The sequence below is a fragment of the Vibrio sp. 2433-A1 genome (assembly GCF_056726085.1).
Genome location: NZ_JBRESC010000001.1, coordinates 288,357 through 345,704, shown reverse-complemented (window position 1 = coordinate 345,704; position 57,348 = coordinate 288,357). Strand labels below are relative to the sequence as shown.

Annotated in this window: 56 protein-coding genes, 1 tRNA gene and 1 riboswitch (2 of these 58 running past the window's edge); of the genes, 25 read left to right on the top strand and 32 right to left on the bottom strand. The window is 44.8% G+C overall.

Annotated features, from left to right (window positions below; translation table 11 throughout):
• Both ushA and ybaK read left to right on the top strand, forming a co-directional pair.
• Window positions 1–409, top strand: the final stretch of a protein-coding gene (gene ushA, locus ACU01J_RS01540; RefSeq protein ID WP_481084120.1) for a bifunctional UDP-sugar hydrolase/5'-nucleotidase UshA. The gene continues 1,253 nt to the left of window position 1, outside the view; only the last 409 of its 1,662 coding nucleotides appear in the window; its start codon lies beyond the left edge, outside the window; it ends in the stop codon at window positions 407–409.
• 97 nt (window positions 410–506) lie between these two features.
• Window positions 507–980: a Cys-tRNA(Pro) deacylase gene (gene ybaK, locus ACU01J_RS01535; protein ID WP_481084119.1), complete on the top strand. Its 474-nt coding sequence runs from the start codon at window positions 507–509 to the stop codon at window positions 978–980.
• A 160-nt stretch (window positions 981–1,140) separates the two neighbouring features.
• On the opposite strand, the gene ACU01J_RS01530 is transcribed toward ybaK, so the two are convergent.
• Window positions 1,141–2,385 carry a uracil-xanthine permease family protein gene (locus ACU01J_RS01530; RefSeq protein WP_481084118.1) on the bottom strand — a complete coding sequence of 415 codons (1,245 nt, stop codon included), beginning with the start codon at window positions 2,383–2,385 and terminating at the stop codon, window positions 1,141–1,143.
• 263 nt (window positions 2,386–2,648) lie between these two features.
• Here ACU01J_RS01530 and ACU01J_RS01525 point away from each other — a divergent pair, with 263 nt between their 5' ends.
• Window positions 2,649–3,896, top strand: coding sequence for a DUF2066 domain-containing protein (locus ACU01J_RS01525; RefSeq protein ID WP_481084117.1), 1,248 nt, complete (start codon window positions 2,649–2,651; stop codon window positions 3,894–3,896).
• 93 nt (window positions 3,897–3,989) lie between these two features.
• Here the strand turns inward: ACU01J_RS01525 and ACU01J_RS01520 are convergent, their stop codons facing one another.
• Genes ACU01J_RS01520 through bepA form a run of 4 tightly spaced genes read right to left on the bottom strand, consistent with a single transcriptional unit; the run spans window position 3,990 to window position 6,809 of the window.
• Entirely contained in the window at window positions 3,990–4,415 is a 426-nt protein-coding gene (locus ACU01J_RS01520) for a DUF2069 domain-containing protein (RefSeq protein WP_481084260.1), read from the bottom strand.
• Between the two features lie 11 nt (window positions 4,416–4,426).
• Entirely contained in the window at window positions 4,427–4,996 is a 570-nt protein-coding gene (gene wrbA, locus ACU01J_RS01515; protein ID WP_481084116.1) for an NAD(P)H:quinone oxidoreductase, read from the bottom strand.
• A complete protein-coding gene (gene arsC / locus ACU01J_RS01510; RefSeq protein ID WP_481084115.1) occupies window positions 4,993–5,337 on the bottom strand; it encodes an arsenate reductase (glutaredoxin) in 345 nt (114 codons plus the stop codon). The genes wrbA and arsC overlap by 4 nt, the downstream gene beginning before the upstream one ends.
• 17 nt (window positions 5,338–5,354) lie before the next feature.
• Window positions 5,355–6,809 (bottom strand): beta-barrel assembly-enhancing protease, encoded by a 1,455-nt coding sequence (bepA, locus tag ACU01J_RS01505; protein WP_481084259.1) that lies wholly within the window; start codon window positions 6,807–6,809, stop codon window positions 5,355–5,357.
• A gap of 220 nt (window positions 6,810–7,029) precedes the next feature.
• On the opposite strand from bepA, the gene ACU01J_RS01500 reads away from it, so the two are divergent.
• From ACU01J_RS01500 to ACU01J_RS01490, 3 genes are all read left to right on the top strand, one after another.
• Entirely contained in the window at window positions 7,030–7,257 is a 228-nt protein-coding gene (locus ACU01J_RS01500; protein WP_481084114.1) for a sulfurtransferase TusA family protein, read from the top strand.
• On the top strand, window positions 7,258–8,322 hold the full coding sequence (locus ACU01J_RS01495; protein WP_481084113.1) for an AI-2E family transporter: 1,065 nt from the start codon (window positions 7,258–7,260) through the stop codon (window positions 8,320–8,322).
• 207 nt (window positions 8,323–8,529) lie between these two features.
• Window positions 8,530–10,401 (top strand): methyl-accepting chemotaxis protein, encoded by a 1,872-nt coding sequence (locus ACU01J_RS01490; RefSeq protein WP_481084112.1) that lies wholly within the window; start codon window positions 8,530–8,532, stop codon window positions 10,399–10,401.
• A 77-nt stretch (window positions 10,402–10,478) separates the two neighbouring features.
• Here ACU01J_RS01490 and bcp read toward each other — a convergent pair whose 3' ends face one another.
• Both bcp and ACU01J_RS01480 read right to left on the bottom strand, forming a co-directional pair.
• Window positions 10,479–10,949, bottom strand: a complete 471-nt coding sequence (gene bcp / locus ACU01J_RS01485; RefSeq protein ID WP_481084111.1) for a thioredoxin-dependent thiol peroxidase — start codon at window positions 10,947–10,949, stop codon at window positions 10,479–10,481.
• Window positions 10,950–10,961: 12 nt separating this feature from the next.
• Window positions 10,962–11,504: a glycine cleavage system transcriptional repressor gene (locus tag ACU01J_RS01480; protein WP_481084110.1), complete on the bottom strand. Its 543-nt coding sequence runs from the start codon at window positions 11,502–11,504 to the stop codon at window positions 10,962–10,964.
• Window positions 11,505–11,802: 298 nt separating this feature from the next.
• Between ACU01J_RS01480 and dapA the strand changes: the two genes are divergently transcribed.
• Window positions 11,803–12,681 carry a 4-hydroxy-tetrahydrodipicolinate synthase gene (gene dapA / locus ACU01J_RS01475; RefSeq protein ID WP_134835135.1) on the top strand — a complete coding sequence of 293 codons (879 nt, stop codon included), beginning with the start codon at window positions 11,803–11,805 and terminating at the stop codon, window positions 12,679–12,681.
• A gap of 56 nt (window positions 12,682–12,737) precedes the next feature.
• A complete protein-coding gene (bamC, locus tag ACU01J_RS01470) occupies window positions 12,738–13,757 on the top strand; it encodes an outer membrane protein assembly factor BamC (protein ID WP_481084109.1) in 1,020 nt (339 codons plus the stop codon).
• Between the two features lie 83 nt (window positions 13,758–13,840).
• On the opposite strand, the gene ACU01J_RS01465 is transcribed toward bamC, so the two are convergent.
• Both ACU01J_RS01465 and rnt read right to left on the bottom strand, forming a co-directional pair.
• On the bottom strand, window positions 13,841–15,166 hold the full coding sequence (locus tag ACU01J_RS01465; protein ID WP_481084108.1) for a Na+/H+ antiporter family protein: 1,326 nt from the start codon (window positions 15,164–15,166) through the stop codon (window positions 13,841–13,843).
• Between the two features lie 28 nt (window positions 15,167–15,194).
• Window positions 15,195–15,854, bottom strand: a complete 660-nt coding sequence (rnt, locus tag ACU01J_RS01460; RefSeq protein ID WP_481084107.1) for a ribonuclease T — start codon at window positions 15,852–15,854, stop codon at window positions 15,195–15,197.
• Window positions 15,855–16,051: 197 nt separating this feature from the next.
• Between rnt and motY the strand changes: the two genes are divergently transcribed.
• Window positions 16,052–16,933, top strand: a complete 882-nt coding sequence (motY, locus tag ACU01J_RS01455; protein WP_481084106.1) for a flagellar protein MotY — start codon at window positions 16,052–16,054, stop codon at window positions 16,931–16,933.
• 51 nt (window positions 16,934–16,984) lie between these two features.
• On the opposite strand, the gene ACU01J_RS01450 is transcribed toward motY, so the two are convergent.
• The 15 genes from ACU01J_RS01450 to ACU01J_RS01380 form a co-directional block, all read right to left on the bottom strand.
• Window positions 16,985–17,422 carry a DUF2753 domain-containing protein gene (locus ACU01J_RS01450; protein ID WP_481084105.1) on the bottom strand — a complete coding sequence of 146 codons (438 nt, stop codon included), beginning with the start codon at window positions 17,420–17,422 and terminating at the stop codon, window positions 16,985–16,987.
• A 118-nt stretch (window positions 17,423–17,540) separates the two neighbouring features.
• Entirely contained in the window at window positions 17,541–17,957 is a 417-nt protein-coding gene (gene gloA, locus ACU01J_RS01445) for a lactoylglutathione lyase (protein ID WP_053440322.1), read from the bottom strand.
• Window positions 17,958–17,968: 11 nt separating this feature from the next.
• Complete coding sequence (nth, locus tag ACU01J_RS01440) at window positions 17,969–18,610, bottom strand: endonuclease III (RefSeq protein ID WP_481084104.1); 642 nt, start codon at window positions 18,608–18,610, stop codon at window positions 17,969–17,971.
• A gap of 42 nt (window positions 18,611–18,652) precedes the next feature.
• A complete protein-coding gene (locus tag ACU01J_RS01435; RefSeq protein WP_481084103.1) occupies window positions 18,653–19,345 on the bottom strand; it encodes an electron transport complex subunit E in 693 nt (230 codons plus the stop codon).
• Window positions 19,338–19,973 carry an electron transport complex subunit RsxG gene (rsxG, locus tag ACU01J_RS01430; RefSeq protein WP_481084102.1) on the bottom strand — a complete coding sequence of 212 codons (636 nt, stop codon included), beginning with the start codon at window positions 19,971–19,973 and terminating at the stop codon, window positions 19,338–19,340. Before rsxG ends, ACU01J_RS01435 begins: the two co-directional genes overlap by 8 nt.
• Window positions 19,974–19,982: 9 nt before the next feature.
• Window positions 19,983–21,029: an electron transport complex subunit RsxD gene (gene rsxD / locus ACU01J_RS01425; protein WP_481084101.1), complete on the bottom strand. Its 1,047-nt coding sequence runs from the start codon at window positions 21,027–21,029 to the stop codon at window positions 19,983–19,985.
• On the bottom strand, window positions 21,029–23,419 hold the full coding sequence (gene rsxC, locus ACU01J_RS01420; protein ID WP_481084100.1) for an electron transport complex subunit RsxC: 2,391 nt from the start codon (window positions 23,417–23,419) through the stop codon (window positions 21,029–21,031). Before rsxC ends, rsxD begins: the two co-directional genes overlap by 1 nt.
• An 8-nt stretch (window positions 23,420–23,427) precedes the next feature.
• Window positions 23,428–24,012 carry an electron transport complex subunit RsxB gene (gene rsxB, locus ACU01J_RS01415; RefSeq protein ID WP_004414935.1) on the bottom strand — a complete coding sequence of 195 codons (585 nt, stop codon included), beginning with the start codon at window positions 24,010–24,012 and terminating at the stop codon, window positions 23,428–23,430.
• The gene (rsxA, locus tag ACU01J_RS01410; protein ID WP_004418311.1) at window positions 24,012–24,593 is read right to left on the bottom strand and encodes an electron transport complex subunit RsxA; all 582 of its coding nucleotides are present in this window, start codon (window positions 24,591–24,593) and stop codon (window positions 24,012–24,014) included. The genes rsxB and rsxA overlap by 1 nt, the downstream gene beginning before the upstream one ends.
• A 259-nt stretch (window positions 24,594–24,852) precedes the next feature.
• Window positions 24,853–25,512: an HAD family hydrolase gene (locus tag ACU01J_RS01405; protein ID WP_481084099.1), complete on the bottom strand. Its 660-nt coding sequence runs from the start codon at window positions 25,510–25,512 to the stop codon at window positions 24,853–24,855.
• Window positions 25,513–25,514: 2 nt separating this feature from the next.
• A complete protein-coding gene (locus tag ACU01J_RS01400; protein WP_481084098.1) occupies window positions 25,515–26,534 on the bottom strand; it encodes an ABC transporter ATP-binding protein in 1,020 nt (339 codons plus the stop codon).
• Window positions 26,531–27,319, bottom strand: coding sequence for an ABC transporter permease (locus ACU01J_RS01395; protein WP_481084097.1), 789 nt, complete (start codon window positions 27,317–27,319; stop codon window positions 26,531–26,533). Before ACU01J_RS01395 ends, ACU01J_RS01400 begins: the two co-directional genes overlap by 4 nt.
• 3 nt (window positions 27,320–27,322) lie before the next feature.
• The gene (locus ACU01J_RS01390) at window positions 27,323–28,222 is read right to left on the bottom strand and encodes an ABC transporter permease (RefSeq protein ID WP_481084096.1); all 900 of its coding nucleotides are present in this window, start codon (window positions 28,220–28,222) and stop codon (window positions 27,323–27,325) included.
• A complete protein-coding gene (locus tag ACU01J_RS01385) occupies window positions 28,219–29,043 on the bottom strand; it encodes an alkaline phosphatase family protein (protein ID WP_481084095.1) in 825 nt (274 codons plus the stop codon). The genes ACU01J_RS01390 and ACU01J_RS01385 overlap by 4 nt, the downstream gene beginning before the upstream one ends.
• 12 nt (window positions 29,044–29,055) lie before the next feature.
• Complete coding sequence (locus ACU01J_RS01380) at window positions 29,056–30,141, bottom strand: ABC transporter substrate-binding protein (RefSeq protein WP_481084094.1); 1,086 nt, start codon at window positions 30,139–30,141, stop codon at window positions 29,056–29,058.
• Between the two features lie 214 nt (window positions 30,142–30,355).
• On the opposite strand from ACU01J_RS01380, the gene ACU01J_RS01375 reads away from it, so the two are divergent.
• Window positions 30,356–31,084 carry a UTRA domain-containing protein gene (locus ACU01J_RS01375; protein WP_481084093.1) on the top strand — a complete coding sequence of 243 codons (729 nt, stop codon included), beginning with the start codon at window positions 30,356–30,358 and terminating at the stop codon, window positions 31,082–31,084.
• A 55-nt stretch (window positions 31,085–31,139) separates the two neighbouring features.
• Here ACU01J_RS01375 and ACU01J_RS01370 read toward each other — a convergent pair.
• Window positions 31,140–31,215 (bottom strand) — tRNA-Asn (locus ACU01J_RS01370).
• A 547-nt stretch (window positions 31,216–31,762) separates the two neighbouring features.
• Here ACU01J_RS01370 and uvrB point away from each other — a divergent pair.
• From uvrB to luxU, 3 genes are all read left to right on the top strand, one after another.
• Entirely contained in the window at window positions 31,763–33,793 is a 2,031-nt protein-coding gene (gene uvrB, locus ACU01J_RS01365) for an excinuclease ABC subunit UvrB (RefSeq protein WP_481084092.1), read from the top strand.
• A gap of 265 nt (window positions 33,794–34,058) precedes the next feature.
• On the top strand, window positions 34,059–35,453 hold the full coding sequence (luxO, locus tag ACU01J_RS01360) for a quorum-sensing sigma-54 dependent transcriptional regulator LuxO (protein ID WP_481084091.1): 1,395 nt from the start codon (window positions 34,059–34,061) through the stop codon (window positions 35,451–35,453).
• Window positions 35,453–35,791 carry a quorum-sensing phosphorelay protein LuxU gene (gene luxU, locus ACU01J_RS01355; protein ID WP_481084090.1) on the top strand — a complete coding sequence of 113 codons (339 nt, stop codon included), beginning with the start codon at window positions 35,453–35,455 and terminating at the stop codon, window positions 35,789–35,791. The genes luxO and luxU overlap by 1 nt, the downstream gene beginning before the upstream one ends.
• On the opposite strand, the gene ACU01J_RS01350 is transcribed toward luxU, so the two are convergent.
• The gene (locus ACU01J_RS01350; RefSeq protein WP_481084089.1) at window positions 35,780–36,667 is read right to left on the bottom strand and encodes a YvcK family protein; all 888 of its coding nucleotides are present in this window, start codon (window positions 36,665–36,667) and stop codon (window positions 35,780–35,782) included. The two genes, luxU and ACU01J_RS01350, sit on opposite strands and share 12 nt — an antisense overlap.
• A 168-nt stretch (window positions 36,668–36,835) precedes the next feature.
• Window positions 36,836–36,972, top strand: a riboswitch (molybdenum cofactor riboswitch).
• Here ACU01J_RS01350 and moaA point away from each other — a divergent pair.
• The 5 genes from moaA (at window position 36,961) to moaE (ending at window position 39,735) form a co-directional block, all read left to right on the top strand.
• On the top strand, window positions 36,961–37,950 hold the full coding sequence (moaA, locus tag ACU01J_RS01345) for a GTP 3',8-cyclase MoaA (RefSeq protein WP_481084088.1): 990 nt from the start codon (window positions 36,961–36,963) through the stop codon (window positions 37,948–37,950). Its footprint overlaps the riboswitch before it by 12 nt.
• A gap of 77 nt (window positions 37,951–38,027) precedes the next feature.
• Window positions 38,028–38,540: a molybdenum cofactor biosynthesis protein B gene (gene moaB / locus ACU01J_RS01340; RefSeq protein ID WP_481084087.1), complete on the top strand. Its 513-nt coding sequence runs from the start codon at window positions 38,028–38,030 to the stop codon at window positions 38,538–38,540.
• A 15-nt stretch (window positions 38,541–38,555) separates the two neighbouring features.
• On the top strand, window positions 38,556–39,035 hold the full coding sequence (moaC, locus tag ACU01J_RS01335; protein WP_481084086.1) for a cyclic pyranopterin monophosphate synthase MoaC: 480 nt from the start codon (window positions 38,556–38,558) through the stop codon (window positions 39,033–39,035).
• Window positions 39,032–39,277 carry a molybdopterin synthase sulfur carrier subunit gene (moaD, locus tag ACU01J_RS01330; RefSeq protein ID WP_481084085.1) on the top strand — a complete coding sequence of 82 codons (246 nt, stop codon included), beginning with the start codon at window positions 39,032–39,034 and terminating at the stop codon, window positions 39,275–39,277. The genes moaC and moaD overlap by 4 nt, the downstream gene beginning before the upstream one ends.
• A gap of 2 nt (window positions 39,278–39,279) precedes the next feature.
• Complete coding sequence (gene moaE / locus ACU01J_RS01325; RefSeq protein WP_481084258.1) at window positions 39,280–39,735, top strand: molybdopterin synthase catalytic subunit MoaE; 456 nt, start codon at window positions 39,280–39,282, stop codon at window positions 39,733–39,735.
• Between the two features lie 22 nt (window positions 39,736–39,757).
• Here moaE and ACU01J_RS01320 read toward each other — a convergent pair whose 3' ends face one another.
• Entirely contained in the window at window positions 39,758–40,753 is a 996-nt protein-coding gene (locus ACU01J_RS01320) for a sensor domain-containing diguanylate cyclase (RefSeq protein WP_481084257.1), read from the bottom strand.
• A gap of 306 nt (window positions 40,754–41,059) precedes the next feature.
• Between ACU01J_RS01320 and ACU01J_RS01315 the strand changes: the two genes are divergently transcribed.
• From ACU01J_RS01315 to udp, 4 genes are all read left to right on the top strand, one after another.
• Window positions 41,060–41,476 (top strand): CBS domain-containing protein, encoded by a 417-nt coding sequence (locus tag ACU01J_RS01315; RefSeq protein WP_004414892.1) that lies wholly within the window; start codon window positions 41,060–41,062, stop codon window positions 41,474–41,476.
• Window positions 41,477–41,549: 73 nt separating this feature from the next.
• Complete coding sequence (locus ACU01J_RS01310) at window positions 41,550–43,016, top strand: MATE family efflux transporter (protein WP_481084084.1); 1,467 nt, start codon at window positions 41,550–41,552, stop codon at window positions 43,014–43,016.
• A 57-nt stretch (window positions 43,017–43,073) separates the two neighbouring features.
• Entirely contained in the window at window positions 43,074–45,377 is a 2,304-nt protein-coding gene (locus ACU01J_RS01305) for a zinc/cadmium/mercury/lead-transporting ATPase (RefSeq protein WP_481084083.1), read from the top strand.
• A 268-nt stretch (window positions 45,378–45,645) separates the two neighbouring features.
• Window positions 45,646–46,404: a uridine phosphorylase gene (udp, locus tag ACU01J_RS01300; protein WP_134835109.1), complete on the top strand. Its 759-nt coding sequence runs from the start codon at window positions 45,646–45,648 to the stop codon at window positions 46,402–46,404.
• A gap of 96 nt (window positions 46,405–46,500) precedes the next feature.
• Here the strand turns inward: udp and ACU01J_RS01295 are convergent, their stop codons facing one another.
• The 5 genes from ACU01J_RS01295 to metG all read right to left on the bottom strand — a co-directional run bounded on the left by ACU01J_RS01295 (window position 46,501) and on the right by metG (window position 53,000).
• On the bottom strand, window positions 46,501–46,980 hold the full coding sequence (locus ACU01J_RS01295; protein ID WP_481084082.1) for a YehS family protein: 480 nt from the start codon (window positions 46,978–46,980) through the stop codon (window positions 46,501–46,503).
• 158 nt (window positions 46,981–47,138) lie between these two features.
• Entirely contained in the window at window positions 47,139–47,951 is an 813-nt protein-coding gene (locus ACU01J_RS01290; protein ID WP_481084081.1) for a hypothetical protein, read from the bottom strand.
• A gap of 678 nt (window positions 47,952–48,629) precedes the next feature.
• Window positions 48,630–49,928 carry an MFS transporter gene (locus tag ACU01J_RS01285; RefSeq protein ID WP_481084080.1) on the bottom strand — a complete coding sequence of 433 codons (1,299 nt, stop codon included), beginning with the start codon at window positions 49,926–49,928 and terminating at the stop codon, window positions 48,630–48,632.
• A 26-nt stretch (window positions 49,929–49,954) separates the two neighbouring features.
• Window positions 49,955–50,698 carry a glycerophosphodiester phosphodiesterase family protein gene (locus tag ACU01J_RS01280; protein WP_481084079.1) on the bottom strand — a complete coding sequence of 248 codons (744 nt, stop codon included), beginning with the start codon at window positions 50,696–50,698 and terminating at the stop codon, window positions 49,955–49,957.
• A 241-nt stretch (window positions 50,699–50,939) separates the two neighbouring features.
• On the bottom strand, window positions 50,940–53,000 hold the full coding sequence (gene metG / locus ACU01J_RS01275; protein ID WP_481084078.1) for a methionine--tRNA ligase: 2,061 nt from the start codon (window positions 52,998–53,000) through the stop codon (window positions 50,940–50,942).
• Window positions 53,001–53,156: 156 nt separating this feature from the next.
• Here metG and apbC point away from each other — a divergent pair, with 156 nt between their 5' ends.
• The 3 genes from apbC to ACU01J_RS01260 form a co-directional block, all read left to right on the top strand.
• Window positions 53,157–54,230 carry an iron-sulfur cluster carrier protein ApbC gene (gene apbC, locus ACU01J_RS01270; RefSeq protein ID WP_481084077.1) on the top strand — a complete coding sequence of 358 codons (1,074 nt, stop codon included), beginning with the start codon at window positions 53,157–53,159 and terminating at the stop codon, window positions 54,228–54,230.
• A 247-nt stretch (window positions 54,231–54,477) separates the two neighbouring features.
• Window positions 54,478–55,119 (top strand): uridine kinase, encoded by a 642-nt coding sequence (gene udk / locus ACU01J_RS01265; protein WP_481084076.1) that lies wholly within the window; start codon window positions 54,478–54,480, stop codon window positions 55,117–55,119.
• A 150-nt stretch (window positions 55,120–55,269) separates the two neighbouring features.
• Window positions 55,270–57,348, top strand: the 5' portion of a protein-coding gene (locus tag ACU01J_RS01260) for an AsmA family protein (protein WP_481084075.1). Its footprint extends 78 nt past the window's final position; the window shows 2,079 of its 2,157 coding nt (coding positions 1–2,079); its start codon is at window positions 55,270–55,272; the stop codon falls past the right edge of the window.

The window sequence follows — 57,348 nt, the reverse complement described above, 5'->3', positions numbered from 1 at the left end:
GGGTAACATCACATACAAAGATGTACTAAAAGTTCAACCTTTTGGGAACATTGTGACTTATATCGATATGTCCGGTAAAGAAGTTCTAGATTACCTAAACGTAGTGGCGACTAAGCCAGTTGATTCTGGTGCGTATGCTCAGTTTGCTGGTATTTCTATGACGGTAGCTGACGGTAAAGTTTCAAATGTATTTATTGGTGGTAAGCAACTTCGTTTAGACGAAACGTACCGCTTTACCGTTCCTAGCTATAATGCGGCTGGTGGTGATGGTTACCCTAAATTGACTGACCACCCAGGTTACGTAAATACAGGCTTTGTTGATGCTGAAGTACTCAAAGAGTACCTAGAAGCAAATAGCCCTGTAGACGTAAACAAATTTGCTCCATCAGGTGAGATTGTTTACAAGTAAGTTGACGCAAACACATAAACCTCATTAAGCTAAAGCGCTACTCTTCGGAGTAGCGCTTTGTTTTTACTACCTGTATTTATCACAATCAGGAGGGAGTGTGACACCTGCAATCAACCTCGCTAAGAAGAAAAAAATCACCCACACTATTCACCAGTATGAGCATGATCCGCGTGCTGACAGTTATGGTTTAGAGGCAGCCGAAGTGCTCGGCCAAGATCCGGCGAAGGTGTTTAAGACGCTGCTATTTAGCCTAAATGGTGAGCCGAAAAATCTTGCCGTTGCGATTATTCCTGTCGACCACAAGCTAAATCTTAAGCAAGCAGCAAAAGCCGCTAAAGCGAAAAAGGCAGAAATGGCTAACCCTGACATCGCGCAGAAGACAACAGGGTATGTGGTCGGTGGTATTAGCCCATTGGGGCAAAAGAAAGCGCTACCGACGTTTATCCATCAAAGTGCGCAACAATTAGAGAAAATATGCGTGAGTGCGGGTAAGCGAGGTTTAGAAATTGAGCTTGCACCACAAGATTTAGCGATGCTAACACGTGGCCAGTTTGCAGAGTTGTGTATTTAGTCTCCCGCTGTCATTCTATAGAGTGGCGAAGGAGCGAATAGGGAATCTCATCCAGTTTTCTGCTGACTTAAAATTACGCTTTGTCTTAAACTAACAGCAATAAAAAAGGGTTGGCACTAAGTAACAACCCTCTAGAATTATGTTTTATTTGGAATCGAACCTACTTGGTTTCTTCTTCCATCTGCGCATTATCTACGACATGGTTCTCACCTAAATCTCTTGGCAGGATTAGGTTAAGCAGAATTGCTACGATACCACATAGACTCACACCTTGAAGGCTGAACTCGCCAACACCGAAAGCCATGCCACCGATACCAAATACTAGTGTGATAGCGACGATAACAAGGTTACGTGACTTATGTAGGTCAACGTTGTTCTTGATTAAGGTGTTCAAACCAACCGTTGCAATTGAACCAAACAGCAGAATCATGATACCGCCCATAACAGGCATTGGGATGGTTTGCAGTACTGCGCCAAGTTTACCAACCAGTGCTAATACGATGGCAGAAACCGCAGCCCAAGTCATGATCACAGGGTTAAATGCTTTAGTCAGCATAACCGCACCAGTTACTTCTGAGTAAGTCGTATTTGGCGGTGCACCTACCATAGATGCCGCAATGGTTGCCACCCCGTCACCAGTGATGGTGCGGTGTAGGCCCGGCTTCTTAATGTAGTTCTTACCTGTTACGTTTGAAATTGCAAGCATATCGCCGACGTGCTCAACCGCTGGTGCAATCGCAACTGGGATCATAAACAGGATAGCGTTGATGTTGAATTCAGGGAAAGTAAAGTTTGGCAGTGCAAACCAAGCTGCTTGCTGTACAGGTGTGAAGTCTACAATACCGTAGCCAAGGCTTAGGCAGTAACCAACAACGATACCACCTAGAATCGGTGTCAGCTTTAAGAAGCCTTTAGCAAAGACACTTAGAACAATCGTTGTCAGCAATGAAGCAATTGAAATGATTAAAGATGCATTTGCATCAATGACTTGCGCCCCATCAACTTTACCTAGAGCCATGTTCACAGCAACAGGTGCAAGGCCTAAACCAATGACCATAATCACAGGGCCAACCACGACAGGTGGCAGCAGTCTGTGAATGATTTCCACGCCACGTACTTTAATTAGTGCGCCCATTGCAACGTAGACAAAGCCTGCTGCCATTAGACCACCCATTGTGGCAGGAACGCCCCATGTTTGTACGCCATAAAGAATCGGGGCAATAAATGCGAAAGAAGATGCTAGGAAAATTGGTACGCTGCGACGGGTTACAAGTTGAAAAAGAAGGGTTCCGACGCCAGCACCAAATAAAGCAACGCTTGGGTCTAATCCGGTGAGTAGAGGCACCAACACCAATGCACCGAATGCGACAAATAGCATTTGTGCACCTTGAATGGCATTTTTCATATTGTTATTCCTTTATATGGCTGGATGAAAACAGACTTTGCTAATCTGCTTGGCAAAAATAAAATTCGCGGGATTTTATCATTGTGCCAAACGTTTGCAATTCGAACTGGATCAAATATTTGGCGATTAATTGATTGAATGGCTCAATGAGTTGTCGTGGGAGGGCTAGATTTTTGAAGCGACAGTAGTCCTTTAGTTGCCCCGTTAGCGATAGTTGCTTATCATCAGTCTTTAATGAGTAGTAAATCGATGTTAGGAAAAGTATGCGCCATTTAGCTTTGTTGGTTTTAGGGCTGGTTACATTACCTGCTATGGCTTTGACCAATGTAGATTTGTACCGTTCAGAAGTTGTGCTTGATCAAGAGGCTAAAAATGCCGATTCAGATGCACGAATCGAAGGTATGAAAGAAGTGATTGTTCGAGCTTCAGGTGACCGTGATGCAGTAGCTAATGAAGTGGTCAAAAAAGCGTTAAGACAAAACAGTCAGTACCTGAGCCAGATCAGTTATGGCCAGTTGAATGGAGAGCAAACGTTGCGAATGGGCTTTAGTGCACAGCATATTCGTTCTCTTCTGAGCCAAGCTCAGTTACCAGTTTGGCCTGCTTCTCGTGCAAACATTCTTGTTTGGTTGGTTGAAGAAAAAACGGACCGAAATATTATCTGGGAACATTCATCTTCGGCAGTGCTTGAACAGCTTAAAAGACAGGCTGATAAGCGCGGGCTTCCGTTGACTGTGCCAGTGGGCGATTTTGATGATATTACCGGCGTTGCGGTTTCCGATCTATGGGGTGGTTTCATCCAACCAGTAGGCGCTGCAAGTCAGCGTTACCCTGTTGATGCGGTACTGGTAGTAAAAGCGCAAGGTAATTCACTGCGTTGGACGCTTTACGATCAAAAACCAGCGACGATTGGCGTGACTCGTCAAGCACCGTTATCGGGTTCAAACAATGGCGAAGATGCTGCGATTAAGATGGTCAACCAACTCAGTGACTACTACGCCAAGAAAACTGCAGTTGTTGTTGCCAATGAATCATCTGAGGCTATCAAGGTTCGCTTTACCGAATTGAGTGACGCGGTTAGTTTCTTCACTTTAGAGAATAAGCTCAAGAAACTGAGCTCAGTTGCTTCTCTCGATATTCTTAAGATTCAAGGCAACGAGGTGACCTTTAACGTACACTTGCTCTCTTCAACTGAAGAATTTAAGCAAGAAGTGTTGTTACGTGCAGGCCCAATTAAGCAGCTTGAAAGTGTTATTGAAACGCCGTTAGTTGCTATTACCGAGCCTTCACTTGAAGTAACACCAGAAGCAGCTCAAGGTGAACTCGAATCAAATATGTCGTCAACAGATTCGACGACGTCGTTAGAGTCAGTAAATACTCCAACAGCACCATTAGTTCCAGCTGAACAAATCTTAGTTTATGAATGGCAAGGTAAACCGTATGTGTATGTCGCGCCTAAGATTGAAGGAGAGATTGTGATTGATCCTGATTCGGCAGAAAGTGATAAGTGATGTGGAGTTCGCTGTTCAAGAAGAAAACTCTGTAGAATAAATGTTGATTTAAAGAAATAGGGTCTGGAATACCAGACCCTATTTTTGTATTTGTTACTCAGACTCAAATCGTGCTTTTTCTTCTTTTTCTACTTTCGACAGGCGCTTAAGTTTCATACCTAACTCTTTACCTCTTGCTCGGGCATAAAGAATGTTGCCAAAGAAGGTGATGGTTGTCAGTAGTATTTCAACCACTGCCAGCCAGCGTTCACCGTCATCAACCCATAAAATGGTGAAACCATGCAAGAAATAAAGCATAAGAACAAAGTTCGCCCATGCATGAGTATATGGCTTACCAACTAAAATACCGGGTAGGGGTAGAAGTAGAGGCACTGCCCATGCGATGGCTAGCGTCGTACTGCTGATATGTGGGTGCGGAGAAAGCGATAGTTGCCAAAGAGCTATCCAAGCAAGCAGTGCTAGGTTGCCAAACAAGGCTAACAGGCGGTATAGCTTTGTGGTGGGGTGCATCTCGTGCATCTCGTGCATATCTATCTTTCCTTCATTTTTAATGCAGCGTTTGCTAAGCGTTTACCAAGTTGTTGGGCAAGCACTATTTCATCGTCAGTAAGCTTACCGCCTGATGAACTGACCGCACTTGCACCGTAAGGTGTTCCGCCACTTTGTGTTGAGTGAAGTTTTGGCTCCGAGTAGGGAATACCAAGAATCATCATGCCGTGATGCAATAGAGGCTGCATCATGGTATGTAAGGTTGTTTCTTGGCCACCGTGTAAACTGGATGAGGAGGTAAACACACATGCTGGCTTATCGATTAAGTCACCGGATATCCACAGCGGTGTTGTTTTGTCCCAAAAGTGTTTTAGTGGAGCTGCCATGTTACCAAACCAAGTTGGGCTGCCTAACGCTAAACCATCACATTGCTTGAGTTCTTCTAGACTAATGACGGGGTCTTGGGCGTTGGATTCTCCCTCTAGTTCGTCAACTGTGCGCAGTAGAGCCTCACATTGAGTGATGGACTCCACGCCTCTAGCTATCTGTCTAGCAACAGATTGTGTAGCACCGTGACGGCTGTAATAGAGGATGACGATTTGGCACATCATAGAATGTCGAGAACTTGCTCCGGCGGACGGCCGTGTTTCGCTTTACCGTTAGCAACCACGATAGGGCGCTCGATCAGTTTTGGATTTTCGCTCATCGCTTTAAATAGCGTTTCGTCATCGGCCGTTTTTAGCTCAAGATCTTTGTAGATATCTTCTTTAGTGCGCATCATATCGCGAACGTCATTAAGCTCAAGTTGGGTCATGAGCTCTTTTAGCTGTTCCACACTTGGTGCAGTTTCTAAGTATTTGATGATTTCTGGTTGAATACCTTTCTCTTCAAGCAGTGCAAGTGTTTGACGGCTTTTTGAACAGCGAGGGTTGTGATAAATCACGACTGGCATAGTAATTTCTCCATTTATTATTGTAAGGCTAAGAAGCGATCGCGCTGAACCATTAATTGATCAATGCGGGCATCGTATCTTGCTTGTTTTAAGCTTCCCAGCTCAGCCAGTTGGCTTGCTTGGGTATAGTATTGAATCGCTTTGTTCCAGTTAGCTTTTAATGCGAGAATTTCGGCACGAGCAGCCAAATCTTCATCACTTTTACCTAAGTGGATATTTGCTTCTGAAAGCAAGTGCCAGCCATTCACATCTTTCGGATTGTCGTGAGTGTATCGCTGGAGCACTTTGACAGCCTCTTCATTTTTCTCTTGTTTGAGTAAAGAATTGGCGTAGTTAATCGTGATGACTGCATTGTTGGGCGCTGACTTCAATGCTTGTTTAAGCAAATTTTCTGCTTTATCCGCTTGTTTTTGTGCGATGTAGAGATCGGACATAGCGTCTAAATAAAACAGATTGTTAGGATCTTGCTTGATAAGGTCATTTAAAATCACAGCAGCTTGATCAAGCTGGTTATCATCTAGATGAACCAGTGCTTTACCATACTCAAAAGCAACTTTTAGATTTGGCGCAACTTTCTTTTGCGTTCGCTTAAACCAGTCTTGCGCGGCTTTGCTATCTATGCCTGCATAGCGAGCGACAATACGTGCACGAGCTAAATGGTAATTCAGCGAAGGATCGACTCTTCGCGCTGGGTAATTTTGTGCTCGAGCACGACTGTCGGTAATACGGTCTTCAGGTAATGGGTGAGTCAGCAGCATCGGCGGCGGCTTACTTGCGTAGCGATATTCATCAGCAAGGCGGCCAAAGAATCGAGGCATAGCATTGACGTCAAACCCAGCTTTCGCCAACGTATTAATGCCAAAGCGGTCAGCTTCTTTCTCGTTACTACGAGTGTAGTTAATTCGCCCTTGCATGCTACCCGCTGTAGTTGCGGTGATCGCTGCCATTCCTGCTTCCGGTGAGGCAATCGCAAGTAACAGTGCACCAGCAAGAGCGGCCATAGTTGCTGGAGAGCGTCTTGCTTGCTCCTCCATGCTTCGTGCTAAGTGTCTTTGAGTTACGTGCGCGATTTCGTGCGCGATGACTGAAGCTAACTCACTTTCGCTTTGTGCGTGAAGAAACAAACCAGAATGCAATGCAACATAGCCTCCAAAGAAGGCAAATGCGTTAATGTTTCTATCGCGGATCATAAAGAAGGTGAACGGGGTTTTTACATCCGATGCGTTGACAACCAATCGATGCCCTAAGTTATCAATATACTCATTCAGTACCGGGTCGTTCACGATCGGCTGACTCGCACGAATCATGCGCATATACGCATCACCATACTGAATCTCTTGGTCAATGGTGAGTGTGCTACTTGCAGTCGTACCGATATCTGGCAAATCTAAACTGTTTGCGAGTGATGGGGCAGGTGTGCTTAAAGCCGCTGCGACACATAGGCAGACTAATGAACGCGTACGTTTAAACATATATGAAAGATGATACTCCATTAATTCTTCACCTAGGGTTAGAACTATACTAACAAGGTGGGCATACGCTTGGACAGCGTAGAGTCAAGATGGTTTCCAGTCCCAGCTTTGAATTCAGTCGTCAGGTCAGAGTAGTGACATTACACAGACTATTTACACTGACGCATGCAAAAAAACACTATACAATATCTAGCCGTAATAATATGCATCGGGCGAAAGAATGAAACCTAATATTTTGGATTTACGCCAAGAGCGTTGTCCTATGGCGCTTTTACTTGCTAAGCGTCACACAAAAGGATTGACCGTTGGTGAGCAAACTCAAATCTTAGTGTCCGATTCTAACTCAATGCAAGATATTACCCGATTTATTCATAACCACTTGTTTAGCCTGACTTGTGAAGAGATGAATGGCTATTACCGTATGCAAGTGATTAAGGAACCTAGTTGAATGTTTGAAATGGTGAGTCGTTGGTATAAACGACGTTTTTCTGATCCGCATGCAGTGAGCCTAGTCGCGATCTTGCTGTTTGGTTTCATTACGATTTATTTCTTTGGCAATTTGATTGCACCACTATTGGTTGCCATTGTACTGGCCTATTTGCTTGAGTGGCCGGTAGTTCAGCTTTCTCGTATGGGGATTCCCCGTACCCTTGCTGTAATTTTGGTCATCCTTGGCTTTATCAGTTTGATGATCGTTGCCATTTTCGGTTTAGTTCCGACCATTTGGCAACAGGTTGGTAATCTGATCAACGATATCCCATCAATGTATGTTGGCTTGCAAGGTTTCATCTCTGAGTTGCCTCATCGCTACCCAGAATTAGAAAACTTCCAGATAGTCGAGTCTTTGGTCACCAACGCTAAGAACCAAGTGATTGGTATGGGTGAAACCGTGGTGAAAGGTTCACTTGCTTCCTTAGTTAGTCTCGCAACACTGGGCGTTTACTTAATTTTGGTGCCGCTATTAGTGTTTTTCTTGCTTAAAGATAAAGAAGAGATGATTGAAATGGCGAGTGGCATGCTGCCACGTAACCGTCGTCTTGCTAACAAAGTTTGGCACGAGATGAACGAGCAAATCTCTAACTACATTCGCGGTAAAGTGATGGAGATCTTGATCGTTGGCGGCGTGAGTTACGTTACCTTCGCTATTCTTGACCTTCGTTATGCGGTGCTACTTGCGGTAGCGGTTGGCTTTTCTGTTCTCATTCCATACATTGGGGCAGCTGCCGTGACAGTGCCAGTGGCTATTGTCGGCTTATTCCAATGGGGCCTGACTCCTCAGTTTTATTGGTTACTGATTGCTTACGGCATTATCCAAGCGTTGGATGGTAATGTACTAGTACCAGTGCTGTTCTCTGAAGCAGTAAACCTTCACCCTGTGGCGATTATTGTTGCGGTATTGGTGTTTGGTGGGCTTTGGGGGTTCTGGGGAGTATTCTTCGCTATCCCGTTGGCGACCTTAGTTAAAGCAGTGTGGAATGCTCTGCCTAGCCATGAAGAAGAATTAAGTACATAGTAGGCTAGGTGATATACAGATAATTGCATAAAAAGCCCCAAGGCAACTGCTTTGGGGCTTTTTATTTGTGGTCCAGTTGGCATTTCTTACTCCTTTGGAATTTACTTATGTAGGAATTTGTAAGAAATTTCTTAAGTAAACGTTACGTCAGACGATAACTATACTAATAACAATAATAACGAGCTTGCCGAACAATAAAGGAATACTATGAAATTCAGTCAAAAAATAGTTGCCGCTTCTTCAGCATTACTTCTGGTTACCGTGACGTTGTTGTCTATTCAGCAGCTACGTACCGTTAAACAGGAAGTCGAATTGCTGGTAGATACCAGTCTGACAGAGATGGTGAAAGGGGTTAAAAATACTGTCGTTTCTGAGATGGAAAGTAAAAAATCGTTGGCTCAGTCCACCACTGAGGTGATTGAAATTGATCCGCAAAATCGACAGCTAGTAAAAGAGATTCTAGAGAAACCAGAAGTCAAAAGCAGTTTCCTAGCCGTAGGCTTTGGTTATGAGGCGGATGGTTTTGTTGTTGAAAATGATGATGGTTGGGAAGCTGGCCCTGATTACGACCCTCGTGTTCGTCCTTGGTACAAAGATGCTAAGTCGCAAGGTCGTCTTGTTATAACTGACCCTTATGTGGATGTCTCTTCGAAGAAGGTTATTATTTCGATCGGTACTCCAGTGAAAGAAAACGGCCAATTTGTTGCTGGTATGTTCTATGACATGGAGTTGGGCGGTCTTGCTGATCTAGTGAATAGTGTTAACCTTCTTGATGCAGGTTACCTATTTATTGTTACCGCCGATGGTACCACTATTGCTCACCCAGATGCGGCCAACAATGGTGAGAATCTAAACAAATACTTACCAAGTGCTAAAGTACAAGAAGTTGCTCAACACTTTGAGTATGACGGCAAGAACCTAATGGTTCGCTTTACTAAAGTACCATCAGAGAATTGGTATGTGGGTGCGGTGGTTGATGAAGATATCGCCTTTGCCACGATTGCAAAGATGCGTAACAGTTCAATTGTCTATGTTTTGATCGGTGTTGTACTGAGTATCATTATACTAAGTTTCTTAATTAAAGCTCTGATGCGCCCACTTGCGACCCTGAATGATGCGATCAAAGACGTCGCTTCGGGCCAAGGTGATCTGACTAAACGTTTAGATACCAACACGGATAAAGAGTTTGCCGAGCTTGCGGAAGGCTTTAATACCTTTACTCAAACATTACAGACGCAAATTCAGCAATCAAAAGCGATCGGTGTTGAAATCCTACGTGGTACTGAAATGACCGTTCAAGGTGCGCAGCACTCGGCGAGTGCAATGCGTAGTCAGCTTGAAGAACTTGAGCAGCTCGCGACAGCGATGAACGAAATGGCAGTCACTGCGACAGAAGTTGCCAATAATGCACAAGGTGCCGCGGGTGCAGCAAAAGAAGCGGACGATGCAACCCAAGATGGCTCGTCAGTGGTAAGTGATACAACAGCGTCGATTGATATGCTTTCAGCGCGTATTGATCAGGCGGTGGAAGAAGTTCAAGGTCTAGAGTCAGCAACGGCAAATATCGAAACCATCTTGAAGGTTATCAATGATATTGCAGACCAAACCAACCTGTTGGCGCTCAATGCAGCAATTGAAGCAGCACGTGCGGGGGAGTCAGGTCGTGGCTTTGCGGTAGTAGCAGATGAAGTCAGAACACTTGCTCAGCGTACTCAAGAGTCGACAACAGAAATCCGTAGCATGATTGAGCAGCTTCAAGCGGGGGCAAGCTCAGTGTCTGCGGCGATGAATGAAAGCAAGAATACTGCGGTCGATGCGGTTGAAAAAGCGCAAGCGGCTGATGGTGCGCTACAGAGAATCCGTGAGGCTATTCAGCGTATCAGTGATATGAACATGCAGATTGCTTCTGCGGCAGAAGAGCAAAGCTTAGTGGCAGAAGAGATAAACAGTAATACGGTTAAGATCAAAGATCTGTCGACTCAAGTCGCTGATTCAGCAGAAGAAGCTAACATGGCAATGCAAGTTCAGACTGAAAATGTGCGTGAACAAGATGCAATTTTGAATAAGTTCATCGTATAAACTTACTGGATACGGCAAATAAAAACGCCAGCGATATCGCTGGCGTTTTTTATGTTTAGAGTTACTTATCCTAAGAACTACTTATTTTCGTTTAAGTAATCAAGGACTACCTCATGGTGAGTTTTGGTTTTGAACTTATTGAAGACGTGTTCAATCACGCCTTCTTCATTGATTAGGAAGCTGATGCGGTGCAGACCGTCATAGATCTTACCCATAAATTTCTTCTCGCCCCATACGCCAAATTGATCGGCTACAGCATGGTCTTCATCTGACAGTAGTGTGAAGTTTAGGTTGTCACGTTCAATGAACTTACCAAGACGTTTTACTGGGTCGATGCTGACGCCTAATACAACAACGTTGTGAGCGTCCAATTCTGCCTTAGTGTCACGAAGACCTTGCGCTTGTACCGTACAGCCTGGAGTCATCGCTTTAGGGTAGAAGTAAAACAGAACCTTTTTACCTTTAAAGTCGTTTAGAGAAACTGTTTCGCCATTTTGGTCGAGAAGAGAGAACGCTGGAGCTGGAGCGCCTGCGGTAAGCGTGTTCATGGAGATTCCTTTTTATTGACTGTTTTTTATAAAGTTTAGAGAGCCTTGAACTGACAATTGCTGACAAAGATTGTCAAATTCTTCTTGCAGCTGCATTAAATTGCACTCAGAGTCGACAGTAGCGGTGATCGCAATGTGGAACTGATTTGTCTCTGTGTTAATTTTGTCTTTGTCGATAGTTTGGGCACTGAGCGATGACAGGCCTATGTTCTTTTGCGCAAAGAAGTGGGTGAACTTTTCCGTTAACCCAGGCTTGTCTTCAGATTCGACAAAAACTTCTAATGTGTAGGCATTGTCCAAGTGCGCATGAGTTGATGTACGCTTCATGATGGTAATGAGATCATGTTCTTGGCCAAGTAGTGGCAAGGTGGTTTCCACGCGAGTCACGGCTGCGTTATTGCCAGAAAGCAGCATGATGAGAGTGAATTCGTTGCCAAATAGGGCAATACGACTATCAACAATATTGCATCCGGATTGAGTGACTAAATGTACAACTTGGTTGCACACTCCTGGGCGATCCGTTCCTACGGCAGTAATCACTAAATGTTGAGTCATAACTTCACTTATCAATGTTCCAATTATTAATCAGATAGCTTAGCACATTAGGCCGCTATAGAAATGCACCTCAAACGTATTTTATGAGTGTGTTAGAGTGTAAATTAGACTGCTGTGAGCGACCATGCGTATTCCTTGCTAGGAACTGACAATAGCGGAATTTAAAGGAGTAAGTTGCCAAAGTTCTAACATCTGATAAATATTCACTCAAATAGGTGATTTAAGCGGGTCTCAGTGCTTGTCTTTTTCAATCGCCTTACAGTACCATGCGATTAGTATCTAAATTAGGGAGAAAGACATGTTTTCAGGAAGTATTGTAGCGTTAATTACACCGTTTAATAATGATGGCGAAGTTGATTACGTAAGCCTGAAGAAACTGGTGGAATACCATGTTGCAGCAAAAAGCGATGGCATCGTTGCAGTAGGTACCACTGGTGAATCGGCGACGCTGACTATTGAAGAGCATGTCAAGGTTGTGACTAAAGTGGTTGAGTTTGCTGAAGGACGCATTCCAGTAATTGCGGGCACAGGTGCAAATGCAACACATGAGTCAGTCACTTTCAGTCGTCTACTCAATAACTCAGGCATTGTAGGCTGCCTAAGTGTGACACCTTACTACAACAAGCCAACTCAAGAAGGTTTGTTCCAACACTATAAAGCGATCGCTGAAGAAAGCGATGTCCCACAGATCCTGTATAATGTACCGGGCCGTACGGCGGTAGACCTGTTACCAGAGACTGTGGCGCGTTTAGCCGAGATTGAAAACATCGTTGCATTGAAAGATGCGACGGGTGATTTAAGTAGAATTGCAATTCATCGTGAACTTTGTGGCGAAGATTTTATCTTACTAAGTGGCGATGATTCATCTGGCCTTGAATTTGTTAAACAAGGTGGTCACGGTGTTATCTCAGTAACGAACAACATTGCTGCTGAAGACATGGCAAAAATGTTCAGATTAGCGAAAGAAGGTAAGTTTGAAGAAGCGGAAATTATCAACCAACGTTTGATGCCGCTACACAAGAACCTATTCGTTGAATCTAGCCCAATTCCAGTAAAATGGGCAGCACATAAAATGGGCCTAATTGAGCATGGCGATTTACGTTTGCCGCTGACTGAGTTGTCAGAGAAAGCTCGCCCGATTGTTGCTCAAGCAATGACAGAAGCTTGCATTTACTAAATTAAAGATGGATTGCCGGAGTTTAATGCTCCGGCATATAGGTATCAGGAGTTTCAATGAAATTGTCACACCAGCTAGTCGTCAGTTCACTAGCTGTTTTTGTTTTAAGTGCATGTTCAGGTAGTGCGACTCAGCGTCGTCAGGCTAAAGATGACTTTGAATACTTAAATACGCCACCGCTACAAGAGTGGACATTGGCTGATGGTGCGAAACGTCAGTTCTACATCGACTACAATATCCCTCAGGGAGACTTTACTGGTGGTATTGGCCGTGAAGTTGATATTAGACCACCGCAACAAGTATTAGAGCTTATTCCTGGTGCACGTGCGGAAAGACAACAGGGCGAAACTACGCTTTGGCTGCTGCGTGAAGACGAAGTGGACAAGGTGTGGCAGACAGCGTTAACCATGCTGGAAGAGCGCCAAATTGGTATTCGTGAGCAAACGGCAACACGTATTGAGACCGACTGGGTGACTTGGACGTCAGAAGATGAAGATGGCGAACTTGGAGCTCGTTACGCGATTGAACGTGTTGCGGCTGGTGGACGCCATGGCTTTAAGATTTCATTGATTGATTGGCGTGAAGCAGGCAAAGATATGCCTGTGACAGCAACCAATAAAGAGCGCTACAACGCTCTGATGACTAACTTAGTAACCGCGCGCTATGACTTAGATCTTCGTGAAGAAGCGGCGCGTAAAGCGCAAGAACTTGTGAAGAAGATTCCGGTGACTATGGGTACGGACCGTAGTGGTTTCCCGGTTATTATCGCTCGCACACCATATAACGTATTGTGGCAGCGTCTACCTAAACTGCTTCCTGAGATGGGCTTTACCTTAGAAGAGCGTAACCAATCTCAAGGTCACGTTAAAGCGAAGTACGCTTCTCCGGATGATGAGTTCTGGAATGAGATTGGTGTTAAGCCGATTGCACTTAAATCAGGGACCTACACTTTCCTATTTGGTGATCTTGGCAACCGAACTTCAATCAACGTCACTGACTCAACGGGTAAACCGGTTGAAGAGCAGTTACTGCAAGATATGGCGCCTGTTCTAGCTGCCGTTGTTGAAAAACAATAGAAGTCACGACAAATTGTAGGTAATAAAAAAGCTGACATCATGTCAGCTTTTTTTACGCCTTAATTATCAGTGACTGATTTAGGCTATAAAACCATTGCGGCAATCCAACCAAACACAATCAGTGGGATATTGTAGTGGATAAAGGTAGGTACTACGGTTTCCCAGATATGTTCGTGCTGGCCGTCGGCGTTTAGACCTGATGTCGGGCCTAACGTTGAGTCTGACGCTGGTGAACCGGCATCACCAAGCGCTGCTGCAGTACCTACTAGAGCAATTGTTGCCATTGGAGAGAAGCCAAACGCTGCTGCCAGTGGAACGTAAATTGTTGCTAGGATTGGAATCGTAGAGAACGATGAGCCAATACCCATAGTCACTAGCAGACCAACAACCAGCATCAATAGTGCTGCTAGTGGTTTATTGTCACCAATGCTTGTTGATAGCGCTGCAACCAAAGACTCAACACCACCAGTTTGCTTCATTACTGCGGCGAAACCTGCTGCTGCGATCATGATAAAACCGATCATCGCCATCATGTGTACGCCTTTAGTAAACACATCGTGGGTCTCTTTCCAAGCAATCACGCCACCAAAGGTGAAAACCATAAAGCCAGCTAGACCACCAATGATCATTGAACCTGTCATTAGCTGAACACTTAGAGCGGCAACGATACCGACAGCAGCAACAAGAATGTTCTTCGGTTGGATCTCTTTTGTATCAGTATCAACACGAGTTAGCTCAGACTCTTTATACTGACGCGGTTTACGGTAGCTAAAGAAAATCGCTGTGATAAGACCAAAGACCATACCCGCAGCAGGCAACAGCATAGCGACAGGTACTTGGCTTGCAACAACGTTTTCTAAACCGTTATCATGCAAGTTTTTCAATAGAATGTTGTTTAGGAAGATACCGCCGAAACCAATAGGAAGAACCATATATGGAGTCACAAGGCCAAACGTTAGTAGACATGCAATCATGCGACGGTCTAGATTTAGCTTTGCAAATACGCCCAGTAGAGGTGGAATCAAAATTGGGATAAAGGCGATGTGAACAGGAATCACGTTCTGAGAAGACATCGTGACAAGAACAAGCGCTACCAGCACCGCGTATTTAAGACCTGTAGACGCCGAAGCATTCTCTTGGCCATGGATACGTTTGATTACACTGTTCGCCAATAGGTCAGTAATACCAGAGCGAGAGATCGCGACCGCAAAGGTCCCTAACATTGCGTAGCTAAGGGCGATAGTTGCACCGCCACCTAAACCACTTTCAAAAGCAGCAACTGCTTGATTAAGTTCCATACCTGAAACCAGACCACCTACAATCGCACTGAATGTCAAAGCAACAACGACATTCACACGCATCAGCGCCAAGGCAAGCATGATACATACAGAAATAACAACAGGGTTCATAATTTACTCGTGTGTTGTGTTTACGTTTTTAGTTTTTATCTTCGGTTTCAGCTTCAACGACAGGCCAACCGCCAAGGGCTTTCCATTTGTTGACGATACCGCAGAAGAGTTCTGCCGTTTTTTGAGTGTCATATAGGGCAGAGTGGGCTTCTTTATTATCAAATTCCATCCCGGCTGTTTTACACGCTTTAGCCAACACAGTTTGGCCGTAAGCCAAGCCACTTAGTGTAGCAGTATCAAACGTTGCGAAGGGATGAAAAGGGACACGTTTAAGCTTGCAGCGCTCGCTCGCTTCCATCACAAAGCTGTGGTCGAAGGTGGCATTGTGGGCAACCATGATGGCACGGCTACAGTCTGCAGCTTTTTGTTCTTTGCGGACGAGTTTGTAGATCTCTTTGAGGGCTTCCGCTTCTGTCACAGCACCGCGAAGAGGGCTAAACGGGTCGCGAATGCCATTAAACTCTAACGCTTCTTTTTCAAGGTTGGCACCTTCAAAAGGTTCGACATGAAAATGAATGGTTGAAGCAGGTGCTAAGTCGCCGTTTTCATCCATTTTTAACGTAACGGCGCAGATTTCCAAAAGCGCATCCGTTTTGGCGTTGAAACCCGCAGTTTCCACGTCAATAACAACCGGAAAGTAGCCACGAAATCGTTTTTTTAGCGTCAATGCTTCGTTTTCTATAGTCATGTGTACTTCATATAATGTGACAGGGCTGGCATTATTGCAGATTCTAGGCGGAAGAAAAACCGTAAATGCTGATTGAAAAAGAAACAGTGGTGATTTGTATTATACAAATATTCTGGCTAGGTTTTTGCATTAATCTGATAGATGATTTTCTAGCGGCAAGTTAAGTTCCGCCAGCCCTAATAAGAGAAGAAGTTTGTATGAAGAAGTTGTTTGCAACCGGTATCGCTATGTCTTTGATAACGTTAGCACCTTCGGTGTTCGCGTTTGAAAAGCATTACGTTGCAACACCTCAACAGTCGACATGGCAAATGGTTGCCAATACGCCATTAGAGTGTCGCCTAGTTCATCCAATTCCTAATTATGGCGAAGCGGTGTTCTCATCTCACGCGAGCAAAAAAATTAATCTTGACCTTGAATTGAAGATGAAACGACCAATGGGTCAGACACGTGATGTGAGCCTAATTTCTATGCCACCAGCATGGCGACCTGGTGATAGTGCTGACCGCATTACGAACATTCGTTTCTTTCAACAATTCGATGGCTATGTGGGTGGCCAAACTGCTTGGAATGTTCTCGGTGAGTTAGAGAAAGGACGTTACCCGACTTTTAGTTATCAAGAGTGGCGTAGTCGAGATCAACGTGTTGAAGTCGCGCTGTCCTCGGTATTATTCCAACGTTCATACAATGTTTTTAGTGACTGTATCGCCAACTTACTGCCATACAGTTTTGAAGATATTGCCTTTACTATTCTTCACTATGATCGAACCAGCGTTGAACTTAACAAGCAATCGCAAAAGCGCTTGGCTCAAATTGCCGAGTATATAAAGTATAACCAAGATATTGATCTGGTTTTGGTTTCAACCTATACCGATGCTGAAGACAGCAAGAGCGCTAGCCAAAATTTATCTGAGCGCCGAGCAGATGTGCTACAAAATTACTTCAAGTCATTAGGCTTGCCAGAAGATCGCATTCGTGTTCAAGGGTACGGGAAGCGCCGACCTATCGATGATAACGCGTCACCGATCGGTAAAGACAGAAACCGACGTGTGGTGATTTCTTTAGGTAGAACACAGGTATAAAACACAAAGGCCACAGAGAGTGGCCTTTTTTGATTGTATTAGAGCTAGAGTTTAGCTTAGACGGAATTTGGCAATGAGATTGCAGTTTGTAGCGGCATCGATATCCTGCACCAATTGAGCAATCTTCGGGTTCGGGTGGCGTTTCATAAACTCTACAAGGGCTTTTTTACAACATCCCATTGAATCGATAAAAGCATCACAATCGGTATTCGGGCATTGCGGTACCAAGGTCAGCACTTTTTCTGAGGCTAGCTGCAGATATTTAAGCTCGTACTTAATATCACCGATATTGCGCCAAAACATCGCCATATTGTGGCATGAGATCACTGAAATCATCAGTCGGTCTTCGACATCAACGTCAGTTTCATCACCGATACGCTCACTTAATGTGAGGGCCTGTTGGTAGTGAAGAATGCTGCGTAAGTGGTCATTTTCCTTTAATGCCACATCAGCGAGTAAAGTATGCTTCTCCCATTCTGCAATAGCCATTGTTGTACTCTCCTAACTCCGAATAGGTAGAGGTTAAATGATAATTATTATCGAGTAAAGTTAAAAAAATGGAACAGCGAAGTGCTGTCCCATTTTTAATAACTTTGCTGGCTATGACTTAGCCTTCTAAACCTGCTGAAGCTTGTTTGTTTTGAATTAATTCAATCATATAGCCGTCAGGGTCTTTTACGAAAGCGATGTGGGTTGAACCGCCTTTTACCGGGCCTGGTTCACGAGTTACGTTACCACCCGCGGCTTTAATTGCATCGCACGTAGTGTAAATGTCGTCGACACCAATAGCGATATGACCAAACGCAGAACCAAGGTCGTACTCAGTAGTGCCCCAGTTATACGTCAGCTCAATGACTGCACCTTGAGATTCATCACCGAAGCCAAGAAAAGCCAAAGTATATTCATATTCTTTGTTTTCGTTGGTACGCAGTAGCTGCATACCCATTACATCAGTGTAAAATTGGATTGATTTATCTAGGTCACCAACACGTAGCATGGTGTGAAGAATACGTCCGTTTGACATTGTCTGTTCTCCTAATCTTCTGGGTAAACTTTTTCTTTGAATTCACATAGGTCTTCGATGATGCAGCTACCACAGCGTGGCTTTCGCGCGACACAGGTGTAACGCCCATGAAGAATCAACCAGTGATGAACATCCAACTTGAACTCTTTAGGCACGACTTTGAGAAGCTTCTCTTCTACTTGGTCGACATTCTTACCCATTGCCAGCTTGGTTCGATTGGAAACACGGTAGATATGGGTATCCACGGCGATGGTTGGCCAGCCAAACGCGGTGTTAAGCACTACGTTTGCTGTTTTTCGACCAACACCAGGTAGGGCTTCTAACGCTTCGCGATCTTCTGGAACTTCACCGTTGTGCTTATCAAGTATGATCCTACACGTTTTGATGACGTTCTCAGCTTTTGAGTTAAATAGGCCGATAGTCTTGATGTACTCTTTTACACCATCCACACCCAAATCAAATAGTCCTTTTGGCGTATTCGCGACCGGATAGAGTTTATCAGTTGCTTTGTTCACACTTACGTCGGTTGCCTGAGCCGAGAGCAGTACCGCAATCAAAAGTTCAAATGGGGTACTCCAGTTGAGTTCTGTTTGCGGGTTGGGATTGTTCTCTCTAAGACGCTCTAGGATTAATCTTCGTTTGTCTTTGTTCATGTTGAGGCTGCTTTCCAGTGCTTATGTTCTTCAATATAATTATTATTGGTTAGTCACTCTTGCTCGTTCAATCGCTTGTTTTTCTGGTTTTGGCTGACGAGCGGCAATCTGTTTATCGATAACATTCTTAAATGCAATAAGCAGTCCCACACCAATAAAGGCACCCGGAGGGAGCAGTGCTAGTAAGAAACTATTATCGAATTGGAATACTTCAATACGCAGTGATGTTGCCCATTCGCCGAGCAGTAAATCAGCGCCGTCGAATAGGGTGCCATTACCAATGATTTCGCGCATTGCGCCAAGTATGACTAACACGCTCGTCATACCCAATCCCATCCAAAAACCATCTTGAGCGGAAGGTAGGACATCATTCTTCGAAGCGAACGCTTCAGCACGACCAATGATGATACAGTTGGTTACGATCAACGGAATAAAGATACCTAGCGATAGGTATAGACCGTAAGCGTAGGCGTTCATCAATAGCTGTACACAAGTAACCAGCGCGGCAATGATCATGACGAATACTGGGATGCGCACTTCTTTCGGCACGTAATCACGTACTAGGGAAACCGTGACATTTGAACCGACCAATACCAGTAGCGTAGCAATGCCGAGGCCCAACGCGTTAGTGACGGTTGAAGAAACCGCCAGCAGTGGACATAGACCCAGTAGCTGAACAAGTGCGGGGTTGTTATCCCACATGCCATTTTTAATCAGTGTTTTATGATCACTCATTATTGCCTCCACAATTTAGTGGCTGAGACTGAATCTGGTCACGATTGCTGTTAACGAAATCTACAGTGTTCTTGACCGCTTTCACTACCGCGCGTGGTGTAATGGTTGCGCCAGTAAACTGATCAAATTGGCCACCATCTTTGCGCACTTTCCAATCAGCTTGATTGTTGTTAGTCACTTGTTTATCGGTAAAGCCAAGAATCCAGTCAGAGATACGTAGGTCTATCTTATCACCCAGACCAGGAGTTTCTTGGTGGCTTAAGATGCGAGTGCCGGAAATCGTGCCATCTTGCTCAATGCCCACAATAATTTTAATTGCGCCGTTATAGCCATCAGGTGCAATTGCTTCAATCGCCATGGCTGACGGTTCACCGTTGAGTGTCGCCATGTAGACAGGCATTGCTTGGTCAGTACCTAGTTTAGGATCGCTGACTAAGGTGCACGCTTGATAAAGATCGTTGTCGTGCGAGTCGTGGGGAATGACTTGGTTTAATACTGAAAGAAGCTGTTTTTGCTCCTGTAGATGAATACGATCTTTTGTTAAATAGTTGGTCAGTGCAACAACCCCGGTTGATGCACAGGCAAAAATCGCTAAAACAGCACCATTTTTTTTAATTGCATTTAACATGATAACGCCTTAGTGACCGTAGGTTCTTGGTTTGGTGTAGTAATCAATCAATGGTACACACATATTGCCGAGTAGCACTGCAAATGCAACACCATCTGGGAAGCCACCCCAAGAGCGAATAATAAAGACCATTGCGCCAATGAACGCACCAAAGATCAGTCGACCTTTGACGGTCGTTGATGCTGAAACTGGGTCAGTTGCGATAAAGAATGCACCCAGCATGGTTGCACCTGAAAGCAGATGAATGGTTGGTGACGCCGTTGTGCCAGGGCTTAGTAACATAAATAGACCACTAACCAAGGTTAAGCTGACCAAAAAGCTTACCGGGATGTGCCAATTAATGACTCGCAGTTTAATAAGAAGCAAGCCACCAACTAAATAGGCGAGGTTAACCCACTCCCAACCAATACCGGCCAAGCCGCCAAACTGGGGTTGAGTTAGTGCTTCACTAGCAGTACTTCCTGCCGTTAGGGCCGTTTTGAATGCATCCAGTGGCGTTGCCATGGTAATGCCATCAATACCAGTGCGAATTTGTTGTAGAGAAAGCCCTTCAAGGTTAAACCCGGTGAAAATGAGTGAGAATGCGTCACCACTAGATACCGGCGTAGCTTGAAGCTCTTGCGGAGAGACCCAACTGGTCATTTGTACTGGGAACGAAATAAGCAGCACAACGTAAGCGATCATTGCAGGGTTGAAGAGGTTCTGGCCGATTCCACCGTATAGATGCTTCGCGATTACGATTGCGAATATCAAACCGATAGTGATTACCCACCACGGAGAAAGTGGCGGTATAGCTATCGCGAGTAACCATGCCGTAACCAAGGCACTGTTGTCTCGTAGTGCAGACATTGGTGGGCGCTTTCTTGCGAGCATAACAAGTGCTTCAAGGCTTAAGCCAATGACAATAGCCAATAGTAGTTGGATGATCGTCCCCCAACCAAAAAAGTATGTCTGAGCGGCTAAGCCGGGTAGGGCACAAAGCGCTACCCATTTCATTAGGTCAGGAGTGCTTCTACGACTATGCGCATGGGGTGAGCTGGCAATAAAAAAGGCCACTACTCTTTCTCCTCAGTTTGTTTTTGTTGTTCTTTTTCTGCTTTACGAGCTTTAGCACGGGCGATGGCAGCAGCAACGGCCGCTTTCTTCGGATCTTCCTCGACAGGTTGTTCCTCGATAGCGCTATTGCTCGCGTCCGCTTTTGCCGCTTGTTGCTTAGCTTTACGCGCTTTAGCACGAGCAATGGCTGCAGCAACGGCTGCTTTCTTCGGATCTTCCTCTGCGGATTGTTCCTCAGTCGCGTCATTGCTTTCGTCTACTTTCGCTTCTTGTTGCTCAGCTTTACGCGCTTTAGCACGGGCAATGGCAGCAGCAACGGCTGCTTTCTTCGGATCTTCCTCGACAGGTTGTTCCTCAGTCGCGTCATTGTTTTCGTCTGCTTTCACCGCTTGCTGTTCAGCTTTACGAGCTTTCGCTCGGGCAATCGCAGCAGCTACAGCGGCTTTCTTATCATCTGAAGCTGATGGAGCATCAGAGTAATTAGACTCGCTTGCTTGTGCTTTCTTCGCTTTTGCACGGGCAATCGCAGCGGCAACAGCGGCTTTCTTATCATCTGAAGCTGATGGAGCATCAGAGTAATTAGACTCGCTTGCTTGTGCTTTCTTCGCTTTTGCGCGAGCAATAGCAGCAGCAACCGCATCTTTCTTGTTATCCGTTGAGCTTGCAGTATCTTGTTGCTCTTTGGCTGCTTTGCGCTCGCGGGCTTGCTGCTTGCGTTCTTCACGCAGCTTGGCCATGTCAGAGTTATCAGGTTCAGACTGACCACTCGCTGCAGCGGCTGCTTGTTTGGCTTTCGCTTTGGCAATCGCAGCTGCAACTGCAGGTTTAACGGCTTTCTCTTCTGGCAAGTTTGTTTCTGATTTCTGAGCTTTGACGCGAGCAATTGCAGCTGCGATCGCATCGTCACCGCCAGTTTGTTTTATCTCTTTACGACGCTCGTTAGCGGCTTTCTTGAAGCGGTTCTCGCGTGCGGTTTTATCGCGCTCTAGACGTGCTTTCTTCTCTTCGAAGCGTACTTTGGCACGCTCCGCTGCTTGCGACTCTTCGTTGCGGGCACGGATTTCCGCTTTAGCTTGGCGGTAATATTGCACCAGTGGAATTTCACTCGGGCAGACGAAGGCACAAGCACCACACTCAATACAATCTTTGATATTGAGCTCTTCACACTTATCCAGCTCTTCGGCTTTTGAATGCCATAAAAGCTGTTGAGGCAGTAGAGATGCAGGACACGCTTCGGCACATTGACCGCAGCGGATACACGCCATTTCATACTGGTTCGGTGAAATCTCTTTGCGTGTAGGCGCTAGAATACAGTTAGATGTTTTAGTGATCGGCACCTGCGAATGGGGCAGGGTAAAGCCCATCATTGGACCGCCCATGATTAGCCGTGGTAGCTTCTTATCGGCTTTGTAGCCAAACTCATCAAGTAGTGACTGAACAGGGGTACCAAGTAGTGACCAAACATTACGTGGTTGCTTGAAGGTGTCACCAGTTAATGTCACGATTCGGTCGACCAGCGCCTCACCGTCAACCACAGCACGTTTGATTGCGTAGAGAGAACCAACGTTTTGAACTAAAATACCGATGTCTGCAGGAATACCGCCGTTTGGCACTTCCTTATCGGTTAGGATTTTGATCAGCTGCTTTTCACCACCAGATGGGTATTTGGTCGGAATCACGCGGATAACAATATCTTTATGCTCAGCCGCTTTTTGTAAGGCTTTAACCGCTTCAGGCTTGTTGTCTTCAATACCAATAACCGTCAGTTTTGGTGTTAGAATATGTTCAATGACCTCAATGCCTTGGATGATTTCATCCGCGTGCTCACGCATCAGCATGTCATCGGCAGTAATGTAAGGTTCACACTCTGCTGCATTGATGATCAGAATCTCAGTGCGAGCTAAACCAGATTGAATTTTTTTAGCGGTAGGGAAGCCTGCACCACCCATACCTGAGACACCCGCTAGGCGGATTTTTTCGATCAGTTCGTCAGGTGTGCGTTGGGTAAAGTCACCCCATGTTTCACGTTCTACCCAAGTGTCCTCAAAATCAGGTTCGATAACGATACAAGTTTCACTCAGACCTGATGGGTGCGCGGTAGTTCTTGGCTCGATAGCGACCACACGACCCGAAGTCGGCGCGTGGACAGGTAGCATGAAACTCATGTCGTATTTGGTTAGCGATTGGCCTTTTAGCACCTGTTCGCCAACGTTGACTGTTAGGGTTCCGGGTTTACCAATATGCTGTTTTACAGGTAAAACAATTTCAGTGGGTATTTGCGCGCGCGCAATGGCGGTTTTGACCGACTGAGTTTTGTTTTCAGCTGGGTGTACACCGCCGGGAAATGTCCACAGTGCACCAGATTTGATTTGTTCGATTAGTGACAACATACCAGTCCTTAATTCACACTTTTCTGCTCAGCAGCAGAATCGGTAATATCAACAACAGGAATGGCGTCCATTTGCCACTTCCAGCTCGCTGTAGTGGTTTCTACAGGTATCATCTCAATACAGTCAGTAGGGCACGGAGCAACACAAAGGTCGCAACCTGTACACTCATCCTTAATGACGGTGTGAAGTGCTTTCGTACCGCCGACAATCGCGTCGACAGGACAAGCTTGAATACATTTAGTACAACCAATACACATATCCTCGTGGATAAATGCGACGGTCTTTACCGCATTTTCAAGATCATGGGCAGAGTCAGTTGCTTCGACGCCCATGAGATCGGCAAGTTTTTCAATGGTTGCTTGACCGCCCGGAGGGCACTTATTGATCTCATCACCATTAGCGATAGCTTCCGCATAGGGACGACAGCCAGGGTAGCCACACTGGCCACATTGGGTCTGCGGAAGAATATTGTCGATCTGATCGACGATAGGATCCGCTTCGACTTTAAAACGGATTGAGGCAAAGCCTAAAACGGCACCAAATATCGCGGCAAGAACAGCGATAGCGATAACTGCGATTAATATTGAGCTCATTACAACTTCACCAAACCTGTAAAGCCCATGAAGGCAAGTGACATCAAGCCTGCGGTGATCATCGCAATAGATGCACCCTTAAAAGGAGCAGGGACGTCAGCTGCACCAATACGCTCACGCATTGAGGCAAATAGAATCAGCACTAGTGAGAAGCCCACTGCAGCACCAAATCCATAAATGATCGATTCAATGAAGTTATGGTTCTCATTGATGTTCAGCAGAGCAACGCCTAATACGGCACAGTTAGTGGTGATTAGTGGTAGGAAGATGCCTAACAATCGATACAAGGTCGGGCTAGTTTTGTGTACCACCATTTCGGTAAATTGCACCACAACGGCGATCACCAAAATAAAGCTCATCGTGCGCAGATATTGCAGATGTAATGGTTCAAGAATGTAACTTTCAACCAGATACGCGCACACGGATGCGAGAGTCAGCACGAAAGTCGTTGCTAACCCCATACCAATCGCGGTTTCTAGTTTTTTAGAAACGCCCATAAATGGACATAAGCCCAAAAACTTCACCAGTACAAAGTTGTTAACCAGCACAGTGCCGACCAACAACAAAAGATATTCGGTCATAGTTATTTATTTAAGAAATTCCGATCGCAACATTATCCTGCTTTGCCAGTTCAATAACAACCAAGGAAAGATAAGGTTTTATATTGTTGAGTAAAAATTATACGAGATTGTCTTAAAAAAGTTGAATAAATACATCTAGGTGAGGGAAATCGAACGCTTATCTTTCACGAGACGGCTATTTTCTAGATGAAAAGAGCAGCAAATACTGCTCTTTAAGAGAAGATTTATTGAGGAGCTAAGCTAAAGTTTGGATTCAAAACTAATCCCACTTTAGAACGGGCCAGTTGTGATGAGTGGCCTGTTGAGCTAATTGAGGACATGGATTGACCAGGTAAGCGTAATCCGCGTATTCGCATAAAGGTAAATCGTTGATCGAGTCCGTATAAAAGTGGATCTCAGAGTAGGCTTTTGGCTGTGCGTCTAGCCATTGTTTTAAGCGAGTTACCTTGCCTTCTCGATAGCTTGGAACTCCCGCTATCTCGGCCGTGTAGTAATCGTTCCTTTCAACCAAGTCGATGCCAAGTGCAGTGCTAATGCCAAGTCGACGACCAACCGCTTCGACTAAAAATGTCACACTAGCTGAAATGATCACCATATCAATCCCATCACGTGAGAGCTGATCGATTAAGGTCTTTGACTGGGTAAATTGTTTATTTAGAATGTGCTTCTCTACACACTCTTCCACCAGCGCATTGACGTGCTCGGTAGGCATATTCATTAGTGGCGCGATGGAAAACTGTAAATAGTCTTCCATGTCCATTTTACCTTCAGCGTAGAGTTTCATTAAGCGCTGATCTTGTTCGATAAAGTCAGGTTGGGTCGCGATGCCTTTCTCAACCATAAACTCATTCCAAATCATCGCGCAATCGGCGTTGATGAGTGTTTCGTCCATATCGAATACGTACAAAGGTTTAGGCATGTTTAGGCACTCACAGATTGGATTTCGTTAAGGTTAAACAGTAGCTCTAATTGACTGCCATTGGCCAGTAGGCGCTCTGATGAACGATTGAGTAAATCAACCGTGAGTTCGCATTCTTCAACGTCTACTTGGTAGCGGATCACGTTACCCAACAGCTGGTGGTTTTTGATGGTGGCAACTTGCGGTGACGAGATATGCTCACCATAGTGGCGGCCTGGCTCTTTGACGTAAATGGATTCTGGGCGAATCGCTACTTTCCACTCAGTATCAATATTGAAAAGTTGTTTCGCATGATTTGCTTCAACTAGGTTGTAATGACCCATAAACCCGGCAACAAACTCATTGGCTGGTTGAGTGTAAATCTCTTCTGGTGTACCGGCTTGGACGATCTCACCTTTGTTCATGAGAAAGATACGATCAGACATGATCATCGCTTCTTCTTGATCGTGAGTAACAAAGATGGTGGTTAGGTTCATCTCTTTCTGAATATCACGGATTTGCTGACGTAGATGCTTACGGATTTTGGCATCCAGTGCGGATAAGGGTTCATCAAGCAACAGGATTCTCGGTTTCACCACCAATGCTCGGGCAAGGGCAACACGCTGACGTTGACCGCCAGAAAGTTGATGCGGATAATGTTTTTCTTTTCCTTTGAGGTCAACCAGCTCAATCACTTTGGCTACCTCAGCTTGAATGGTATCGGCACCAAGTTTTTTCATCTTCAGACCAAAGGCAATATTGCCTTCAACCGTCATGTTGGGAAACAGGGCGTAAGACTGAAAGACCATGCCAATGCCGCGTTCCTGAGGGGCTTGGTGAGTGATTTCTTCACCGTTGACCCAAATCTCACCGCCATCAATAGGGTTTAACCCTGCAAGGCTGCGCAGTAATGTTGATTTACCACACCCACTTGGGCCGAGAAGGGTGATGAATTCCCCTTGCTCAATAGTGAACTGAATATCTTCAAATACCGTATTGTCGCTAAAACGCTTAGTTAGGTTGTGTGCAGTTACGTAACTCATGATTGTGCTCCTCGGCTAAAACGACTTGCTAGCCAAGTTAGTAAGAAAATAAATAGGAAGTAGGTCATAACGAGTGCAGAGGTAAAGTGGCCGCTAGTTTGACGCATGTTGTATAGGTAGATTTGTAAGGTTTCGTAGCGAGTGCCGACTAATATATTGGCAAAAACGAACTCCCCTAATAAGAACGAGAACGATAGAAACAGTGAGGCCATTAATCCCTTTTTAACGTTTGGCAAAATGATCAGCAGGAACGCTTTGGTGGTGCTGGCACCGAGTAGATGGGCAGCATCCATTAAATCGTGCAGGTTGATCGCATCAAAGCTATTTGAAATTGCACGGTACATAAATGGCAGCGCGATGGTGAAGTAGGTACCAATCAAGATCCAGGGCGTGCCAATTAGGGATATTTCGCTGTTGGCGTAAAGCTGAAGTAAGCCGACCGATGACACGACAGGCGGTACTGCGAAAGGTAGCAATATCATGATGTTCATTAGCTTATCCAGTTTCGGAAAGTAGTAAAACACCACAAAAATTGCCGGTAGAATCAAGGCCACGCTTAGAGTTAATGAGGCGATACAGATAAACAGTGAACGTCCAAATGCTTGCAAAAATCGCGGGTCGGTAACGAGTTTGATATACCAATCGAATGTAAAACCGTCAGGAAGAATGGTCGCGCCCCAACGTGATGAGATCGAATAGATAAAGGTAGCCAGTATCGGTATCAACATTATGGCGACAATGGTGTACACCACGGTTTGGTGGAATCGAGTATTAATATTTTGCATCACTTATTTCCTAGCACTCTTGCCTGCGTAGCTTTTTGAAATCAGCCATTGGTTAATGACTGTAATGAAGGCGAGCAGGAGCATCAGAATCACTGAAATGGCTGCGGCAAGGTTTGGTTCAAGGAACAAGTCACCAGAAACCAAGCTCGCAATGCGAATGGTAATGAGGTTGTAGTTACCCGAAGTGAGCGCATAAACGCTGGCGTAGGCACCAATCGCATTGGCAACCAAGATAATAAAAGTGCCCAACAGTGCCGGAGATAGCACGGGTAGCGCCACTTTTTTCCAATATTGCGAGGTACGCGCACCGAGTAAAGATGCCGCTGCTTGCCAATCATCGCTTAATGCATCAAAGGCAGGGTAAAGTAGCAATACCGCAAGGGGTATTTGGAAATAGATATAGATCGCCAACAAGCCCCATTTGCCATACAGGTCAAAATCACCGAGTAAGCCATATTGCTTAAGTAACAAGGTAATTGCGCCATTGGTGCCCAAAATAATGATAAAGGCGAAGGATAAAGGCACACCAGCAAAGTTGCTGCTCATATTGGTAAAGGCAATTACGCCATCACGGATTCGAGAATTTACCCGACGTAGCGAAGAAACCAATACAGTGGCAATCAATAGCCCGATGACACTTGACCACACCGCCAGCCATAAACTGTTGCCGAAAGCCTGCATCATAAACGCAGAATCGAGTACCTCAAGGTAGTTATCGAGAGCAAATTCATCATCGTAGATAAAGCTGTTGATCAGCACCCAAATCATTGGTGCCAATTGAAACAGATAGAAGAATAGTGCGAAAGGGGCCAGCCAGAGGGCAGGTCTTGCTCGCTTTAACCAAGTGCTTTCGGTCGCTTGGCGTGGCTCACTAGAGCTGGGAGTGAGAACGGAGCTGCTCATAGTGCTAACAATTCCTGAGTGTAAGATTTTGTGTGGTCGAGGTTTAATAACTGGCAAATCGTGCCGCAGAGATCAGTTTGTTTGATGTGGCACTCTTGATGAGTGAACTTGTCGCCAATCACAAACAGAGGCACTTCACGCTCTTCGGCGAGAATACCGCCGTGAGAAAGATCGTTGTTCATACCATGATCACTGGTCACCATCACTTGATAGCCATCGCTGAGCCATTGCTCGATATAGTTAGAAAGAATAATGTCGGCGTGGCGAGCGCTATTACGATATTGGCGCGAATCTAAGCCGTGTTTATGACCCATATCATCGATGTTCATCGGGTGGATCAGTAAGAAGTCCGGCTGGTGGGTTTGACGTAAGTGCTCAGCATCTAGGAACAGGGCTTCATCTGGGTAATGGTCCCAATGATAGAAACAGCCATGTTGGATATTCAGTGATTCGTCATTGGTAAAGCGGTCACGCACAGGATTAAATGGCGCGCGATTGTAAAGCTCACTCACCCAATGATAAGCCGCCGCCGCAGTCACTTTACCTTGTGATTTAGCCAGGCTGAAAATGGAGTCGTGATTCGATAGGCGCACAATGTCATTGTTGGTAATGCCACTTTCTACCGGGCGAACACCAGTCATAATACATTCATAAAGCGGGCGTGACAGTGACGGTAATTCACATTGTATTGGATACAAGGTTGCACGCATGTTCGGCTGTGGATGATGTTGTTCTAAAAGACTGTTTAGGTAGCCCATACACGTTTGGGCTACCTGATAATTCAGTCCATCTAGAACAACAAGGATAACCTTATTGCTCATAGTTACAGGCTCTTATTGTTGGTGAATCAAGACATTTTCTTGCCATTGGCGAGGCAACTTACGCGCTGACTTTTCCCACGCTTTGAAATCTGTTACCGGATGAACATTGCTGTATTGGTCATTAGCAATTAGCTTGTCTTGCACAGACTTAGGTAGAGTTACGTTAGAGCGGATTGGGCGCGCGTAACCTTCGGCTAAGTTGATTTGGCCTTGGTCGCTGAAGATATATTCGCGAGCCAGTTTGGCGGCATTTGGATTCTTAGCGTATTTGTTGATGATGGTGGTGTAGCCTGAAATAACAGAACCATCTTGAGGAATGTTGACCGAGAAGCGCTGACGATCAATTTGGTCGCGGTAGCTAAGTGCGTTGAAGTCCCACAGGATCGCGACTTCTACTTCGCCCTTTTCTAGGTTAGCGATACTTGGGTTCGTGAACGACAGGCGGCCTTGTTTAGATAGCTCAGCGAAGAATTTGAGCGCAGGCTTTAGGTTAGATTCGTCACCGCCGTTAGCAAAAGCAGCTGCAAGCACAGCGTTGTTGGCCTGAGAGGCAACACCAACATCACCGACTGTGACTTTGTAGTCACCTTTCAGTAGATCATCCCAAGTTTTAGGCGCATCTTTAACTAAGTTGTTGTTTGAGATAAACGAGATAGTGCCAGTGTAGGCAAGAGCCCAGTGGCCATCTTTGTCTTTTGCCCAGTCTGGAACATCACTCCAAGTGGTTGGTTTATAAGGTTGAGTGACGCCCTTTTTTACTGCTACTCGGGCAAATGCAAAACCGACATCACCAATATCAGCGGTAGCGTTTTTCTTCTCAGCTTCGAACTTTGCGATTTCTTGCGCTGAGCTCATATCGGTATCTTGATGTTTCAAACCGTAGTTTGCTTTCAAGTCTAGCCAAGTATCTTTCCAGTTCGCCCAACTGTCTGGCATGCCTACACTGTATACCGCCCCTTCTTTTTGTGCGGCTTTAACCAATGATTCTAGGTCTGCATCTTTTGCCATAGCAGGCACTGATAATGTTGCAGCGATCAATGCTGCGGGTACGATTTTCTTTGCAGAAAAAGTAGTTGGACGATTTAGCAAAGTTTTCATTGTCTCTATCCTTCTGGACTAGGTCAGTAAGTTCGAAAATTATCCTAGGCAGAAAGTGTGACGATTTGGCGCAACTATTTTGACAGTTTTGATGCGTTTCTATGGCAGTAATATTTCATTGGTACGAAATGTATCCGACGTTAAGGTATGTCATATTTTTGTTATCTGCGGCTCTTATTGTTTTGGTTACTCTACCAATGGATTACATCACAACATGAGCGTCGCCGTTAGTTGTCAACCACTGACACAGCTAGGAAAAATTAAAAAGAGCTTAAGAGAGCAAATTCGTTCTGGAAGTTTGGCAGAGGGGCAAAAGCTACCTTCGGAAAGAGATCTTAGCCAACTGTTTTCTACCACACGCATCACATTGAAAGATGCGCTGATCTCATTAGAGACAGAAGGGCTAATATATCGTGAAGAGCGCCGTGGCTGGTTTGTGTCTCCAGAGCGGATTTGCTACAACCCCTTATCACGTACTCACTTTCATCAAATGATTCGAGAGCAACACCGCATAGCAGAAACGAGGTTGGTGAATGTTCGTAGTCAAGTTGCGACAGGTGAATACGCAAGGGCTTTAGAAGTAGGGCATACGACCGCAATCCATATTATAGAGCGACTGCGTTATATTGATGGACGTCCGGTGTTATTTGTCGAAAACGTACTTAAAGCGTCGTTGTTTGAAGGAATCTTATCTGAGAACTTAACTATGTCGCTGACCGGAATTTATCGCGATAAGTATGGGTATGAGACGCAGCGTTCTCGATTCGACGTCATCCCCACCTCAGCGCCTTCTCATGTGGCTAAAGCGTTGAATCTTGTAGAAGGGCAGCCAGTACTTAAAATTTGTCGTGTGAACGATAAGCAAGGAGGCGAAGTGATGGATTGCGAATATGAGTATTGGCGACCCGACGCGGTGATGCTTAGAATTGAAAGTGTCGAATAGTTTCTAATGGCTAGAAACGAAAAAGCCGCATCAATAGATGCGGCTTTTCTAAATTTGGCTCCTCCTGCTGGGCTCGAACCAGCGACCTGCGGATTAACAGTCCGTCGCTCTACCAACTGAGCTAAGGAGGAATTGCTTTAAAGCGAGGCGAATCTTAGCGATGGATATATCGGGTGTCAACTCTCGATAGTTAAAATAATTGCAAATTTCCGCACTTTTTTCGCTTTACTTTTCTGTATCCCTTATCTGACAAGGGCTATATTTACTTATCCACCAAAATTGTGGATAAGTGTGTGGGTTAAAATTGAGTAAGTCAGAATAATGTAAAATCTGAGCGTAGAAGCGCTATTTCCGAAAGGCGAAAGAAAGTCATAACGTAATGTAAAATGGGTGTTTATGGTTTTTCTTGGATAAAATTACAAAAATAGAGTGACAGGCGTCGGCTGTGGGTAATTTGCTATTTCAAGAGGGAAATGTGTATAACTTGTGGGCGAAAAAAATGAATTTTCTATGGTGTAGATCTGGTGGGCGAAGAATAATATCAGGTTCATCAGTAATGTTCTAGTGACGAATGAAGACTTTCAGCAAAACAGCGATTAATTTCTTTTGTAGCTATTGTGTCTGTATATATATACAGACACAATAGAGAGACTGACCACCTGCGAATAGAGTTCGAATATGAGTAAAGTTTTTGATTTGGTGTCTGACTATCAACCGTCAGGTGACCAGCCGACCGCAATACATCAGTTGCTTGAAGGCTTAGACTCAGGCCTAGCCCATCAAACCCTGCTTGGGGTTACTGGCTCGGGTAAAACTTTTACTCTGGCGAATGTGATCGCGAGTGCACAGCGGCCAGCAATTCTATTAGCGCCGAATAAAACACTGGCAGCGCAGCTCTATGGTGAAATGAAGGCGTTCTTCCCCAATAATGCGGTCGAATACTTTGTCTCATATTATGACTATTACCAACCTGAAGCTTACGTTCCTACTACTGATACGTTTATTGAGAAAGACGCGTCGGTGAATGCGCATATTGAACAGATGCGTTTGTCGGCGACTAAAGCCTTACTTGAACGCAAAGATGCCATCATTGTTGCTTCAGTTTCTGCTATCTACGGCTTAGGTGACCCAGAGTCTTACCTGAAAATGATGCTGCATATTCGTCGCGGGGATGTGATGGATCAGCGCGATATTCTTCGTCGCTTAGCTGAACTTCAGTACAGCCGTAATGATGTTGCGTTTGAGCGTGGTCAGTTCCGCGTGCGTGGTGAAGTGATCGATATCTTCCCTGCGGAATCGGATCAAGATGCGGTTAGAATTGAGATGTTTGATGATGAGATTGATTGCATCAGCGTATTCGACCCACTTACAGGGGCAGTGAAGCAGCGCGACCTTGCCCGTTATACCATCTATCCTAAAACTCACTATGTGACGCCTCGCGAGCGAATCTTAGCCGCGATTGAAGATATTAAGGTTGAACTGGAGAACCGTAAAAAATACTTGCTTGATAATAATAAGTTGTTGGAAGAGCAGCGTATTTCTCAACGTACTCAGTTTGACATCGAAATGATGAATGAGTTGGGCTTTTGCTCGGGGATCGAAAACTACTCGCGCTACTTAAGTGGACGCAGCGAAGGCGAGCCGCCACCGACGTTATTCGATTACCTTCCTCATGATGGTTTGCTGATTATTGATGAGTCCCACGTGACCGTGCCGCAAATTGGCGCAATGTACAAAGGCGATCGCTCACGTAAAGAGACGCTGGTAGAGTTTGGTTTTCGTTTGCCATCCGCGCTCGACAACCGACCGATGAAGTTTGAAGAGTTTGAGTCGATAGCTCCCCAAACGATTTTTGTCTCGGCAACGCCGGGCAACTATGAGCTCGAAAAGTCAGACGGTGAAATTGCCGATCAGGTTGTGCGACCAACGGGTCTTTTGGATCCTGAGCTTGAAGTGAGGCCAGTGGCGACTCAGGTTGATGATCTGCTTTCTGAAATTCGCATCCGAGCAGCAAAAGATGAGCGTGTTCTCGTAACAACCCTGACCAAACGTATGGCAGAGGACCTAACCGAGTACCTCACCGAGCACGATGTAAAGGTTCGTTACTTACACTCAGATATCGACACCGTTGAGCGGGTAGAAATCATTCGTGATTTACGTTTAGGTGAGTTTGACGTGTTAGTTGGGATCAACTTGCTCCGAGAAGGCCTCGACATGCCTGAGGTTTCTTTAGTGGCAATTCTTGATGCTGATAAAGAAGGTTTCTTGCGCTCTGAACGCTCTCTGATTCAGACCATTGGTCGTGCTGCTCGCAACATCGCAGGTAAAGCGATTCTCTATGCCGACTCGATTACTCGATCGATGGAAAAAGCGATGGGAGAAACAAGTCGCCGTCGAGAGAAGCAGCAAGAATACAATGCCAAAATGGGAATTGAGCCACAAGCGTTGAAGCGCAATATCAAAGATATTATGGAGCTTGGTGATATTGCTAAGGGTAAAAAACAACGCGCTAGCAAGACGGTTCCACTGTCTAAAGTGGCAGAGCCGTCACAAAGTTATGATGTGATGACGCCTCAGCAATTGGATAAAGAGATCAGCAAGCTAGAAGCTCAGATGTATCAGCATGCCCAGGACTTGGAGTTTGAGTTAGCGGCGCAAAAGCGCGACCAGATAGATAAATTACGCAGCCAGTTTATTACTAATAGCTAAATAATTTAAATTTGAGGCAAAAAAATAGCCAGTAGAAACAGGGTTCTATTGGCTGTAATTTGTGAATACTAAGTTCACTAACAACGTCAGTTGGCTAGGTGACCCTTGCGGATCATAGAATATTAAGCAGATAGCGTGCCAAAGTAATTGTGGTGAAAATGAGTCATTCATCACTATAATTAAGCATTTGTTAGCTTTTAAATTGCATAATGCAAAGCCTAATGCAATCATTTATACAAAAAGCAAAGAATACCATGGCTAGTTTATGCAACATAATACGCAAAAGAAAAACGCAAAATATCTATTAATGGTAGAAGACACCGCTTCAGTGGCTGCCTTGTATCGTTCTTATCTCACACCGCTTCGAATTGATATCAATATTGTTGGCACTGGACGTGACGCGATTGATAGTCTCAATTTTAGAACACCTGATCTGATCCTGCTTGATTTACGTCTTCCCGATATGACAGGGATGGACGTACTGCAAGCCGTGAAAGAAAAGAACCCGGATGTTCCCGTTATCTTTATGACGGCGCACGGTTCTATTGATATTGCTGTTGAAGCGATGCGGCATGGCGCTCAGGATTTCTTGATTAAGCCTTGCGAAGCAGACCGCTTACGTGTCACCGTCAATAATGCTCTACGCAAAGCGAACAAGCTGAAGAATGATGCGGGTAGTTCTGGTAGCCAAAGTTACCAGGGTTTTATCGGCAGTAGCCATACCATGCAAGCGGTGTATCGAACCATTGACTCGGCCGCAAGCAGTAAAGCGAGTATTTTCATAACTGGTGAAAGTGGTACCGGTAAAGAGGTGTGCGCAGAAGCTATTCATGCGACGAGTAAGCGTGGTGATAAACCGTTTATCGCGATCAACTGTGCTGCCATTCCAAAAGATCTTATTGAAAGTGAACTGTTTGGTCACGTCAAAGGGGCGTTTACAGGTGCAGCGACCGATAGGCAGGGAGCTGCAGAACTTGCTGATGGTGGCACACTGTTTCTCGATGAGCTGTGTGAAATGGACCTAGAATTACAAACCAAGCTTTTGCGATTCATCCAAACAGGTACTTTCCAAAAGGTTGGCTCTTCTAAAATGAAGAGCGTCGATGTGCGCTTTGTTTGTGCCACTAACAGAGACCCGTGGAAAGAGGTAGAAGAAGGGCGTTTTAGGGAAGATCTCTACTATCGCCTATACGTGATACCACTGCATCTTCCTCCACTCCGAGAACGTGGGGATGACATTATTGAAATTGCCTACTCACTGCTTGGTTTTATGTCGAAAGAAGAAGGAAAAGACTTTATTCGGCTAGCTCCTGAAGTGGTTGAACGTTTCGCTCGTTATGAATGGCCGGGCAATGTACGTCAGCTACAAAATGTGCTGCGCAATGTGGTGGTATTGAATAATGGTCGTGAGATTCATTTAGATATGTTGCCACCACCATTGAACCAACCTTCAACTAATGACATTAGAGTGATGTTACCGCAACCTGATTCGGTATCGGTACAAGATATCTTCCCATTATGGTTGACCGAAAAGAATGCTATCGAGCAAGCAATTCAAGCGTGTGGCGGCAATATTCCAAAAGCGGCAGGATATTTGGATGTAAGTCCATCGACCATTTATAGAAAATTACAGGCATGGAATGCCAAGGAAGTAAAATAGTGGATATTTTAAATCAGAGTAAGATTGAGCGATTGGCCAGTGAAATTGGAGCAGATAACGTCCCCGTGTTACTTGATATATTCTTGGGTGAACTAACCATGTATATCGACAACTTAACTCAACAAGAACAGAGTGAACATGACGCTTATCTGAAAGAGATTTGTCATGCTTTGAAAAGCAGTGCGGCCAGTTTTGGTGCCGAAGCTTTGTGCGCGTATTCGGTTGAAATTGATAGCATGGCAAAGTCAGGTGCGTTGCTCAATATTGATCAAGATGTGGCAAAAATGATATCTCTGCTCAGAGAAACTCAGCAGAGATACCAAGAGTTAGTCAGCTAATAAATATTCAACCGCTTGCTGAAGCTTTGTGCGATCGTGGCGCCAGTCGCGGTTAGGTGAAGCAAGCGGTACGGTAACGCAGTTCCACGCTGAAAGCTCAGGGTGTGGCTCTTCCCCTAGTACCACATCGATTTTTCGTCCGCGGCATGAACGCTCACACCACTCTAACTTCTCCTGTAGTGTCATTTGTCCTGCAGGTCCATACTCAGGTGACAGGTTCTCGACAAAGATCAGTTGCGCTTTGGTGTTGCAAGAAATTGCTCTGCCGATTTCGGGTAGGAGAAGCGGTGGCATAATACTGGTTAAAAAGCTACCTGGGCCTAAAATGATTGCATCTGCTTGTTCAATCGCCATCACGCCTTCTTTCGTTGCCGGGACTTCTGGCTCTAAGTCGAGCCTTAATAGCTTATCTGGCATCTCATCGACGCTGGTTTCTCCGGTGACCCAACGTCCATTAGGAGAGAGGGCTTTAAGGTCTGAAGGGTGTTCAGACATAGGAATGATATTGACATCTACCTTGAGCATATTTCGGATGAGATTGGTTGCATCCAGTGGTCTTACTGAAAGGTTGTCTAACGCAGTCAGCATTAGGTTACCAAGGTTATGGCCATTTAGCTCACCCGCTCCCTTAAATCGGTATTCAAACATCATCGAACTGATGGAAGGATCAGTGATAAGCTGATTGATACAGTTACGTGTATCACCCCAGGCAATCCCCCCCTGGCAATTACGGATTCGACCCGTTGAACCGCCATTATCCGTGGTGGCGACAATCCCTGTGGCATTAGAGCCGAACTCTTTAAGGGCGGCAAGCATACGGCCCAGACCGTGACCACCACCAACAGCTACGATTTTTTTGCGAGCGTAAATTGTCATGCTGAACTTCTATTCTATTTATAACCAACTACAATTTAGATTATTGCATTAATATCCCCTACTCAAGAATAGGTAAAATGAGCAGTAAGCAGGATTTTTTGGCTTTAAAGGTAGAAACACACACAATTATTAAGTATTTTATAGGCTAGCTGCTACCCATGTTAGAGGTAGTTGCCATAACTCCGAGCTCAATAAGCTAAGTTCACAATGAATAAGCGTGCTGAGCCAGTGACATGTTGTCACAAGGGCATAGTTGGAAATGACTCTGCCTCCCGTGTTTGGAAAGGTGTTCCGTGGCGCAACAATTCGAAGATAGATTCCATCGTAAGTTTTATTACTTACGACTTTCCGTTACAGATGTCTGTAACTTTAAATGCACATATTGTTTACCTGATGGTTACAAGCCTTCGGGGCAGAAAAACTCGTCTTTTTTAGCGCTACCAGAGATTAAACGTGTCGTTAGAGCGTTCGCAGATTGCGGTACGTCTAAAGTGCGTATTACTGGTGGTGAGCCGAGTTTACGCAAGGATTTCAATGACATTATCCATACTGTCGCTTCAACGAAGGGTATTCGTAAAGTGGCAACCACGACTAATGGTTATCGTATGGAGAAACAAGTCGCGGATTGGAAAGAAGCGGGGCTGACTCATATCAATGTCAGTGTCGATAGCCTAGATCCTCGAATGTTTCATCAAATCACAGGCGAAAATAAGTTCACTCAAGTGATGGGCGGTATCGATCGTGCATTCGAAGTGGGCTATGAGCAAGTTAAAGTCAATGTTGTACTGATGAAAGACTTAAATGCTCATGAATTGCCTGCCTTTCTAAACTGGATTAAAGATCGGCCAATCCAACTGCGTTTTATCGAGCTGATGCAAACAGGCGAAATGGATGAGTTATTTCAACGTCATCATGTATCTGGCGTTGCAATTCGTAACCAACTTATCGCCAACGGTTGGCTATTGAAAGTTCGTGATCATAATGACGGACCTGCGCAGGTCTTTGTCCATCCTGATTACCAAGGTGAAATCGGTCTGATTATGCCGTACGAAAAAGACTTCTGTGAAAGCTGTAACCGCCTGCGTGTCTCTGCGCTTGGTAAGCTTCATCTTTGTCTATTTGGTGATCACGGCGTAGAACTAAGAGACTTACTGCAAGAAGACTCTCAAGAAGCTGCGCTGATTAAGCGAATTCAAGAGCAGCTACAAACTAAATCAGTCAGCCATTTCCTTCATGATGGAAATTCAGGCATGACGCCGCATTTAGCCTCTATTGGCGGCTGATCTTTCCAGTTAATATCAATTTATCGACTAAGCATGAGCTTAGGGCGAACATTACTTTAAGAAAAATAGGTGAACAAATGGGTCACGCAGAAAGCAAATTCCAACCAGCTAATATTGCCGTACTAACTGTTTCAGATACTCGTACAGAAGAAAATGACACATCAGGTGGTTACCTAGTCGAGAACGCGAAAGAAGCGGGTCACAATGTTGTTGATAAGCAAATTGTGATTGATGACATGTATAAGATCCGAGCGATCGTTTCTCAGTGGGTTGCTGACGAGAATGTTCAAGCGATCATGATCACTGGCGGTACTGGTTTTACTTCGCGTGACAGCACTCCAGAAGCGCTAAAACCACTATTTGATAAAGAAGTTGAAGGCTTTGGTGAGCTGTTCCGCCAAGTGTCTTACGAAGAGATTGGTACATCAACGATTCAGTCTCGTGCGATTGCTGGTTTTGCTAACCATACGGTTATTTTTGCAATGCCGGGCTCTACAGGTGCTTGTCGCACAGGCTGGACTAAGATCATCAAGCAGCAGCTAGATGCAAGCCACCGCCCATGTAACTTCATGCCTCACCTATCTGTGTAACGTCGGGGGCAAACCATGAGCGAATTTACTCATATCAATGCTTCTGGCGAGGCGAACATGGTCGACGTGTCGGCGAAAGCAGAAACCGTACGTGAAGCGCGCGCGGAAGCGTTTGTTCATATGGCGCTTGAAACATTGCAGCTGATAGTATCTGGCTCTCACCATAAAGGTGATGTGTTTGCAACGGCACGTATTGCAGGTATTCAAGCGGCGAAAAAAACCTGGGATTTGATTCCTCTTTGCCACCCATTATTGCTGTCAAAAGTTGAAGTTCAACTTGAAGCAATCGAAGCTGAAAATATGGTTCGCATTGAATCCGTTTGTAAGCTAGCAGGCAAGACAGGGGTCGAGATGGAAGCGCTGACCGCCGCTTCTGTTGCTGCACTGACTATCTACGATATGTGTAAAGCGGTACAGAAAGATATGGTGATTGGCCAAGTTCGATTGTTAGAGAAAACAGGTGGAAAATCAGGCCACTTTAAGGTGGAAGCATGATTAAAGTTCTATTTTTTGCGCAAACTCGTGAGCTAGTGGGTGTTGATGAACTTCAGCTAGAAGGTGATTTTCAAACGGTAGAAGCTATCCGTAGTCATCTTGCTAAGCAACAAGGTAAATGGGACATTGCTTTAGAGCAAGGCAAATTACTTGCAGCAGTAAACCAGTCTATCGTCCCACTTGAGCACCCAATTCAAGCAGGCGATGAAGTGGCCTTTTTTCCGCCAGTAACAGGTGGTTAATGATGGACAATCGAATTTCTGTACAGTTTGATGATTTTTCTGTTGGCGCGGAATATGACGCGTTAGCGCAAGGCACAGCTTCTGGTGCTGTAGTGACTTTTGTTGGTAAAGTTCGCGACATGAACTTAGGCGACAATGTCACTGGCTTGTCACTTGAACATTACCCAGGAATGACTGAAAAAGCTCTGGGTGAGATTTGTGATGAGGCAGAAAAGCGTTGGCCGTTACTCAATGTTCGAGTGATTCACCGTGTTGGCGATTTAGACATTGGTGACCAAATTGTGTTTGTCGGTGTGTCTAGCGCTCACCGAGGCGCAGCCTTTGAAGCGTGTGAATTTGTGATGGATTACTTGAAGACCAAGGCCCCATTTTGGAAGAAAGAGCGCACCACTGAAGAAACTCGCTGGGTCGACTCAAGAGACTCCGACGCTAAAGCGGCTGAGCGTTGGCAAAAGTAACGCCTTATCACTTAACTCTGTTTTACTTAAAGCTCCCTAGTGATTGGGAGCTTTTTTCATTTCCGCTTAGTTGGTGAATAGAGCCGCGTTGTTGGCTTTTAGCAAAGAACAGTGCTTTGTCTGCGATAGCGATAAACTCTTCGGCTGTCATCGTCTCAGGCATCAGCTTATATTGCTGAATACCTATGGTGACAGAGAAGATATTGCCGACAGTTGAAGAGCTGTGTGGAATCGCCAGATTTTTCACATCGGCTTGCAGCTTTTGCGCTCTTGATAAGATCTCTTCACCACTGATATTTGGAACAAACACCAAAAACTCATCTCCGCCATAGCGAAAACATAGGTCGCTAGGTTTTGCCCAAGCTCTTATTGTTTGGCCTAGCGCAACCAATACTTTATCTCCCATTAAATGCCCATAACTGTCGTTATATTGTTTGAAGCAGTCGATATCAATCATCAGGATTGCTGCACCAGTAAGTTTGAGTTTAGCCAGCTCAATGGCGTCAGGCAGCAGCGAGTCCAATGCGTAGCGATTGTAGACTTGGGTTAAGTGGTCAATGTAGGTGAGCTTTTCTAGTTCCAGCTGATGTTGAGCGAGCTTATCGAGTGTTTTCTTGTATTCAGTAATATTGCGTACTGTCCAAAGAACTAGCTCAGTATTAGGCAATGGGATCACGAGAGCGCTAAAGTGCTGGGTGTCAGTCGGCCCCTCGAGACCTTCAAAGCAGGGTAGATCTTTAGGGTCTAAGTTGTATTCAATTTCTGTCGCCGTTTGGCTATCAATTACATCGACGATGACTTGACTAAACCAGATGGCTTTATCTGCGGGGAGTACTTGGTATTGATTGAGGCCAATCAAAGCAGAAGGGTTATGGTGGCGCTTGGTGTCCCGGCCACCCCATGCTTCGACATAAGTTCCTGACTTGTCGATAAGGAAAGTCGGCTCAGGCATGGCTTCAAATACCACATGCACTAAGTCTGGGTTATTTGTAACTTCCGCTGAAAAAATGGATTTCACCATCTGCACTCCTTTGGGTTACACCGCACTCCTTATATAGTTTAGTCTCTAGACGGAGACTTAGAGAGCGCATCAAGCTTAAAACCATGTTTAAAGCAATAAAAAGTGATCGTAGAGGAGGATTTGTCGCTGTAGCCTCCAGTTTTAAGGGCTTTTCAAGCGTTCAATTTGATAGAGTTGGTAGCGGTTCGAAAGGTGATAGGGAGTGCCTATTGTAAAAATTGTTGATTTCCATTTAGTAAAATCAAGAAATTAGACAACAATATACAATATAGGCAGCGTGGCTGGCACGTTAAGGAGACGTCAATGGAATCATTAAAAGTAAAAGACTATATGACACTACAAGCGGTGACATTTACCCCTGAAATGTCGTTAAGTGCCGCTTTAGATAAGGTAATGAACTCAAGATATTTGGGTGGACCCGTTATCAATGAACAACGAGAAGTGATTGGCTTTTTATCAGGTCAGGATTTGCTCGATAAATTGGTTAAGGTCAGTTATTACTGTCAGGACACCCACATTGTTTCAGATTGTATGCACAAAGATGTGTTGTCGGTGACTTCAGATACTTCGATTATTGAACTCGCAGATATGATGACAGTAGGGCGACCGAAAGTGTACCCAGTTATTGATGCGGGTAAGTTAGTCGGTATTATCACACGACGTGATGTGCTCAGAGCGGTTGCCAAAAACCTTGATGATTGTTTTAAGCATCCAGTATAGAATGTTGTTACAAATTGTTAGAAAAAGGCGCAGTGTGCGCCTTTTCTTGTTCTAAAGAATAAAGAGAAAATCAATGACCGATCAAACAGCCAAATTCGTCGAAGGGTCTACCATGCGCCACATTTTGGTGATGTCGGGAGCTGGCTCAGTGGGTCTGATGGCCTTGTTTGTCGTTGATTTAATCGACATGCTGTTTATTAGTATGTTAGGGCAAGTTGAGTTGGCCGCCGCTGTTGGATTTGCAGGCACACTGGTTTTCTTTTCTACCTCTATTTCTATTGGTACTTCGATCGCCATGGGTGCTCTGGTGTCAAAAGCGATCGGGGCCAAGCAGCAACAGCATGCCAAACAGCTTACAACGAGTATCATGTTTACCGCTGTAGCCATCAGTATTTTGATCTCGGGTCTTATGTTCGCCTATATCCCTGAACTGTTAGAGGCGATCGGGGCGCAAGGTGTAGCGGCAGAACGGGCAGAAGCGTATTTGAGAATTATCCTGCCGAGTGCGCCAGTGATTGCGGTTGCGATGGCGGCCGGGGCAGGGCTTCGCGCTGCAGGAGACGCAAAGCGCTCGATGTGGGCAACACTTGCTGGTGGTATCGTTAACGCTATTCTGGATCCAATTTTTATCTTTGGTTTTGGTTGGAACGTTGAAGGTGCCGCGTTAGCGTCGGTGTTTGCGCGTTTTACCGTTTTATTCTTCTCACTTTACCCGCTGATTAAAGTGCATCAGTTGGTAGCTCGTTTTAACTACTCAGTGTGGCGAAGAAATTTAAAACTGATTCTCGCGATCGCCATCCCTGCGATAATTACCAATATCGCCACGCCAATTGGTAATGCGATCGTCACCTCATCAATCGCCCAGTTTGGTGAAAACTATGTCGCAGGCTTTGCGGTTATAGGCCGACTCACTCCGGTTTGTTTCGCTGTCATCTTCGCGTTGTCGGGAGCAGTTGGTCCTATTATCGGCCAAAACTATGGCGCTGAACGTATGGACCGCGTTAAAGAAACGCTCAACAATTCACTTATTGTTACGATCGTATATACCCTCGTGGTATGCGTCATTCTCTATTTTGCCCAAGACTTAGTTGTGAGTATGTTCAGTCTGCAAGGGGATGCTGAGATTATCGTTGCGGCATTTTGTACGTATGTGGCGATCAGCTTCATCTTTAACGGTGCTCAGTTTGTAGCGAATACTTCGTTTAATAACTTAGGTAAGCCGTTGTATTCTACAGCACTTAACCTTGGTAAAGCGACGATAGGGACTTTGCCATTTGCTCACTTTGGCGCGCTGTGGTTTGGCGCTTTAGGCGTGCTGTACGGGCAAGCATTAGGTACGGTGGTGTTTGGTATCATCGCCATTATTGTATTGCGCAAGCACATCTCTGATCTCATGACTGGATCGTGCGTCGAGCACGCGCAAGCTGATCCGTCGATTACTAGTGTTAACAGCCAACCATTTTGTAGTCATGATGCGGTTTTGATTGATGATGTGGCTGCCACTGCTGAGGTAGCGGAAGAGATTGCAGAAAAAGTTTGACCTTGGAGTAGACTCTAAGGTTTAAACTTGAAGTGTACAATGAATGGAGATGAACATATGTGCACAAAACATCAAGCATGCCGCTCTGAGAAAATTGTGGCTAACCCTACCCAAACTGGCTCATGTTCAAGCCCTAAAATCACAACGATTCAAATGGCAGATGTGAACTCGGCAGAGTCGGGCTGTTGTAGCTCGAACAGTTGCAGCAGTGGGGCGGATCCGACTGACGAAGAAGGTGAGTCCGGAAGCTCTTCAGCGCGCTTCACCCACAGTTGGAAAGTTAACGGGATGGACTGCCCATCTTGTGCTCGAAAAATTGAAACTGCAGTTAATCGTGTCGAAGGCGTCTTAGAAGCTAAGGTGCTGTTTGCGACAGAAAAACTCGTGATTAAATCAGACAGTTCGGGCGTTGCTCAGTTGGTTGAACAAACCATCCTCGATACTGGCTTTACGTTTTCTAACCCTGGCGAATCGAATCAAAAAGAAAAACCTAAAGGCTGGAAGGCTGTTATCAAACAAAACAGTCAAGTGATTGCGATTGCCTCTGCAATGGCTATTGCTGCAGCGTTAAAACCTTCACTTCCTCAAGTCAGTGAATGGCTGTTCTTTATTACCTGTTTAGCGGGTCTCTACCCAATTGGTAAAAAAGCGATCAGTTTAGCTCGCTCAGGTACTCCGTTTGCTATTGAAACCTTGATGAGTGTTGCGGCCATTGGTGCCCTTTATCTTGGTGAAACGGTTGAAGCAGCAATGGTGTTGCTACTGTTTTTGATTGGTGAACAACTAGAAGCTTTTGCTGCATCAAGAGCACGTAGCGGTGTACAAGCATTAATGGAGCTAGTACCTGAAACGGCAACCAAGATAGTTGATGGTAAGCGTGTCGAAGTGTCAGCGAGTGAATTACAACCGGGTGACATGATTGAAGTTTCTCCTGGTGCCCGTTTACCTGCAGATGGCAAGTTAACCGATGCATTAGCAAGCTTTGATGAAAGTGCCTTAACTGGAGAATCGATCCCTGTTGAACGTTACGAAGGCGAGTCAGTAATGGCTGGCGCAGTAGCGGTTGATAAAGTGGTTCGCTTTACCATTACTTCTAAGCAAGGTGAGAATGCCATTGACCGAATTCTGCATTTGATTGAAGAAGCAGAATCTCGTAAAGCGCCATTAGAACGATTCTTAGATAAATTCAGTCGCTGGTATACACCGTTGATGATGTTGGTTTCGCTACTCGTCATCATTACGCCTCCACTATTGTTTGCTCAGCCGTGGGAAACTTGGGTTTATCGTGGCCTAGCACTGTTATTGATTGCGTGTCCTTGTGCACTGGTGATCTCCACACCAGCGGCTATCACCTCAGGCTTAGCGGCGGCGGCTCGTCGTGGTGCCCTAATTAAAGGAGGCGCAGCATTAGAGCAGCTCGGTAACGTTGAAACGATTGCCTTTGATAAAACCGGCACACTGACCAAAGGTAAACCGGAAGTGACCGATGTAGTGGCGTTATCAGGTTGGCAGCAAGAGTCACTGTTAGCCAAAGTTGCTGCGATTGAAGTAGGTTCGAGTCACCCTCTGGCGGTATCTGTGGTCAATAAAGCCAAACAGCTAGGTATCGAGATAACTGAGGCTCAAGACAAGCAGGCACTAGTTGGCAGCGGGGTACGTGGCTTAGTTGAAGGAGTTGAGTATCAAGTATCAACACCAAGTAAGTTGACGATAGACCTTGATGAGCCTTTGGCAAATCAGATTGAACAACTGGAAAACCAAGGTAAAACGGTTGTTGTAGCACTTGAAAGTCAAACGACACCGATTGGTTTAATTGCATGGCAAGATACTTTGCGTGAAGACTCAGCTCAAGCTGTTAAGGCGCTGAAAGAACTCGGTATTCATTCAATTATGTTAACCGGTGATAACCCGCGTAGTGCGCAGGCTATCAGCTCAATGATTGATATCGACTTTAAAGCAAGCTTGCTTCCGCAAGATAAAGTGACCTATGTGGAACAGTTATCTGCGCAAGGTAATGTCGCCATGGTCGGTGATGGTATTAATGATGCACCAGCAATGAAAGCATCAAGCATTGGTATCGCGATGGGAGGCGGAACTGACGTTGCGCTTGAAACCGCAGATGCGGCAATCACGCATAACCGCTTACTAGAGCTTGCGGGGATGATTGAGTTATCGCGAGCGACGCTCAACAACATTCGTCAAAACATCGCGCTCGCACTTGGTTTAAAAGGTGTCTTTTTGGTCACAAGCTTATTGGGTATTACAGGCCTTTGGGTTGCCGTATTAGCTGATAGTGGCGCGACTGCGATCGTGACACTGAATGCGTTAAGGTTACTTAAGTTCAAATCGAAACTCGATTAAGCCTTAAATTTATAGCGAGAGTTTTCTGCAACAGCCCCGCATCTTTGACGTAAGGGCTGTTTTTTTATGCAATTAGGAATGATTGTTGCGAAAAAGTGTGATGTAAACCGTTTTTATGTGCAATGTAACTATTTGTTGCGATCTTATTTGTGATCATGGTCACTTCAAAGGGTTCAATGGTTGGTTAGAGTATCTCCTGTACCCGATAAATTTATAGAGCAAGCAGACCCTAACTCATCGGCTGACTTGCCATCATAAGGAGCGACCTATGTCTCAAGCTGTATTCCACCTTGGTGTTACTCAAGACGATCTTGCTGGCGCAACTCTGGCTATCATTCCAGGTGACCCAGCGCGTGTACAAAAAATTGCAGAGGAAATGGAAAACCCAGTATTCCTAGCAAGTCACCGTGAATACACACTTTACCGTGCAGAGCTTGACGGCAAGCCTGTTGTTGTTTGTTCAACAGGTATCGGTGGTCCGTCTACCTCTATTGCAGTAGAAGAGCTAGCTCAGCTTGGTGTTCGTACTTTTCTACGCGTTGGTACTACTGGTGCGATTCAACCACATGTAAACGTGGGTGACATGATTGTATCAACAGGCTCAGTTCGACTAGATGGCGCAAGTCTACACTTTGCTCCAATGGAGTTCCCTGCAGTAGCTGACTTTGAAGTCGCAACGGCGATGAAAGCGGCGGTTGAAGAGTCAGGCGCAACAGTACACATGGGGGTAACTGCTTCAAGTGATACTTTCTATCCAGGTCAAGAGCGTTACGATACCTTCTCTGGTCGTGTTGTTAAGCGTTTCCAAGGCTCTATGCAAGAATGGCAAGACATGGGCGTGCTTAACTTTGAAATGGAATCTGCAACCCTACTGACCATGTGTGCAAGTTCTGGCCTAAAAGCAGGTTGTGTTGCTGGCGTAATCATTAACCGTACTCAGAAAGAGATTCCAGACCACTCGACGCTGAAAGAGACAGAGGCTCGTTCAATCAAAGTCGTGGTAGAAGCTGCACGTAAAATGCTTTAAGGACTCCGCTGAGTTATAAGCATCTTTAAGATAAAGAAAAACCTCAATTGGGATGACCCAGTTGAGGTTTTTTGTATCTAGGAAGAAGAGTGGGGCTTAAGCGACAAACTCTTCTGAATCAGGACGATTAGTGAACTGGACGCCGTTTAAGAAATCACACAGCAATTGGTCTTCACATGCTTTGTAGTTCTTGTTGTTTGGCTTACGGAAATAAGCGCCGATTTCATATTTGCTCAGGCTAATACCAACTAGTTCTAGTACATCTAACACATCTTCGGCTTTCATATTCAGAGCAATGCGTAGCTTCATGAAAATCATATTGTTGGTTAGTGATTGCTCTGGCTTAGGTTGTTCACCTTCTTTCTTGCCACGCTTTAGATTGATGAAACCATTTAGGAACTGAGCCAGTTCTTTATCTTTCATCTTAGTCATAGCTTTGTCTGAATCCGCTTTTAGCCAGTTATTCACTTGGTTTGCTTCAACAGTCGTGTCGGCCTGTTCAAATGCTTTGATGATTTGAGTATTTTTCAGATTCAGTGAATGCTGGATACGGCGCAAGATTTCGTTATTGGTCACAGGAGGTGCTCTTTAGTCAGGAACTGAGGTTCAGTAATTAGGGGCGACTTTATCAGAGATGCGTGTGAGGGGATAGAAATAAAAGAGGTGGTGATAGCGAATAAGCGGGACCGAAAAAGCGGCAGGAATAAAGTAGACCTACCGCTTACTAGGTTTAGTTATGCATAGTTAACTTTTGGTAAAGGTAAGTATAGGCTTTCTGCCATATCCGACAACATCTGATCATAAACTTGAGCAATGGTGACGGAAATATCACTCGTCACGTTATAGAGCTCTTGGTTAGTGATAGGCAGTTGCTCGGCAGAGGATACCTCCGTGAGCTGAAGTATGGCTTGAGTACTGATTGGCGAAGCAACCGATAAAGGGCTAATCAAAGAAAGCTGGTTTAATTTACGTCTGGTTTTATCCGCGTAATATTTCAGTCTGATAAAACCCTCTGGTGAGTCGCAGTCAGGAATACACAGGCGAAGCTGAGTCAGTACTTCCATGCTATCGAGCACTTGTTGCCAGTTGAGGTGATACTCATCGTGTAAGTCTTCACGTTCTGACTCAATGAGCCATGCGAGTGCAATCTCATCCATCAAGAACATGGCGTGACGAATGGTTTTGCCATGAATGATTTGGTTGCGAGCAATATTTCGATCTTGCCAATCATTGTGCATGGCTTTGAGTTTCAGCTGGTAGACGCGAAACATGGGCTTGTTATCAAACGGAACGATGGCGACCAACTGATTAGAGCAGTCTAATAGTTGTTTATAGATTTGATCGAGCTTTGGTTGAGCTGACTCCTTGGTATCTGCTTGCAGAGATTGGTGGCTTATCTGTCGATGCTCTCGACTAAGTAGCAGCAATTGACGAAGTAGCACAAGCGTGTCGAATTTTCGCTGCAGCGTAACTTGTCGGCGTTTCGAATAGTGGAAGAGCGTGGCTAAAATAGCGCACGAGATGAGAATTGAAATGACTACAAACATAACCAACTCCTTTGGGTTTGCGATTTATCGTGTTGATAAATAAGGAGTAGGCAGATTTGATGCCAAATCTATATAATATAAAAATCAATAACTTAGATTAAGTGTGTTTGTTGGTTTGTTCACCCATGGTGCAGATTGTTTCCAATATGGTGAAACAAAAAAAGTTCATCGCGGTTTTCCGGGGAAAGCCGCTTTTATCTTTAGGAAGAAGTATTCTGTATCTCGAGATAACCTTTTAAGCGATTTGTGATCTGTGAATATGGAGCGACCCAAGATATGTCCTTTGTTTTGACTCCACAAGAAGTGCAGTTTATCCGTCGAGCTTGTACCACTAGCTCAACAGGAGTATCGAACATCATTGCTTCTTTTAGAACTCGCCAATGATAGTCATGGATAGAGTTAGATGAGCGACCGCATTGACACACAGCGGTGGATTCAGGCTTTAAAGTGATTGTTATTAAAGAATCAGTTTTATGGGACTTTATAATCTGGAAGCCTTCCCAGAAGGAAGATAGGAAAGTATTATTCGACATGAAAACGGTAGTTTTTGGAAGGTTGCGTTTGGCTATGTAACCATACCATTAACTACCGTTTTTGTTTCAGCTCCCGCTAATCCGCGAAGAACCTTTTTTGTCCTATGCGAACTTTAGTTTGATGAGCAACTTATCTTTTAGATGTTCAGGCTTTTGATTCAATCAGTGTATCTTCGTCTTCTTCCCTAGCCAGCTTCTTCTTAAGAGATATTAGTGTGAGAGAACAAACCATACCGACCACCGACACCGTTAAACCAATGCCGAAAATCATTTCATATGCTTGGACCGCAGAGTAATTATCAAGGATCCAACCATTTATTGTATATGCCCAGAAAACCGAAGCATAGGCAGCAAATGACCCTACACTCATTGCCGAGCCGCTGTAATCTTTTGGTACACCCGCTTCCGCTACAGGCGCTAAGATGATCCCTTTCGCTAAGAATATACTGAATGAAAAGCACATCAACAGCACCATATTCATCATCAACATACCCTCTGTCTTAGGTAGTGCGATTGTGGCACCTAGACATACTGCGGTTAAGCCTAATGCAAAGAACATCATCTTGATTGAAGACTTGAATACAAAGTCCGCAATTGAGCCAGCAACAAGGCCGGCAATGACTCCCATTGCACCAGTGTTGATGATGCCAAAAATAGCGGCCTGGGTTGTCGTTAATCCGAATACTGCTTGAAGGTAAGGTACTGTATAAATCAAAGTGATATAAATCCAGTACACAGTTAAAGAAGTGATTGCAGCTAGCCAAATGGTCGGCATTTTCAGTACATGTATCAGTCCTTTTAGGGCTTCTTTGTTTTTGCTTTCACCTTGCTTGATTTGCATGTGGTTGTCAGGTACGTACTTCCAAACACAGAAAATCATAGGGAGAATCAACAAGGTATAGAAGACAATTGCCCCCTGAAATACCAGAATTGATCCGCCAACTAACGCCATAATACCGATAATCACAGCGTTCATGCTCATTTCAGCAGCTCGTCGAACGGATTCTAGTAAGCCAAAGGCCATACCTTTGTTTTTGTCTCCAGACATTAAGGTAACGCCATTGACGACCGCAGGCCAGAAAGCAGCATCTACAAGGCCCCAAATCCCGGCAATTATGACTAGTACACTGAATCCAGGGGCGAAGACAATGATTGTCATCATACTTAGGAAACGTATCATTAAACTGGTCATTAAAATTGAACGAACAGAAAAGCGGTTATTGATCCAGCCTGCAGGAATATAGAAGAACATTGCAGAGCCGATTAAGGTAAACAATATCCCCATTTGTGTATTGTCTATTTGCAGCACTTCTAGAAGTAAGTTGTAGAACGTGCCTTTAAATGCTTCAAATGCAGAGTAGATTATTTGACCAGACATTACGACTGAGAAGAATCCGAACAGCTGGTTGCGGCTAGTAAAGCCAATTTTTTCGAAGAGCTTCATTTACAAATCCTTATTTATTATTTTACTTATTGATGAGATTTATATTTAGATGGGAATCGATGAGCAATATCAGTACAAATACCATCCACCCCCCAATTAAATAGTTCATTTGCGCGGGCTAAGTCATTAACCGTCCATACATTTACTTTGATGCCAGAGGCTTTAAAACGCTGGATCATTTCGTGGGTAAGACCTTTTTCTTCTGGATGAATGTAATCAGCCTGACACCACTCGATAATAGAGTTCCAGTCATCCCAGAGGTTATGGCTCTCGAATAGACAGGCGACTTTAGTTTGAGGGCTTTTACGTTTAAATTCAGACAGAACCAAGTGATTGAAACTCGAAACGATCAATTCTCTTTCTGGTTTCAGCTCATGCAAAGCACAGATTAAATTCTCAATTAGAAGGTGACTAAGTTCAGCACTAGCAGAACAAGATTTTATTTCGATATTTAGATTGAGTTCATTTTCGTTCGCCAATGAAATCAATTGTTGAATAGTAGGCAAACGCTCACCGATATATTCATCACTAAACCAGCTTCCGGCATCAATAGAGGCAAGATCAGCACTGCTAATATCATAAAGTCGACCTGATTTATCAGTACAACGATCAAGAGTATCATCATGAGATACAATCACAGTGCCATCTTGTAGAATATCAACGTCACATTCAAACCATTGAACTCCATGTTTTTTACATAAAGCAAAGGCAGAAAGGGTGTTTTCGGGAGCGAGGGAAGACATTCCTCTATGAGCAATTAGAGTTTTCATTATTATTTAGTTATGTATGTAGAAATGAGGTTTAAATAGTAACTCTAATGTGAGTTGAATTCAGTGACTAATCACTCACAAACGAACGCTTTTAATGTTCGAGTTCGAACATTTTGCACATTTTCTAATAACTTTATTAATAATAAAAGGAGGGCAAGATCAAAAAGGTTTATTACGGATTTGCGCTGACCAAAAAAAACCCTGCAAGATAGTGCAGGGCTTTCAATCTAAGCAATCAAGCTTACATTACACGCATACCTGGCTGAGCACCTTCGTGTGGCTCAAGGATCCATAGGTCACTGCCACCAGGGCCAGCGGCTAGGATCATGCCTTCAGACATACCGAACTTCATCTTACGAGGTTTTAGGTTAGCAACCATTACAGTAAGCTTGCCTTCTAGCTCTTCAGGCTTGTAAGCAGACTTAATACCAGAGAATACCTGACGAGTTTCACCACCGATATCCAGTTGGAACTTAAGCAGTTTGTTTGCTTTTGGCACTTCTTCACAAGAGATAATACGTGCGATACGCATATCAACCGCTGCGAAAGCATCAAACTCAATCTCATCTGCGATTGGATCTTTGTCTAGCTCCGTTTGGCTTGATTTGTTCTTTTCCGCTTCTGCTTTCTCTTTTGCTGCAACTTCTGCTGCCGCATCTTCTTTAGACGCTTCAATCATCGCTTCAACCTTCTTAGGATCGATGCGGTTGAACAGTGCTTTGAACTTAGTGATTTCGTGACCAGTCAGCGGTGCAGCGATACCTTCCCAAGTCAGTTCTTCGTTTAGGAAGGCTTCAGTACGTGCAGCAAGTTCTGGCATTACCGGTTTTAGGTAAGTCATCAGAACGCGGAATAGGTTGATACCAACAGAACAGATGTCTTGTAGCTCTTGGTCTTTACCTTCTTCTTTCGCAACAACCCACGGTGCTTTCTCATCAACGTATTGGTTTGCTTTGTCAGCTAGTGCGGTGATCTCACGGATTGCACGACCAAACTCACGAGTTTCGTAAAGCTCTGCGATGCGATCAGCCGCTGCTGTGAACTCGTTGTAAAGCTCAGTTTCTGCGAACTCTGCAGATAGTTTGCCTTCAAAGCGCTTAGTGATGAAGCCAGCGTTACGAGATGCTAGGTTAACGATCTTGTTTACTACGTCAGCGTTAACGCGCTGAGTGAAGTCTTCAAGGTTAAGGTCTAGGTCATCAATACGGCTGTTTAGTTTAGCTGCGTAGTAGTAACGTAGACATTCTGGATCTAGGTGATTTAGGTACGTCGCTGCTTTGATGAATGTGCCTTTAGACTTAGACATCTTCGCGCCGTTAACGGTTACGTAGCCGTGTACGAATACGTTGTTTGGCTTACGGAAACCAGAACCTTCTAGCATTGCAGGCCAGAATAGAGAGTGGAAGTAAACAATGTCTTTACCGATGAAGTGGTAAAGCTCAGTTGTACTGTCTTTTTTCCAATACTCATCGAAGTCTAGATCTTCAGTCTTGTTACATAGGTTCTTAAATGAAGCCATGTAGCCAACCGGTGCGTCTAGCCATACGTAGAAGAACTTGTCTTTTTCACCAGGGATCTCGAAGCCGAAGTAAGGCGCGTCGCGTGAGATATCCCACTGTTGAAGACCAGATTCAAACCACTCTTGCATCTTGTTTGCAGTTTCAGACTGAAGTGAGCCAGAGCGAGTCCACTCTTGTAGCATGCTTTCAAACTGAGGTAGGTCGAAAAAGAAGTGCTCAGAATCTTTCATTACTGGAGTTGCGCCAGATACTGCTGATTTAGGATCGATCAGTTCAGTTGGGCTGTACGTCTCACCACAGTTATCACAGTTGTCACCGTATTGGTCTTCTGACTTACACTTAGGACAGGTACCTTTTACGAAACGATCCGGTAGGAACATCTCTTTCTCAGGGTCAAATAGCTGAGAAATAGTACGGCTAGAAATGAAACCGTTTTTCTTAAGCTCTAGGTAGATGTGTGAAGCCAGCTCACGGTTCTCTTCAGAGTGTGTGCTGTGGTAGTTGTCAAAGCTAATATCGAAGCCAGCGAAGTCTTTTTGGTGCTCTTCACTTACTGCAGCGATCATCTCTTCTGGCGTAATTCCCATCTGCTGTGCTTTTAGCATGATTGGTGTGCCGTGAGCATCGTCAGCACAGATGAAGTTTACAGTGTTGCCACGTAGGCGTTGGTAGCGAACCCAGATGTCAGCTTGAATGTGCTCAAGCATATGACCTAGGTGAATCGAACCGTTAGCGTACGGAAGGGCACAAGTTACCAGTAATTTGCGTGGATCGTTTGCCATACTTAATATTCGCTTCTTTGGTGTATAGAAAAATAGAGCGTAATACTACCTCATCACACCAGTGACTCCAAGGTCGGAACGACTGGATTACCTTAGTTTTTTCAGGGTTCAGTATCGGCTGATGGAGTGTTACGATTAGATGCATAAGGAGGACCTATGCGTCAGTTCACTTCAAAGCAAGATTTCTGTGATTGGTTAAACCAATTTGAGCACCCATCTCTTATCGAAGAATGGGCCTCTTCAGTCAATATTGTTTCAGTGAAGCCGGAAGGTTTCACTATTGATATTCCTTTTGCAGCCAATTACTTAAAATCCGAACTTTCTGATTGGATCGCTTCTCAGCAAAGAAATGGAGATATTCAGTCTTTTGATTACACGATCACAGTCTCGCCAAAGCCTTTAGAGACGCATGTGGCTCATGAAATTAAAGGCGTTAAGAACGTCATTGCCGTGACCTCGGCTAAAGGTGGTGTAGGTAAGTCGACCACCTCGGTGAACTTAGCGCTTGCGTTGGCAAAGTCTGGTTCAAAAGTGGGCCTGTTAGATGCTGACATCTATGGCCCATCGGTTCCGCTCATGATTGGCCAAATGGACGCAAGACCCGCAGTTCGTGATAACAAATGGATGCAGCCGATCAGTGCGCACGGTATTCATACACATTCGATTGGTTACTTGGTATCAAAAGATGATGCCGCTATTTGGCGTGGTCCAATGGCCGCCAAAGCGTTGTCTCAGTTACTGAATGAAACGGAGTGGCCTGAACTGGATTACTTGGTGATTGATATGCCGCCAGGGACGGGCGATATTCAATTAACTCTTTCTCAGCAAGTGCCGGTAACTGGTGCTGTGATTGTGACAACGCCGCAAGACTTAGCTTTGGCTGATGCACGTAAAGGTGCGGCGATGTTTGGCAAAGTGGATGTGCCGGTTATTGGTGTGGTTGAAAATATGAGCTATCACATTTGTAGTCATTGTGGAGAGAAAGAACACATCTTTGGCGCTGGTGGCGCGGAGCAAATGGCGAGTGAATACGGATTAGATCTTCTTGCGCAAATTCCACTTCATATTCAAATGCGTGAAGATATCGACAACGGCAAGCCGACAGTTGCAGCTCGCCCTGAGTCTGAACATGCTCAGCAATATATGACACTGGCAGAAGCGGTAAGCTCTCGTTTATATTGGCGAGGTAAAAGTAAGCCTGAAAACATTATGTTTACCATGGTCGAATAGCGGATATTTTGTCCACTAATAAAGAGCGCTAATGAGCGCTCTTTTTGTTTTTATTCTGTGTAATCGATTGCGTGAGTGGCTTTTATTCTATTTACTTATTTCTTCACAATCCTTGCTAGCAACAAAGGTCTTAACTCCCTATAATCAGGCGGTTTATCCAAAATTATGCTCATACTTAGGGCTTGTCCATACTAGCACTGCTAGTATTAGCATAAGACACCAATCTAAATCATCGGGTGCAAGAATAATGTCTGATAATAATCAATGCGTCATCGTCGGTATTGCTGGCGCGTCTGCTTCTGGAAAAAGTTTAATCGCGAGCACTATCTATAACGAATTACGTGAGAAAGTGGGCGATCATCAAATTGGTGTGATTACGGAAGATTGCTACTACAACGATCAAAGCCACCTAAGCATGGAAGAGCGTGTTAAAACTAACTATGACCACCCGAGCGCTCTTGATCACGACTTACTGTGTGAGCATCTAGAAAAACTAGTGAAAGGTGAAGCAGTAGAAGTCCCTGAGTACAGCTATACAGAGCATACTCGTACAGACAATACAACGGCGATGACACCGAAGAAGGTAATTATCCTTGAAGGTATCCTACTTCTGACTGACCCACGTCTACGCGATTTAATGCACGCGACGGTATTTATGGATACACCACTAGATATCTGTCTATTACGCCGCGTTAAGCGTGATGTAGAAGAACGTGGTCGTACTATGGATTCAGTTCTTAAGCAGTACCAAGAGACGGTTCGTCCAATGTTTATGCAGTTTATCGAGCCATCGAAACAATACGCAGACATTATCGTACCGCGTGGTGGTAAAAACCGTATCGCTATCGATGTACTAAAAGCGCACATTGCAAAACTTCTGAAAGCTTAATCATTTGATAAGCAATCAGGCTTTATTTTTTATGAGATAAGTGGCACTTTAGGTGCCACTTTCTTTTTATGGTCTCAAATATTCTTTTTGAAGACTTATACTTGGAATCATTACCTGTTTGGTAAGACTCGTATAGCAAGGATAATGCTGATGAAGAAACTGTTCCTGTTTATTGCAATTCCTTTGGTTGCAATCCTTGGCGCTATAATTGCGCTCGTTTTACTGGTGAATCCTAACCAGTTTAAGCCACTGATTGTCGAGCAAGCGAAAACCCATACCGGGTTAGATCTTGTTATTGAAGGTGATATTAGCTGGCAATTTTTCCCCTCGATTGGTTTTGAACTAGGTCAAACTGAATTACGTAACCCGCAAGGCTTTGAACAGCTGAATATGTTCAAAGTGGACACGGTTGGTATTGATATTTCTGTGATGCCACTGCTCAGCCAACAACTAGAAATCGGCAATATCACCTTAGATGGTGCGGCTTTCTCGCTAGAAACATTGAAAAATGGCTCTAAGAACATTGATGCGCTAACTAAAGCTCAATCGACGCAAGTTAATACCCCAGATGATTCTTCCCCTGCACAAACTGCTAGCTCAGAATCGGCGCCAGCTGCTGAATCATCAAGCAACAATGCTGCAGAGCAATGGACGATTAATTTAGCGGGCGTTACTGTCTCAAATGCTTCTGTTGAAATCCAAGATAAGCAGGCTGGTACATTCACCAAGCTCTATGATGTCTCACTGAATCTTTCTGAGTTTGCAGTGGACACATGGGCCAAAGTGGACTTCGCAGCGAAAGGTGAAGCGAACAAGCAAAAATTTTCAGCGAGCGGTGATGCTGAATTTAAGCTAACGAAAGGTTTCCAACAATATGCCTTACGCAATATCAACTTAGATGCCAGCTTCAGCGATCCTGCTACTCAGATCGATAGTGCAAAAATTGGCTTAGAAACGTTTGAGTTTGATAAAGCCAACGCATTGACATACTCAGTTGTGGGTCAAGCTGCGGGTATAGATATCGATATGAAAGGTGCTGCGTCATTGAATGTCGATAAAGCGATCAGCAAAGTTGTGATGAACAAACTGATCTTGGATGCGACATTCAAAGGTGACTCGCTGCCACAATCCCCAATGAAAGTGGATATGGCGTCGGATCTTTCATTTGATTTAACCAAGAGCTACCTAAGTTTTGTGCTTGAGAAGTTGACTGCGAATGCACTAGCGTTTGATGGTAAAGCTGATGTGACACTGGCGGATATTCCAAAGGTTCGCTTTTCACTGCATAGCCCAAACATCGATTTGGATGAGTTCCTTGGTTTAGGTCAGGCTAAAGAAAGTAAGGCAAGTGAAACTAACCCGGAATCAGCGCCTGCTAATAGTGAGTCTAAAACGGCCAAGACGTCACCGAAAAAGCCAGCTCAAGAAGTTGAACCAGACCTATCTGCACTGAAAACGTTAGATGTGATGGGCGATATCACTATCGATAAGTTCAAATCGAATAACGCAAAGATGCAAAATGTTAAGGCAAGCTTCTCAGTAAATCGTGGTATTGCAGAGTTGAAATCATTCACCTCTAACCTATACCAAGGTTCTGTCAGTGCCACAGCCCGACTTGATGCACGTAAGTCTCCTGCTTCTTACACGGTGAAAAAACGCATTAAGGGCGTTAAGGTATTACCGCTACTTAAAGATGTTGCGAATAACGATATTCTAGAAGGTACTGGCAATATTAACGTTGATGTCAAAGGCAGCAGCCTAACACCAACAGGTATTCAGAAGAACTTGGTCGGTACGATTGCGATAAACTTCGAAGACGGTGCGGTTCATGGTATTAACGTGGCGCAATTGATTCGTGAAAACTATGCCAAGATTAAGGGGCAAAAAGTAGAGTCGAAAAGTGAAGTTCAGAAAACGGACTTTAGCGCGATGAAAGCAAACTTGACGCTGAATAAAGGCAATGTATCGACCAACGACCTGACGATGCAGTCTCCATTGCTTAGAATTCGTGGTAACGGCAGTGCAAACTACATCAATCAAACGGTCGACTTTACCGTGAGCACTTCGATTGTCGGTACCCTAGAAGGGCAAGGCGGTAAAGATATCGATGAGCTGAAAGATGTCACAATCCCTATCAATGTATCAGGTAAATGGGCAGAGCCTAAGTTCAAGCTAGTGTTTGATGACGTGCTTAAGCAAAAAGCTCAGAAAGAAATCGACCGCGGCGTT

Excerpts from the sequence above, each read along its gene's own strand:
- moaC (WP_481084086.1), top strand. The coding sequence starts at position 38,556 with ATGAGCGAATTTACTCATATCAATGCTTCTGGCGAGGCGAACATGGTC.
- ACU01J_RS01400 (WP_481084098.1), bottom strand. The coding sequence starts at position 26,534 with ATGAGTTACGTAACTGCACACAACCTAACTAAGCGTTTTAGCGACAAT.
- udk (WP_481084076.1), top strand. The coding sequence starts at position 54,478 with ATGTCTGATAATAATCAATGCGTCATCGTCGGTATTGCTGGCGCGTCT.
- ACU01J_RS01405 (WP_481084099.1), bottom strand. The coding sequence starts at position 25,512 with ATGCCTAAACCTTTGTACGTATTCGATATGGACGAAACACTCATCAAC.
- rsxB (WP_004414935.1), bottom strand. The coding sequence starts at position 24,012 with ATGAGCTCAATATTAATCGCAGTTATCGCTATCGCTGTTCTTGCCGCG.
- moaE (WP_481084258.1), top strand. The coding sequence starts at position 39,280 with ATGGACAATCGAATTTCTGTACAGTTTGATGATTTTTCTGTTGGCGCG.
- motY (WP_481084106.1), top strand. The coding sequence starts at position 16,052 with ATGAAGAAGTTGTTTGCAACCGGTATCGCTATGTCTTTGATAACGTTA.
- wrbA (WP_481084116.1), bottom strand. The coding sequence starts at position 4,996 with ATGATGTGCCAAATCGTCATCCTCTATTACAGCCGTCACGGTGCTACA.
- udp (WP_134835109.1), top strand. The coding sequence starts at position 45,646 with ATGTCTCAAGCTGTATTCCACCTTGGTGTTACTCAAGACGATCTTGCT.
- gloA (WP_053440322.1), bottom strand. The coding sequence starts at position 17,957 with ATGTCAAACGGACGTATTCTTCACACCATGCTACGTGTTGGTGACCTA.
- ACU01J_RS01500 (WP_481084114.1), top strand. The coding sequence starts at position 7,030 with ATGAAACCTAATATTTTGGATTTACGCCAAGAGCGTTGTCCTATGGCG.
- ACU01J_RS01390 (WP_481084096.1), bottom strand. The coding sequence starts at position 28,222 with ATGAGCAGCTCCGTTCTCACTCCCAGCTCTAGTGAGCCACGCCAAGCG.
- ACU01J_RS01380 (WP_481084094.1), bottom strand. The coding sequence starts at position 30,141 with ATGAAAACTTTGCTAAATCGTCCAACTACTTTTTCTGCAAAGAAAATC.
- moaB (WP_481084087.1), top strand. The coding sequence starts at position 38,028 with ATGGGTCACGCAGAAAGCAAATTCCAACCAGCTAATATTGCCGTACTA.
- rnt (WP_481084107.1), bottom strand. The coding sequence starts at position 15,854 with ATGACTATAGAAAACGAAGCATTGACGCTAAAAAAACGATTTCGTGGC.
- apbC (WP_481084077.1), top strand. The coding sequence starts at position 53,157 with ATGCGTCAGTTCACTTCAAAGCAAGATTTCTGTGATTGGTTAAACCAA.
- ACU01J_RS01315 (WP_004414892.1), top strand. The coding sequence starts at position 41,060 with ATGGAATCATTAAAAGTAAAAGACTATATGACACTACAAGCGGTGACA.
- ACU01J_RS01285 (WP_481084080.1), bottom strand. The coding sequence starts at position 49,928 with ATGAAGCTCTTCGAAAAAATTGGCTTTACTAGCCGCAACCAGCTGTTC.
- bcp (WP_481084111.1), bottom strand. The coding sequence starts at position 10,949 with ATGAACACGCTTACCGCAGGCGCTCCAGCTCCAGCGTTCTCTCTTCTC.
- ACU01J_RS01480 (WP_481084110.1), bottom strand. The coding sequence starts at position 11,504 with ATGACTCAACATTTAGTGATTACTGCCGTAGGAACGGATCGCCCAGGA.
- ACU01J_RS01520 (WP_481084260.1), bottom strand. The coding sequence starts at position 4,415 with ATGCACGAGATGCACCCCACCACAAAGCTATACCGCCTGTTAGCCTTG.
- bepA (WP_481084259.1), bottom strand. The coding sequence starts at position 6,809 with ATGTTTAAACGTACGCGTTCATTAGTCTGCCTATGTGTCGCAGCGGCT.
- ACU01J_RS01490 (WP_481084112.1), top strand. The coding sequence starts at position 8,530 with ATGAAATTCAGTCAAAAAATAGTTGCCGCTTCTTCAGCATTACTTCTG.
- luxO (WP_481084091.1), top strand. The coding sequence starts at position 34,059 with ATGCAACATAATACGCAAAAGAAAAACGCAAAATATCTATTAATGGTA.
- uvrB (WP_481084092.1), top strand. The coding sequence starts at position 31,763 with ATGAGTAAAGTTTTTGATTTGGTGTCTGACTATCAACCGTCAGGTGAC.
- ACU01J_RS01305 (WP_481084083.1), top strand. The coding sequence starts at position 43,074 with ATGTGCACAAAACATCAAGCATGCCGCTCTGAGAAAATTGTGGCTAAC.
- metG (WP_481084078.1), bottom strand. The coding sequence starts at position 53,000 with ATGGCAAACGATCCACGCAAATTACTGGTAACTTGTGCCCTTCCGTAC.
- ACU01J_RS01385 (WP_481084095.1), bottom strand. The coding sequence starts at position 29,043 with ATGAGCAATAAGGTTATCCTTGTTGTTCTAGATGGACTGAATTATCAG.
- ACU01J_RS01310 (WP_481084084.1), top strand. The coding sequence starts at position 41,550 with ATGACCGATCAAACAGCCAAATTCGTCGAAGGGTCTACCATGCGCCAC.
- bamC (WP_481084109.1), top strand. The coding sequence starts at position 12,738 with ATGAAATTGTCACACCAGCTAGTCGTCAGTTCACTAGCTGTTTTTGTT.
- dapA (WP_134835135.1), top strand. The coding sequence starts at position 11,803 with ATGTTTTCAGGAAGTATTGTAGCGTTAATTACACCGTTTAATAATGAT.
- ACU01J_RS01395 (WP_481084097.1), bottom strand. The coding sequence starts at position 27,319 with ATGCAAAATATTAATACTCGATTCCACCAAACCGTGGTGTACACCATT.
- ACU01J_RS01435 (WP_481084103.1), bottom strand. The coding sequence starts at position 19,345 with ATGAGTGATCATAAAACACTGATTAAAAATGGCATGTGGGATAACAAC.
- ACU01J_RS01375 (WP_481084093.1), top strand. The coding sequence starts at position 30,356 with ATGAGCGTCGCCGTTAGTTGTCAACCACTGACACAGCTAGGAAAAATT.
- ACU01J_RS01280 (WP_481084079.1), bottom strand. The coding sequence starts at position 50,698 with ATGAAAACTCTAATTGCTCATAGAGGAATGTCTTCCCTCGCTCCCGAA.
- rsxC (WP_481084100.1), bottom strand. The coding sequence starts at position 23,419 with ATGTTGTCACTAATCGAACAAATCAAATCTGGTGCACTGTGGACATTT.
- ACU01J_RS01350 (WP_481084089.1), bottom strand. The coding sequence starts at position 36,667 with ATGACAATTTACGCTCGCAAAAAAATCGTAGCTGTTGGTGGTGGTCAC.
- rsxA (WP_004418311.1), bottom strand. The coding sequence starts at position 24,593 with ATGACCGAATATCTTTTGTTGTTGGTCGGCACTGTGCTGGTTAACAAC.
- ACU01J_RS01495 (WP_481084113.1), top strand. The coding sequence starts at position 7,258 with ATGTTTGAAATGGTGAGTCGTTGGTATAAACGACGTTTTTCTGATCCG.
- ACU01J_RS01290 (WP_481084081.1), bottom strand. The coding sequence starts at position 47,951 with ATGTTTGTAGTCATTTCAATTCTCATCTCGTGCGCTATTTTAGCCACG.
- ACU01J_RS01525 (WP_481084117.1), top strand. The coding sequence starts at position 2,649 with ATGCGCCATTTAGCTTTGTTGGTTTTAGGGCTGGTTACATTACCTGCT.
- moaD (WP_481084085.1), top strand. The coding sequence starts at position 39,032 with ATGATTAAAGTTCTATTTTTTGCGCAAACTCGTGAGCTAGTGGGTGTT.
- arsC (WP_481084115.1), bottom strand. The coding sequence starts at position 5,337 with ATGCCAGTCGTGATTTATCACAACCCTCGCTGTTCAAAAAGCCGTCAA.
- ACU01J_RS01465 (WP_481084108.1), bottom strand. The coding sequence starts at position 15,166 with ATGAACCCTGTTGTTATTTCTGTATGTATCATGCTTGCCTTGGCGCTG.
- rsxG (WP_481084102.1), bottom strand. The coding sequence starts at position 19,973 with ATGTTAAATGCAATTAAAAAAAATGGTGCTGTTTTAGCGATTTTTGCC.
- ACU01J_RS01530 (WP_481084118.1), bottom strand. The coding sequence starts at position 2,385 with ATGAAAAATGCCATTCAAGGTGCACAAATGCTATTTGTCGCATTCGGT.
- ACU01J_RS01450 (WP_481084105.1), bottom strand. The coding sequence starts at position 17,422 with ATGGCTATTGCAGAATGGGAGAAGCATACTTTACTCGCTGATGTGGCA.
- nth (WP_481084104.1), bottom strand. The coding sequence starts at position 18,610 with ATGAACAAAGACAAACGAAGATTAATCCTAGAGCGTCTTAGAGAGAAC.